The sequence below is a fragment of the Burkholderia latens genome (genome assembly GCF_902499045.1).
Lineage (GTDB): Bacteria > Pseudomonadota > Gammaproteobacteria > Burkholderiales > Burkholderiaceae > Burkholderia > Burkholderia latens.
This window is the reverse complement of record NZ_CABVPL010000057.1, coordinates 1-49,787: the sequence shown is the minus strand read 5'-3', so window position 1 is coordinate 49,787 and position 49,787 is coordinate 1. Positions and strand designations below refer to the sequence as shown.

Genomic DNA, 49,787 nt, shown 5'->3' with positions numbered 1-49,787 from the left:
CCGGCCGACGCGGGCGCCGATGCGGGCGCGGCGTTGCTCGCCGGATGGTCGTGCGAATTGACGAGGCGGCGCACGTCGCGGTCGGCGACGGTCGGCGGCGCGCTGACGACGCTCGGCCGGCGCCGGCGCTCGGTCGCGGCCAGCCGTTGCTTCTGTTCTTCAGGCAATTGCTGATAGGCCTTCCACGCGCGTTCGCGCGCCTGCGCGGACAGCTCCTTCGCGCTCTGGTAGTTCTCGCGCGCGACGCGGCGTTGCTCGGGCGTCATCCGCACCCATTCGGACATCCGTTCCTGCAGGTGCTTCTGGGCATCGGGCGTCAACTTCGCGAAACGCGATGCGATCTTCAGCCATTTGCGCTTGCGTGCGTCGCTGAAGCCGTCCCACTGGTCGGCAAACGGCGCGAGCGCCGCGCGTTGCGCGGGCGTCAGCCGCGCCCATGACAGCGGGCCGTTGGCGGCCGGCAGCGGCAGGGGCAGCGGAGGCAGTTCGGTGGTCAGGCCGGCGGCGGCCGAGCTCGGCGCAGGTGCGCTGCTGGCCGCGGTGGAAGCCGCGGGGGGCGGGTTGAATCGGGAATAGGTGGCGACGTACGAAACGGCGATCGCGATCACACATCCGAAAAATACGGCCAGGCCGCGTTTCTGACTCACCCGTGCGATCCCCTCGTATTGTCTGTTAGCGTGCGCGCGAAAGATACGCGTTGAACCCGTGATCGAGATACGCGTTGAGCGGCAGGTCGTCGCTGAGCATTGCCGCGTCGATGTCGGCGAGCTCGGCGGTGCGCTGCATGTCTTCCCAGTAGGCGATGCCGACGAGCCCCGCGAGCAGCAGCGCGAGCGGCCACGCGCGCAGCAGCCGGCGCGCGAACGACGCGCGCGGGCGGCTCGCGGGCGGCGTGCCGTACGTGCCGGCCGCACCGGCGAACGCCGGTACGAACACCGGCGCGGCCGCGGCTTCCGGCTTCTTGCGCGCGAGCGCGGCCCGGCGTGCGGCGGCCAGACGGTCGGTGGTCGCGGCAGGCAGCGCCGCGGCACGTTCGTCCAGCGCGCGGCGGACCTTCAGCGCGAATTCGTGTTCTCGGTTTACGGGAGCGGAGCTCATAGCGTGATTCCTTTGGCCTTGAGCGCTTGCGCCAGGGTGTGGGTGGCTCGCGAGCAGTGCGTCTTGACGCTGCCTTCGGAGCACCCCATTGCGGCGGCAGTCTCGGCGACATCCATATCTTCCCAATAACGCATCAGGAACGCTTCCCGTTGACGCGTCGGGAGTTTCTGGATTTCTTCGTCGATCAGGGCCAGAACCTGTTCCCGTTCGAGGCGGTGCTCGGTGCTCTCGACGCCTGCATTGTCGTCCGCGGATTCCAGCGTTTCCAGTGGATCGAAGTCGTCGTCGTCCGTGCTGTTCAGCGACGAGAAGAGCGTGACCCACGTGTTGCGGACCTTCTGCCGGCGGAACCAGTCGTGGATCGCGTTCTGCAGGATCCGCTGGAACAGCAGCGGCAGCTCGGCCGCCGGCCGGTCGCCGTATTTCTCCGCCAGCTTGATCATCGCGTCCTGCACGATGTCGAGCGACGCATCGTCGTCCCGCACGGCGTACGCAGCCTGCTTGAACGCGCGCCTTTCGACGCCCGCCAGAAAGTCGGCGAGTTCCTTGTCTGATGCCATTCCGTAAAGGTATGCGCTGCGGACTGCGGCGTGTGAAAGGTCGAAAAATTTCGTAAAACCCGCGGATGCTAACAAATTTTCGCGTGAGTTGGCACCGGTTGCGGCACCGCACGTTGCGCGCGAGCCGCGTGCGCGTGCCGGCGGCGGCGGGCCATGATGCGCTGCGGGATATTTTGCTTGACGGCCCCACCACGACCCGCTATCGTCAGCGATTCGCAACATGAAGTGATAGTCTCATTTGAGGCTGGCCCAAGAAGCCCGCCCTTCAACTGGACGCGCCGCTTGAACCCGAGCCACAAGCCCGGCAGAGAGCACCCGATCAATTTTTTGCCGAAAATTCGAAAGGTCAAAATGAACATGCCCAGCGCGGAATTCTCCACGTCGGAACCCCTTTCCCCTCCCGATAGCGACTCCATCGGCGCCACCGTGCTCATGAAGGCACTGGCCGACGAGAACGTCGAATTCATCTGGGGCTACCCCGGCGGCTCGGTACTCTACATCTACGACGAGCTTTACAAGCAGGACAAGATTCAGCACGTGCTGGTGCGCCACGAACAGGCGGCCGTGCACGCAGCCGACGCGTATGCGCGTTCCACCGGCAACGTCGGCGTCTGTCTCGTGACGTCCGGCCCGGGCGTCACCAATGCGGTGACCGGCATCGCGACGGCCTACATGGATTCGATCCCGATGGTCGTGATCAGCGGCCAGGTGCCGACTGCCGCGATCGGCCAGGACGCGTTCCAGGAATGCGACACGGTCGGCATCACGCGTCCGTGCGTGAAGCACAACTTCCTCGTGAAGGACGTGCGCGATCTCGCGGAAACCGTCAAGAAGGCGTTCTACATCGCGCGCACCGGCCGTCCCGGCCCGGTCCTGATCGACATCCCGAAGGACATCTCGAAGACGCCGTGCCAATACGAGCCGGTCAAGAGCGTGTCGCTGCGTTCGTACAACCCGGTCACGAAAGGGCATTCGGGTCAGATCCGCAAGGCCGTGTCGCTGCTGCTGTCGGCGAAGCGTCCGTACATCTACACGGGCGGCGGGATCATCCTCGCCGACGCGTCGCGCGAGCTGAACCAGTTCGCCGATCTGCTCGGCTACCCGGTCACGAACACGCTGATGGGCCTCGGCGGCTACCGCGCGTCGGACAAGAAATTCCTCGGCATGCTCGGCATGCACGGCACCTACGAAGCGAACATGGCGATGCAGCACTGCGACGTGCTGATCGCGATCGGCGCCCGCTTCGACGACCGCGTGATCGGCGATCCGGCGCACTTCGCGTCGCGCCCGCGCAAGATCATTCACATCGACATCGACCCGTCGTCGATCTCGAAGCGCGTGAAGGTCGACATCCCGATCGTCGGCGACGTGAAGGAAGTGCTGAAGGAGCTGATCGAGCAGCTGCAGACGGCCGAGCATGGCCCCGACACCGCCGCGCTCGCGCAATGGTGGAAGGACATCGAGAGCTGGCGCGCGAAGGACTGCCTGAAGTTCGACCGCGAAAGCGAGATCATCAAGCCGCAGTACGTGGTCGAGAAGGCGTGGGAGCTGACGGACGGCAACGCGTTCGTGTGCTCGGACGTCGGCCAGCACCAGATGTGGGCCGCGCAGTTCTACCGTTTCAACAAGCCGCGTCGCTGGATCAACTCCGGCGGGCTCGGCACGATGGGCTTCGGCCTGCCGGCGGCGATGGGCGTCAAGATGGCGCACCCGGACGACGACGTGCTGTGCATCACGGGCGAAGGCTCGATCCAGATGTGCATCCAGGAACTGTCGACGTGCCTGCAGTACGACACGCCGGTCAAGATCATTTCGCTGAACAACCGCTATCTCGGCATGGTCCGCCAGTGGCAGCAGATCGAATACAGCAAGCGCTATTCGCATTCGTACATGGATGCGCTGCCTGACTTCGTGAAGCTCGCCGAAGCGTACGGCCATGTCGGCATGCGGATCGAAAAGACCTCGGATGTGGAGCCGGCGCTGAAGGAAGCGCTGCGCCTGAAGGACCGCACCGTGTTTCTCGACTTCCAGACCGATCCGACCGAAAACGTCTGGCCGATGGTACAGGCCGGCAAGGGCATCACCGAGATGCTGCTCGGATCGGAAGATCTGTAACGGCGCGACGCGCGCCGGGGCCGGCGCGGCCGCCTTCACGAAGGGCGGTGCGGCAGCGGGCGGCGCGCGGCGCGAGTGAATCGACACGGACACATTCTGGAAGAAGCGAACATGAGACACATCATTTCCGTCCTGCTGGAAAACGAACCGGGCGCGCTGTCGCGCGTGGTCGGTCTGTTTTCCGCACGCGGCTACAACATCGAAACCTTGACGGTGGCGCCGACCGAAGACCAATCGCTGTCGCGGCTCACCATCGTTTCCATTGGCTCGGACGACGTGATCGAACAGATCACGAAGCATCTGAACCGCCTGATCGAGGTGGTGAAAGTGGTGGACCTGACCGACGGTGCACACATCGAACGCGAGCTGATGCTGATCAAGGTACGTGCAGTGGGCAAGGAGCGCGAAGAAATGAAGCGGATGTCGGACATTTTCCGCGGCCGCATCATCGACGTGACCGAAAAGACCTACACGATCGAATTGACGGGCGCGAGCGACAAGCTCGACGCATTCATCCAGGGGCTGGACGCCAGCGCGATCCTAGAGACCGTGCGGACCGGCAGCTCCGGCATCGGACGCGGCGAGCGCATCCTGAAGGTGTGATGCCGATATTGCAAGAAGGCACGCCGGGTGCGCCGTCATGTCCCGGCCCGCAGTACCCAATCCGAACGAATTGTTGAATTTTTGAATTAGCGAAGGAACCATCATGAACGTTTTCTACGACAAAGACGCCGACCTCTCCCTCATCAAGGGCAAGCAAGTCACGATCATCGGCTACGGCTCGCAAGGCCATGCACACGCACTGAACCTGAAGGACAGCGGCGTGAACGTGACGGTCGGCCTTCGCAAGGGCGGCGCGTCGTGGAGCAAGGCCGAGAACGCAGGCCTGTCGGTCAAGGAAGTCGCGGAAGCAGTGAAGAACGCGGACGTCGTCATGATGCTGCTGCCGGACGAGCAGATCGCCGACGTCTACGCGAAGGAAGTGCACGCGAACATCAAGCAGGGCGCGGCGCTGGCATTCGCACACGGCTTCAACGTCCACTACGGCGCGGTGATTCCGCGCGCGGACCTCGACGTGATCATGATCGCGCCGAAGGCGCCGGGCCATACCGTGCGCGGCACGTACTCGCAAGGCGGCGGCGTGCCGCACCTGATCGCGGTTGCGCAAAACAAGTCGGGCGCGGCACGCGACATCGCGCTGTCGTACGCGGCAGCGAACGGCGGCGGCCGTGCGGGCATCATCGAGACGAACTTCCGTGAAGAGACCGAAACCGACCTGTTCGGCGAGCAGGCCGTGCTGTGCGGCGGTACCGTCGAACTGATCAAGGCCGGCTTCGAGACGCTGGTCGAGGCAGGGTACGCGCCGGAAATGGCGTACTTCGAGTGCCTGCACGAGCTGAAGCTGATCGTCGACCTGATCTACGAAGGCGGCATCGCGAACATGAACTACTCGATCTCGAACAACGCCGAGTACGGCGAGTACGTGACGGGCCCGCGCATCGTCACGGAAGAGACGAAGAAGGCGATGAAGCAGTGCCTGACCGACATCCAGACCGGCGAGTACGCGAAGAGCTTCATCCTCGAGAACAAGGCAGGCGCGCCGACGCTGCAGTCGCGCCGCCGCCTGACGGCCGAGCACCAGATCGAGCAGGTCGGTGCGAAGCTGCGCGCGATGATGCCGTGGATCGCGAAGAACAAGCTCGTCGACCAGACGAAGAACTAAGCACCAATAGCAGCAAAACGTGCTGTTCCGGCCCTTCGAGTGGAGGGTCGGTATCAAAAAGCCGCCCGAAGGCAGCAGTGCCCCGGGCGGCTTTTGCTATCCTACGGGCTTTGCAATTCACCGAATACCGAACGAACCCATGAACTATCCTCATCCGATCATCGCGCGCGAAGGCTGGCCGTTCATCGCGATCGCAGCCGTCATCGCGTTGTTGATCCACGCCGTCGGGGGCTTCGGCTTCGCTTGGCCGTTCTGGCTGCTGCTCGTCTTCGTCGTCCAGTTCTTCCGCGACCCGCAGCGCCCGATTCCGGCGCAGCCGAACGCGGTGCTGTGCCCGGCGGACGGCCGCATCGTCGCGGTCGAGACCACGCAGGATCCGTACGCGAACCGCGAAGCGCTGAAGATCAGCGTGTTCATGAACGTGTTCAACGTCCATTCGCAGCGCTCGCCAGTCGACGGCGCGATCTCCAAGGTCGAATACTTCCCGGGCGCGTTCCTGAACGCGGCGATCGACAAGGCATCGGCCGAGAACGAGCGCAACGCGGTCGTGATCCAGACGGCGAGCGGCAAGACCGTCACGTCCGTGCAGATCGCCGGCCTGATCGCGCGCCGGATCCTCTGCTACGTGCGCGCCGGCGAGCCGCTGTCGCGCGGCCAGCGTTACGGTTTCATCCGCTTCGGTTCGCGCGTCGACGTGTACCTGCCGCTCGGCAGCCGCGCGAAGGTGTCGATCGGCGAGAAGGTCTACGCGTCGTCGACGATCCTCGCCGAGCTCGAACAGTAAGCGGCGAGGACGCACGATGGCCGCATTCAAACCGCGCCGGTCGCGCAACGGCACCAGCCAGCCGCCGCGCCCGTTCCGCCGCAACAAGGTGCTGGCGACCGATCCGGTGCCGAGCGAAAGCCGCCGCGCCGCGCGCCAGCGATTCCTGAAGACGCGCGGCATCTACCTGCTGCCGAACGCGTTCACGACCGCCGCGTTGTTCTGCGGTTTCTTCGCGGTCGTGCAGGCGATGAACGTGCGCTTCGAGATCGCTGCGATCGCGATCTTCGTCGCGATGGTGCTGGACGGGATGGACGGCCGCGTCGCGCGGATGACCCACACGCAAAGCGCGTTCGGCGAACAGTTCGACAGCCTGTCGGACATGGTGTCGTTCGGCGTCGCGCCCGCGCTCGTGATGTACGAATGGGTGCTGAAGGACCTCGGCCGCTGGGGCTGGCTCGCGGCGTTCGTCTACTGCTCGGGCGCCGCGCTGCGGCTCGCGCGCTTCAACACGAACATCGGCGTGGTCGACAAGCGCTTCTTCCAGGGGCTGCCGAGCCCGGCCGCCGCTGCGCTGATCGCCGGTTTCGTGTGGCTCGCGACCGACAACCGCGTGCCGATGAAGCTCGGCTGGCTGCCGTGGGTCGCGTTCGCGCTGACGATCTACGCGGGCGTGACGATGGTGTCCAACGCGCCGTTCTACAGCGGCAAGGCGCTCGACGTGCGGCACCGCGTGCCGTTCGCGGCGATCCTGCTGGTCGTCGTTGCGTTCGTGCTCGTGTCGTCCGATCCGCCGCTGATGCTGTTCTGCCTGTTCGTGCTGTACGGGCTGTCCGGCTACGTGTTCTGGGCCTACCAGGCGATGCGCGGGCGCGGGAACCCCGCGCGCTCGTCGCAGCGCGATCACTGACGCGCGATTTGCGCTGAAACGGCGGCTTCGGGCCGCCGTTTTCATTTGCCCCTTTTTCGCATGCACGGCCCGCCATCCCGGGCGTCGTCCGATTGCGCACCCAGCGGAATGTCGCTATAGTCTTCGGCATGACTGCATTTCCCCGCCTCTCCCTCCTTCTAGCCGGTGCGCCGCTACGCGCGCTAGCTTTGGCGCGCCTGCCGCGCTGACCGTTCTCGCCCTCCGTCAAGCCTCGTCTGTTGTTGAGCGTCGCCAGCGGTGGCGCGATCTCATTACGTTTGATTCCCGTATAAAGAGCCCTGGAGCCCCCCATGACAGACAAGCTGATCATTTTCGATACGACGTTGCGTGACGGCGAACAATCGCCCGGTGCGTCGATGACGAAGGAAGAGAAAATCCGCATCGCGAAGCATCTCGAGCGGATGAAGGTCGACGTGATCGAGGCCGGCTTCGCGGCCAGCTCGAACGGCGACTTCGATGCGATCCAGACGATCGCCGGTCTCGTGAAGGACAGCACGATCTGCTCGCTGGCGCGCGCGAACGACAAGGACATCCAGCGTGCGGCCGATGCGCTGAAGCCGGCCAACAGCTCGCGGATCCACACGTTCATTGCGACGTCGCCGCTGCACATGGAAAAGAAGCTGCGCATGACGCCGGACCAGGTGTTCGAGCAGGCGCGCCTCGCGGTGCGCTTCGCGCGCAAGTTCACCGACAACGTCGAATTCTCGCCGGAAGACGGCAGCCGTTCGGATCTCGACTTCCTGTGCCGCGTGCTGGAAGCCGTGATCGACGAAGGCGCGACGACGATCAATATCGCCGACACGGTCGGCTATGGCGTGCCGGAGCTGTACGGCAAACTCGTGAAGACGCTGCGCGAACGCATTCCGAACTCGGACAAGGCGATCTTCTCCGTGCATTGCCACAACGACCTCGGGATGGCGGTCGCGAACTCGCTCGCCGGCGTGAAGATCGGCGGGGCGCGCCAGGTCGAGTGCACGATCAACGGTCTCGGCGAGCGCGCGGGCAACACGTCGCTCGAGGAAATCGTGATGGCGGTGAAGACCCGCAAGGACTACTTCGGCCTCGACGTCGGCATCGACACGACGCAGATCGTGCCGACGTCGAAGCTCGTGTCGCAGATCACCGGTTTCGTCGTGCAGCCGAACAAGGCCGTGGTCGGCGCGAACGCTTTCGCGCACGCGTCGGGCATCCACCAGGACGGCGTGCTGAAGGCGCGCGACACCTACGAGATCATGCGCGCGGAAGACGTGGGCTGGACCGCGAACAAGATCGTGCTCGGCAAGCTGTCGGGCCGCAACGCGTTCAAGCAGCGCCTGCAGGAGCTCGGCGTGTCGCTCGACAGCGAAGCGGAACTGAACGCCGCGTTCATGCGCTTCAAGGATCTGGCCGACCGCAAGGCCGAGATCTTCGATGAAGACATCATCGCGATCGTCTCCGAGGAATCCGCGCTCGCGCAGGAGCAGGAACACTTCAAGTTCGTGTCGCTGTCGCAGCATTCGGAAACCGGCGAGCAGCCGCAGGCGAAGGTCGTGTTCGCGGTCGAGGGCAAGGAAGTGACCGGCGAAGCGCGCGGCAACGGCCCGGTCGACGCGACGCTGAACGCGATCGAGAGCGAGGTCGGCAGCGGTTCCGAACTGCTGCTGTACTCGGTGAACGCGATCACGACCGGCACGCAGGCGCAGGGTGAAGTGACGGTGCGGCTGTCGAAGAGCGGCCGGATCGTCAACGGCGTCGGCACCGATCCGGACATCGTCGCGGCGTCCGCGAAGGCGTACATCGCCGCGCTGAACAAGCTGCACTCGAAGGACGACAAGCTCAACCCGCAGCGCGCGTAAGCGCCGCGCGCCGAGCGCGTGAAACGCCTGAAACGCCCCGCGCGGCCTTGTGCCGCCGGGGCGTTTTGTCATGCGGCGGTCATTCGGCGGCCGGTGTGCGCAACAGCCAGCGGCGCGCGGTCGGGCTCGCTGCCGGGCTGCGCCGGCGGAATTCGACCGTGATTCCGCGCCGAGGCGCATCGGCGATGAACGCGTCGAGCACCTCGAGCACGTCGTGGTCGATGTAGTCGGCGCGTGTCGCATCGATGATCACGGCCGCGCGGTCCGGAATGTGGCGCAGGTGATGCTTGACCTGCACCTTGCCGAGGAACGACACGTCCTTGCGGAACGACAGCAGGAAGTGGTCGTCGTGCTGCGCGAGCGTGACGGGGCTCTTCAGGTTGGCGGCGGCGACTGCGAACACGCTGCATGCGAGGCCCATTGCGATGCCGAACAGCAGGTCGACCGCGAGCACGCCCGCGATCGTCGCCGCGAACGGCACGAACGCGGCCGGGCCTTGCTTCATCACCGAGCGGAACAGCGCCGGTTTCGCGAGCTTCAGACCGGTGTGGATCAGGATCGCGGCGAGGCTCGCGAGCGGGATCAGGTTGATCAGGCCGGTGAGCGCGAACACGCTCGCAAGCAGCAGGATCCCGTGCACGATCGCCGACATCCGGCTTTGCGCGCCGGCGTTGACGTTGGCCGAACTGCGCACGATCACCGACGTGATCGGCAGGCCGCCGACGGCGCCCGCGACGAGATTGCCGACGCCCTGTGCCTTCAGCTCGCGATCGGGTTGCGTCGGCCGCCGCTTCGGATCGATCTGTTCGACCGCTTCGAGGCACAGCAGCGTCTCGAGGCTCGCGACGACCGCAAGCGTGATCGCCACGCGCCACACGTCCGGATTGGCCAGTTGTGCGAAGTTCGGGCCGAGTTCCGCGTGCTTGAGCGATGCCGCGAGCGCCGCGAACGAGTCGAACTCCGGCAGCGTGACGCGATGCGCGGCGCCCGGTGCGGCCGCCGGGGCGATCGCGCCGAGCACGAGCGTCGCGCCGATGCCGAGCACGACGACCGCGAGCGGCGCGGGCACCGAGCGCACCCACGCGAACCGCTTGAATGCCGGTGTGTCCCACGCGACCAGCAGCGCCAGCGATGCGATCGCGATCGCCGTGGCGGCCCACGCAGCGGGCATGTCCGGCCACGAAGCAAACGATTGCGTGGCCGGGCCGCCAATGCCGAATGCGAACGGAATCTGCTTGACGATCAGCAGCAAGCCGATCGCGGCGAGCATGCCCTTGATGACCGGCGACGGCACGTACGCGGCGAAGCGGCCGGCGCGCAGCATGCCGAAGCCGAACTGCAGCACGCCGGATAGCAGCACCGCGAGCAGGAACGCGGAAAAGCTGCCGAGTTGAGCGATCCCTTCGACGACGATCACGACGAGGCCGGCGGCCGGTCCGCTGACCGACAGCGACGAGCCGCTCAGCAGCGCGACGACGATGCCGCCGACGATGCCGGACACGAGCCCGGCGAACGGTTCGACGCCGGACGCATTGGCGATGCCGAGACAGAGCGGCAGCGCGACGAGGAAAACGACGATGCCGGCGACGATGTCGCGCGGCAGGGTGGACAGGCGCTCGTTCAGTTTCATGATGGGGGCGATTTCATGGGTGTTGGGAGGAAGCGCGGATCAGCCGAGCGCGACGGCCGCGGCAGCCTGTTCCGGTTCGGTTTCGACCGGCGGCGCGGTGTAGCCGGAGTCGAGCTCGTTCAGGCGGCCGTCGGCAAGCGAGAAAATCCAGCCGTGGACGAGCGGCGGCCGCTGGCGGCCGCGCACGATCGGCGACGCGCGCAGCTGCCGCACTTGTTCGAGCACGTTCAGTTCGGCGAGCCGGTCGGCGGCAGCCGTGTCGTCGAGGCCGTCGAGCGTGTCGCGATGGCGCCGCGCAAGCGCGCAGAGCGGCGCGATGCGCCGCGCGACGTGCGGCAGATCGGCCGGCGGCGGCAGCAGCGACGCGCGTACGCCGCCGCAGCCGTAGTGGCCGCACACGATCACGTGGTCGACCTCGAGCACGCGCACGGCGTACTCGAGCACGCTCGCGGAGTTGTCGTCGTCGGGATGAAACAGGTTCGCGATGTTGCGATGGACGAACAGCTCGCCGGGCACGCTGTGCGTGATGGTTTCGGCCGGCACGCGGCTGTCGGAGCAGCCGATCCACAGCACGCGCGGATTCTGGCCGCGCGCGAGCGCGTCGAAGAAGCCGGGCGTATGTTCGCGCGTCTCGCGGGCCCAGGCGATGTTGGCAACCAGCATGCTCTTGGGGCGGTTCATGAGGACTCCTTTCTGATCAACGCAAATAAATGAAAACCGGACAAAGGGGAGCAATAGGATGCTTTCTAAATTGAAAGGTTCAATTTCGACTGATATTAGGGGTATGCCCTAGCATCCGGTGTTACTGATACAAATTGTTTCAACTCGATCTGGCGCGGTGCATCGAATGCACCAATCCTACGCATGACATGCATCGCGGGTGCCTGTTTCCCGCCGCCGGCCGGGGCGCAAGGGATCCGGATAATGACGGCCGGAGCGGCCGTCGATCGGAAAGCATTGCCGCGCCGTATTGGCGGTTAATCGAATATGGCGGAAAAAAGGAAATGGCCATTCACGCAATGATTCGTGAATGGCCATTGTGAAAATTTCGCGTAAATGCGTAATCGACGGATCAGAACAGATTGCGGCGATCGGGGTCGTGCAGCGGATCGGGGGTTTTCTGCGTGGTGCGCAGGATGCCCTGCGGATCGAAGTAGAAGCTGTACATCATGTACCAGACGTTGTCTTCGAGATACCGGTACGTCCACACCTCGCGCTTCATCAGCGGGAAGTAGGACGTCTCGACCGGGCGGCCGAAGTTCACGAGCACGTCAGTCTTGGTCCACTTGCCGATCTCCGCGCGATAGAACTCGCTCGGCTGCAGCACCTGGCGCACGTTGACGATCCGGTGCGCCGCGTCGACGTCGGCCGCGATCGTGATTTCGCCCATCGGCTGGGTCGGCCACATCAGGCGCTTGCCGCCGCCGGGCAGGTCGTAGATCTCGCGCGGCGGCCCCATGCGCGCGACGATCGCCGACTCGTCCTGGCCGGCCTGGTATTGCTGCCACGGTTGTGCGCAGCCGGCGAGCAGCGCCGCCGCGCAGGCGGCCAGCACCGGCAGGCGCACGGGAATGCGAATGCGCATGAGATTCTCCAGAACTAGAACTCGCTAACCGCTCAGTTGTATCACGGACCGCGCGTGCCGGCGCATCGCGGAGCAAAAATCGGTGCGGATCGCCGTCTCGGTGCCGTGCAGCGTCATGCTTGCGGCCGGCGCCACCACCGGCCTATGATCCGCGCTTCCCTGACAGATTGGAGGACAGGTTGCCGATGCAGGTGTGGAAACGATGCGCGCTCGCGTTGAGCGCCGGATGGATGGTGGCGTCGTCCGCGTTCGCGGCCGGCGAGCCGGTGCGGATCGCGCTGATCGAAGGGATGTCGGGCCCGTTCGCGAACGCGGGCGCGGCGGTCGAGCGCAACCTGCGCTTCGGCGTCGAGCAGGTCAACGCGGCGGGCGGCGTGAAACTGCGCGACGGCGCGCATCCGCTCGAGCTGGTCGTGCTCGACAGCAAGGGCAGTCCCGAAGAGGCGCTCGTGCAGCTGCGCGCGGCGGCGGACCGGCGCATCGGCTTCGTCGCGCAGGGCAACAGCTCGGCGGTCGCGGCCGCGCTCGTCGCGGCGCTCGACAAGCTGAACGCGCGCAACCCCGACAACCGGATGTTGTTCGTCAACTATTCGGCCGACGATCCGGCGCTGACCGGCGCGCGCTGCAGCTTCTGGCATTTCCGCTTCGATGCGCACGCCGGGATGCGGATGGCCGCGCTCGCGGACGTGATGGCGCGCGACCGCGCGCTGCGCAAGGTCTATCTGCTGAACCAGGACTACAGCTTCGGTCACGACGTCAGCACGCTGGCACGGCAGGCGCTCGCCGAGCGGCGCCCCGACGTGACGATCGCCGGCGACGAATTCCACCCGATCGGCCGCATCAAGGATTTCTCGCCGTACGTCGCGAAGATCCGCGCGAGCGGCGCGGACGCCGTCGTGACCGGCAACTGGGGCAACGATCTCACGCTGCTCGTGAAGGCGGCACGCGAGCAGGGGTTGAACGCGAAGTTCTACACGTTCTACGGCAACAGCCTCGGCGCGCCGGCCGCGCTCGGCGACGCGGGCGTCGGGCGCGTGGTGGCGGTCGCGGACTGGCATCCGAACGCGGGCGGCGCGAAGTCGGACGCGTTCTATCGTGCGTTCCGGACCCGTTTCCCGGCTGCGCAGGACGACTATCCGGTGCGCCGGATGAGTCTGATGGTCGAAATGCTCGCGGCCGCGATGAACCGTGCCGGATCGGCCGACCCCGTCGCGGTGGCGCGTGCGCTGGAAGGGCTGTCGTTCGACGACGGCTTCCACGCATCGACGATGCGGGCGCAGGATCACCAGCTGATCCAGCCCCTTTACGTAATGGAAATGGACAAGGCCGGCACGCCGGGGGTGCGCTTCGACAACGAGGGGTCGGGCTACGGTTTCCGCACGGTTCTCGCGGTGCCCGCACAGCGCACGCAGATGCCGTCGACGTGCTCGATGACGCGCCCGTGACAGGGGGCGGTAGGAACGGCGTGCAGTTGTGCTACAATGCCCGCCGGTTGTAAGTCACGGCACGGCCATTCTTCCGTGTCCGCCTGTCCAGTTAGAAGTAGGAAATCAAGGAAATCACATGTCTGTTGCAGATATCAAGAAGTCGGAAGTCGTTGCTCAGTTCGCCCGCGGTACCAACGACACGGGTTCGCCCGAAGTCCAGGTCGCACTGCTGACCGCACGTATCGTCGAACTGACGGGTCACTTCAAGACCCACGCGAAGGATCACCACAGCCGCCGCGGCCTGCTGCGCATGGTGAGCCGCCGCCGCAAGCTGCTCGACTACCTCAAGGGCAAGGATGCCGACCGTTACCGCGCGCTGATCGAGAAGCTGGGTCTGCGTAAGTAATCGAGGCGATTGCCGCCAGCAAGATGCCTGTGTCAGTCCGCTGATGCAGGCATTTTGTTTTTGCGCGGTGCGTAGCGTCACGCGCACCGCAGGCCGTCCGGCACAGGGATGCCGGGCTGCCGGAACGGCTGATACCGGGGTCGGGATTTGTGTCATTCCAGCGCGCCGCTGCTCGTCGAGCGCCGCGCTGGAATGGCATAAAAAACACACCTTGCTCCGGGTGATTCGGTCGGGACGCCGCCGCGCGGGATGGCCCGGGCGGCGAATGAAATGAATGAATTCAAAGGAGCAACCATGTCCATGTTCAACAAGGTCGTGAAGGAATTCCAGTGGGGCCAGCACAAGGTGCGCCTCGAAACCGGTGAAGTCGCTCGCCAGGCGAGCGGTGCGGTGATCGTCGACGTGGAAGACACCGTCGTGCTGGCAACCGTCGTCGGCGCGAAGTCGGCGAAGCCGGGTCAGGACTTCTTCCCGCTGACCGTCGACTACCTCGAAAAGACCTACTCGGCCGGCAAGATCCCGGGCGGCTTCTTCCGTCGCGAAGGTCGTCCGTCGGAACACGAGACGCTGACGTCGCGCCTGATCGACCGTCCGCTGCGCCCGCTGTTCCCGGAAGGCTTCTACAACGAAGTCCAGGTCGTGATCCACGTGCTGTCCGTGAACCCGGAAATCCCGGCGGACATCCCCGCGCTGATCGGCGCATCGGCCGCGCTCGCCGTGTCGGGCCTGCCGTTCAACGGTCCGGTCGGTGCCGCGCGCGTCGCGTACATCGACAACGCGTACGTGCTGAACCCGACGCGTGAACAGCTGAAGGCATCGCGCCTCGATCTCGTCGTCGCCGGCACGGAGCGTGCGGTGCTGATGGTCGAATCGGAAGCCGACCAGCTGCCGGAAGACGTGATGCTGGGCGCGGTCGTGTTCGGCCACGAGCAGATGCAGACCGCGATCGACGCGATCCACGAACTCGTGCGCGAAGGCGGCAAGCCCGAGTGGGACTGGCAGCCGGCACCGAAGAACGAGGCGCTGATCGCGCGCGTGACGGAACTGGCGCACGGCGACCTGCTCGCGGCTTACCAGCTGCGCGACAAGCAGGCGCGTTCGACGAAGCTGAAGGAAGTCTACGCGGCGACCTCGGCGAAGCTCGAGGAAGAAGCGCTGGCGGCCGGCACGGTCGCGGCCGACAAAGCTACCGTCGGCAACATCCTGTTCGACATCGAAGCGAAGATCGTCCGTTCGCAGATCCTGAACGGCGAGCCGCGCATCGACGGCCGCGACACGCGCACCGTGCGTCCGATCGAGATCCGCACCGGCGTGCTGCCGCGCACCCACGGGTCCGCGCTGTTCACGCGCGGCGAAACGCAGGCGCTCGTCGTCGCGACGCTCGGCACGAAGGGTGACGAGCAGATCATCGACGCGCTCGAAGGCGAATACCGCGAGCGCTTCATGCTCCACTACAACATGCCGCCGTTCGCGACCGGCGAAACGGGCCGCGTCGGCTCGCCGAAGCGCCGTGAAATCGGCCACGGCCGCCTTGCGAAGCGCGCACTGGTCAAGTGCCTGCCGAGCGCCGACGAATTCGGCTACTCGATTCGCGTCGTGTCGGAAATCACCGAGTCGAACGGTTCGTCGTCGATGGCATCGGTGTGCGGCGGCTGCCTCGCGCTGATGGACGCCGGCGTGCCGATGAAGGCGCACGTCGCGGGCATCGCGATGGGCCTGATCCTCGAAGGCAACAAGTTCGCGGTGCTGACCGACATTCTCGGCGACGAAGACCACCTCGGCGACATGGACTTCAAGGTAGCCGGCACCGAGCAAGGCGTGACGGCGCTGCAGATGGACATCAAGATCCAGGGCATCACGAAGGAAATCATGCAGGTCGCGCTCGCGCAGGCGAAGGAAGGCCGCATGCACATCCTCGGCAAGATGACGGCGGCCGTTTCGGGTGCGAACACGCAGCTGTCGGAATTCGCGCCGCGCATGATCACGATCAAGATCAACCCGGAAAAGATCCGCGACGTGATCGGCAAGGGCGGTTCGGTGATCCGCGCGCTGACGGAAGAAACCGGCACGACGATCGACATCTCCGACGACGGCGTCGTGACGATCGCGAGCACGAGCAGCGAAGGCATGGCCGAAGCGAAGAAGCGCATCGAGCAGATCACGGCCGAGATCGAAGTCGGCCAGGTGTACGAAGGCACGGTGCTCAAGCTGCTCGATTTCGGCGCGATCGTAAACCTGCTGCCGGGCAAGGACGGCCTGCTGCACATCTCGGAAATCGTCAACGAGCGCGTGAAGGACATCAACGACTACCTGAAGGAAGGCCAGCAGGTGAAGGTCAAGGTGATCCAGACGGACGAGAAGGGTCGCGTGCGTCTGTCGGCGAAGGCGCTGCTGAACGAAGCAGCGGCGGCGTCGCAGTCGGATACGCCGCCGCAGCAGTAAGCGGGCAGGCGGGAGAACGGCCGGCAGCGCGAAAGCGCGCCGGCCGTTTTTTCTGTAGCATCGTTGTGCGGCGCAGCAGCGCCCGCGACGCGCCCGTGCCGCGCACGGCGCGTGATCCGATTCCGATTCTGGAGCGATTCCCATGAAAGCCATCGAAATCACCGAATTCGGCGCCCCCGACGTGTTGAAGCTCGCGGAGCGTCCGCGCCCGGAACCGCAGCGCGGGGAAGTGCTGATCAAGGTGGCGGCCTCCGGCGTGAACCGGCCGGACGTATTCCAGCGCAAGGGTGCGTATGCGCCGCCGCCGGGCGCGTCCGATCTGCCGGGCCTCGAGGTCGCGGGCGAAATCGTCGGCGGCGACTTGTCGGATGCCGCGTCGAATCCGTTCGGTCTGAAGCTCGGCGATCGCGTGTGCGCGCTGCTTGCGGGCGGCGGCTACGCCGAGTATGCGGTCGCGCCGCTGCCGCAGTGCCTGCCGGTGCCCCACGGGCTCACCGACATCGAAGCCGCGTCGCTGCCTGAAACGTTCTTCACCGTGTGGAGCAACGTGTTCGACCGCGCGCTGCTCGGCGCAGGCGAAGGCGGCGAGCACGAAACGCTCCTCGTGCAGGGCGGCTCGAGCGGGATCGGCGTGACGGCGATCCAGATCGCGCATGCGCTCGGCTTTCGCGTGTTCGCGACGGCCGGGAACGAGGACAAATGCCGCGCATGCGAGGCGCTCGGCGCCGAGCGTGCGATCAACTACAAGACCGAAGATTTCGTCGAGGTCGTCAAGTCGCTGACGCACGATCGCGGCGTCGACGTGATTCTCGACATGGTCGCGGGCTCGTACGTGCCGCGCGAGCTGTCCGCGCTCGCGGACGGCGGCCGCCTCGTGCTGATCGCGCTGCTCGGCGGCGCGAAGGCCGAGGTCAACCTGAACGAAATCCTGCGCCGCCGGCTGACGGTCACGGGCTCGACGCTGCGCCCGCGGCCGGTCGAGTTCAAGGCGCGGATCGCCGCGCAGCTGAAGGCGCGCGTGTGGCCGTTGCTCGCGGACGGCCGGATCAAGCCGGTGATCTACCGCGTGCTGCCGGCCGGGGAGGCCGCGCAGGCGCATGCGTTGATGGAAAGCGGCGAGCACATCGGCAAGATCGTCCTTGATTGGGGCGCGAACGCGTGACGGCCCGCGTGGCGGGCTTGACATGCGCGGTTTGACCGGTTCAAGCCGCGCGCAGTAAAATCGCGGGTTTGCTTCGCCAGATCCAACCTGACGGCCGGGTTCCGGCGCGTTAATGACAAGATAGTGACGAGACAGACACGATGTCGAAACAACGAACAAAGCGAGTGATCGGCAACTGGAAGATGCACGGCCGGCTGGCCGGCAACCAGGCGCTGCTGAACGAAGTGGTGCAGGGTGCGGGCGCGGTGGCGGCGGAAACGTCGATCGGCGTGTGCGTGCCGTTCCCGTATCTCGCGCAGGTTCAGGCGCTGCTCGGCGGCGGCCGTGTCGCGTTCGGCGCGCAGGACGTGTCCGCGCACGAGCAAGGCGCGTTCACCGGCGAGGTCGCGGCCGCGATGGTGGCGGAGTTCGGCGCGCGGTATGCGATCGTCGGTCACTCGGAGCGTCGCGCGTATCACGGCGAGCGCAGCGAGACGGTCGCCGCGAAGGCGCAGCGTGCGCTTGCGGCAGGCCTCACGCCTGTCGTATGCGTCGGCGAAACGCTCGACGAGCGCGAAGCGGGCACGACCGAGCAGGTGGTCGGTGCGCAGCTCGACGCCGTGCTTGCGGTGCTGAGCGCCGACGAAGCAGCGCGCATCGTCGTCGCATACGAACCGGTGTGGGCGATCGGTACGGGCAAGAGTGCGACGTCGGCGCAGGCGCAGGAGGTGCACGCGTTCCTGCGTGCGCGTCTCGCGGCGAAGGGGGCGGCGCACGTGTCCGTGCTGTACGGCGGCAGCGTGAAGCCGGACAACGCGGAAGAGCTGTTCTCGCAGCCGGACATCGACGGCGGCCTGATCGGCGGCGCGTCGCTGAAGGCGGAAGATTTCCTGGCGATCTGCCGGGCCGCACGTTGAGCGGTCCGCAATCGAATTGAACCATGAAGGCGGCCGGTCGTTCCGGTCGCCCGATCCAATCGGGTGGGTGTGATGCTGTTATTCAAGACGCTGATTATTGTCGTGCAGGTGCTGTCTGCGCTGGGTGTGATCGGGCTCGTGCTGTTGCAGCACGGCAAGGGTGCCGACATGGGTGCCGCATTCGGCAGCGGCGCATCGGGCAGCCTGTTCGGTGCGACGGGCTCGGCGAACTTCCTGTCTCGCACGACGGGCATCCTCGCGACGATCTTCTTCGTCGCGACGCTCGCGCTGACGTACCTCGGTTCGTACAAGTCGACACCGTCGGCCGGCGTGCTCGGCACGGTAGCGACCGCGCCGGCATCGGCGCCCGCAGCGTCGGCGCCGGCCGTCGCAGCATCCGCTGCCGCGGGTTCGGCTGCAAGCGCGCCGGGCCAGGACGTCCCGAAATAAAAGTTCAATTTTTTGCGTTTGTGCGTTGAACAAATCTGGAACTCGGGTTAGAATTTAATTCTTGAAGCGATTCGCGGGAAACGAGCAGTACAACCCGAGTTGCATGCAGTGCCGACGTGGTGAAATTGGTAGACACGCTATCTTGAGGGGGTAGTGGCGAAAGCTGTGCGAGTTCGAGTCTCGCCGTCGGCACCAAAGTTACTCAATGCCAGCCGCTTCTAGTGGCTGGCATTTTTCATTTGTGGGGTGTCCCTTGCGATTGTCTTGTGATCGCCTGCACTCCGAAATGATTCCTTCCGCCGGAAGTGGTATTCTCCGGACGCTCAGAACCAACCGATAGAGGATTGCCTTGAACCTCGCAGCCTATTACCCCGTCTTGTTGTTCCTCCTCGTGGGCACTGGTTTAGGTATAGCGCTGGTCAGCATCGGCAAGCTCCTTGGTCCCAACAAGCCGGACGTCGAGAAGAACGCACCGTACGAGTGCGGCTTCGAAGCCTTTGAAGACGCCCGGATGAAATTCGACGTCCGGTACTACCTCGTCGCCATCCTGTTCATCATCTTCGATCTCGAAACCGCATTCCTGTTTCCGTGGGGCGTCGCGCTCCGGGACATCGGCTGGCCGGGTTTCATCGCAATGATGATTTTTCTGCTCGAATTCCTGCTGGGCTTTGCCTATATCTGGAAGAAAGGCGGCCTCGACTGGGAGTGATGGGTTAATCGCCGGTTTGCATGGGCGGCCACGCTGGGCCGCTCGTCTGGAGTGGAAAGCAAATGAGTATCGAAGGGGTCTTGAAGGAAGGGTTTGTCACCACGACGGCTGACAAGCTGATCAACTGGACGCGCACCGGCTCGCTGTGGCCGATGACGTTCGGGCTCGCGTGTTGCGCCGTCGAGATGATGCATGCGGGCGCGGCCCGTTACGACCTGGACCGGTTCGGCGTCGTGTTTCGCCCGAGCCCGCGCCAGTCGGACGTGATGATCGTGGCCGGCACGCTGTGCAACAAGATGGCGCCCGCGCTGCGCCGCGTGTACGACCAGATGGCCGAGCCGCGCTGGGTGATCTCGATGGGGTCGTGCGCGAACGGCGGCGGCTACTACCACTACTCGTACTCGGTGGTCCGCGGTTGCGACCGGATCGTGCCGGTCGACGTCTACGTGCCGGGCTGTCCGCCTACGGCCGAGGCGCTGGTCTACGGCGTGATCCAGCTTCAGGCGAAGATCCGCCGCACCAACACCATCGCCCGTCAATAAAGCCCCGAGCGTCCCCTCAATATGGCAAGCAAAATCGAGACCCTCAAGGCAAACCTCGAAGCCGCGCTCGGCGCGCGCGTGGTGAGCCTCACCGAAGCGATCGGTGAACTGACGCTCGTCGTGAAGGCGAGCGATTACCTCGAAGTCGCAAAGACGCTGCGCGACGATCCGAAGCTCCGTTTCGAGCAGCTGATCGACCTGTGCGGCGTCGACTATCAAACGTATGGCGACGGCGCGTACGACGGCCCGCGCTTCGCGGCCGTGTCGCAGCTGCTGTCGGTCACGAACAACTGGCGCCTGCGCCTGCGCGTGTTCGCGCCGGACGACGATCTGCCGATCGTCGCGTCGCTCGTCGACATCTGGACCTCCGCAAACTGGTACGAGCGCGAAGCGTTCGATCTCTACGGTCTCGTGTTCGAGGGCCACCCCGACCTGCGCCGCATCCTCACCGACTACGGCTTCATCGGTCATCCGTTCCGCAAGGACTTCCCGGTGTCGGGCTACGTCGAAATGCGTTACGACCCGGAAGAGAAGCGAGTCGTCTACCAGCCGGTGACGATCGAGCCGCGCGAAATCACGCCGCGCGTGATCCGCGAGGATCGCTATGGCGGTCTGAAACATTAAGGGGGCGTCATGGCAGAAATCAAGAACTACACCCTCAACTTCGGCCCGCAGCACCCGGCAGCGCACGGTGTGCTGCGCCTCGTGCTCGAGCTCGACGGCGAAGTGATCCAGCGCGCCGATCCGCACATCGGCCTGCTGCACCGCGCGACTGAAAAGCTCGCGGAAAACAAGACCTTCATCCAGTCCGTGCCGTACATGGACCGTCTCGACTACGTGTCGATGATGGTCAACGAACACGGCTACGTGCTCGCGATCGAGCGCCTGCTCGGCATCGACGTGCCGGAGCGCGCGCAGTACATCCGCGTGCTGTTCGACGAGATCACGCGCGTGCTGAACCACCTGATGTGGATCGGCGCGCACGCACTCGACGTCGGCGCGATGGCGGTGTTCCTGTACGCATTCCGCGAGCGCGAAGATCTGATGGACGTGTACGAGGCGGTGTCCGGTGCGCGGATGCACGCCGCGTACTACCGTCCGGGCGGCGTCTATCGCGACCTGCCGGACGCGATGCCGCAATACAAGGCGTCGAAGATTCGCAACGAGAAGGCGCTCGCGAAGATGAACGAAGCGCGCAGCGGCTCGGTGCTCGACTTCATCGACGATTTCTTTACGCGCTTCCCGAAGTGCATCGACGAGTACGAAACGCTGCTGACCGACAACCGGATCTGGAAACAGCGTCTGGTCGGGATCGGCGTCGTCAGCCCGGAACGTGCGCTGCAGATGGGCCTGACGGGCCCGATGTTGCGCGGCTCCGGCATCGCGTGGGACCTGCGCAAGAAGCAGCCGTACGAAGTGTACGATCGCATGGATTTCGACGTGCCGGTCGGCGTGAACGGCGATTGCTACGACCGCTATCTCGTGCGCGTCGAAGAAATGCGCCAGTCGGTCCGGATCGCGAAACAGTGTATTGAGTGGCTCCGCAAGAATCCGGGCCCCGTGATGACCGACAATCACAAGGTTGCGCCGCCGTCGCGCGTCGGCATGAAGACCAACATGGAAGACTTGATTCACCACTTCAAGCTCTTCACCGAAGGTTTTCACGTGCCGGAAGGCGAAACGTACGCCGCAGTCGAGCATCCGAAGGGCGAGTTCGGCATCTATCTCGTGTCGGATGGTGCCAACAAGCCGTATCGCCTCAAGATCCGCGCACCGGGCTTCGCGCACCTCGCGTCGCTCGACGAAATGGCGCGCGGCCACATGATTGCCGACGCCGTCACGATCATCGGTACGCAGGACATCGTGTTCGGCGAAATCGATCGCTAATGGTTGCGCCGCCCGCGCGAGCGGGCGGCGAGCAGTCAGTCACACGCGAAGTCACATGCGGTATGCGCTGAACCGGCGCGGCTTCGCAAGCTGTCAACAGTGAGCGCCAGGTCTGCCGTCCATGCACAGCAGTGCGGCAGGTTGTTCGTTCGGTAGGAATTGAAAGAGTCGTGTCTGAAAATGATCTCAGCTGAAGGCCTGAAGGAAATCGATCGAGCGTTGACGAAGTATCCCGCCGATCAGAAACAGTCCGCCGTGATGTCGGCGTTGGCCGTCGCTCAGGAAGAGCACGGCTGGCTGTCGCCCGAACTGATGCAGTTCGTCGCGGACTATCTCGGCATGCCGGCCGTCGCCGTGCAGGAAGTCGCGACGTTCTACACGATGTACGAGCTCAAACCGGTCGGCAAGCACAAGATCACGCTCTGCACGAACCTGCCGTGCCAGCTCGGTCCGCACGGCGGCGCGGAAGCGACGGCCGAGTACCTGAAACAGAAGCTGGGCATCGATTTCGGCGAGACCACGCCCGACGGCAAGTTCACGCTGAAGGAAGGCGAATGCATGGGCTCGTGCGGCGATGCGCCGGTGCTGCTGGTGAACAATCACAGAATGTGCAGCTTCATGAGCCGCGAGAAGATCGACCAGCTGCTTGAGGAGCTTTCGAAATGACGTCCCTTCACGACCGTCACATCAAACCGCTGATCCTCGCTGGTCTGAACGGCGAGAACTGGCATCTCGAAGATTACGTTGCGCGCGGCGGCTACAAGCAGCTGCGCCGCATTCTCGAAGAAAAGATTCCGCCCGAGCAGGTGATCGCCGACGTGAAGGCGTCGGGCCTGCGTGGCCGTGGCGGTGCGGGCTTCCCGACCGGCCTGAAGTGGAGCTTCATGCCGCGCCAGTTCCCGGGGCAGAAGTACCTCGTCTGCAACTCGGACGAAGGCGAGCCGGGCACGTTCAAGGATCGCGACATCCTGCGTTGGAACCCGCATGCGCTGATCGAAGGCATGGCCATCGGCGCGTACGCGATGGGCATCACCGTCGGCTACAACTACATCCACGGCGAAATCTTCGAAGTGTATCGACGCTTCGAAGCCGCGCTCGACGAAGCGCGCGCGGCCGGGTTCCTCGGCGACAACATCATGGGCTCGGAATTCTCGTTCCAGCTGCACGCGCACCACGGTTACGGCGCGTACATCTGCGGCGAGGAAACGGCGCTGCTCGAGTCGCTCGAAGGCAAGAAGGGCCAGCCGCGCTTCAAGCCGCCGTTCCCGGCGAGCTTCGGCGTGTACGGCAAGCCGACCACGATCAACAACACCGAGACGTTCGCGGCGGTGCCGTTCCTGCTGTCCATCGGGCCGCAGAATTACCTCGAGATCGGCAAGCCGAACAACGGCGGCACGAAGATCTTCTCGGTGTCGGGCGACGTCGAGCGTCCGGGCAACTACGAAGTGCCGCTCGGCACGCCGTTCGCGACGTTGATGGAGCTCGCGGGCGGGATGCGCGGCGGCCGCAAGATCAAGGCCGTGATTCCGGGCGGCTCGTCGGCGCCGGTGATCCCGGGCGACATCATGATGCAGACCGATCTCGATTACGACTCGATCGCGAAGGCGGGCTCGATGCTCGGCTCCGGCGCGGTGATCGTGATGGACGAGACGCGCTGCATGGTGCGTTCGCTGCTGCGCCTGTCGTACTTCTATTACGAGGAATCGTGCGGCCAGTGCACGCCGTGCCGCGAAGGCACGGGCTGGCTGTACCGCGTCGTGAATCGTATCGAGCACGGCGAAGGGCGCCAGGAAGATCTGGACCTGCTGAACTCGGTCGCCGAGAACATCATGGGCCGCACGATCTGCGCGCTCGGCGATGCGGCGGCGATGCCGGTGCGCGGGATGCTCAAGCATTACTGGGACGAATTCGCGTACCACGTCGAGCACAAGCAGTGCATGGTCGGCGGCCACGCGCACGCGGCGGCAGCCTGAAGCGAAGCACCGGTTGCGGAATTTGAGCGCACGGTCGGGCCAAGGCGCGAACGGGCGGAAATAGGTTAAGGACCATTCACCATCATGGTTGAACTTGAAATAGACGGCAAGAAGGTCGAGGTGCCCGAAGGCAGCATGGTGATCCAGGCTGCGCACAAGGCGGATACGTACATTCCTCACTTCTGCTATCACAAGAAACTGTCGGTCGCGGCCAACTGCCGGATGTGTCTCGTCGAAGTCGAGAAGATGCCGAAGGCCGTGCCTGCCTGCGCGACGCCCGTGTCGGCCGGCATGATCGTGCGCACGCAGTCCGACAAGGCCGTGAAGGCGCAGCAGTCGGTGATGGAATTCCTCCTCATCAACCACCCGCTCGATTGCCCGATCTGCGATCAGGGCGGCGAATGCCAGCTGCAGGATCTGGCGGTCGGCTACGGCAAGTCGTCGTCGCGCTATTCGGAAGAAAAGCGCGTGGTGTTCCACAAGAACGTGGGCCCGCTGATCTCGATGGAAGAAATGTCGCGCTGCATCCACTGCACGCGCTGCGTTCGGTTCGGCCAGGAAATCGCCGGCGTGATGGAGCTCGGCATGCTGGGCCGCGGCGAGCACTCGGAAATCACGACGTTCGTCGGCAAGACGGTCGACTCCGAGCTGTCGGGCAACATGATCGACCTGTGCCCGGTCGGCGCGCTGACCAGCAAGCCGTTCCGCTACAGCGCCCGCACGTGGGAACTGTCGCGCCGCAAGTCGGTGAGCCCGCACGATTCCGTCGGCGCGAACCTCGTCGTGCAGGTGAAGAACAACCGCGTGATGCGCGTGCTGCCGTTCGAGAACGAAGCGATCAACGAATGCTGGATCTCCGACAAGGATCGTTTCTCGTACGAAGGCCTGAACAGCGAAGAGCGCCTGACGAAGCCGATGCTGAAGCAGGGCGGCCAGTGGATCGAAACCGACTGGCAGACCGCACTCGAATACGTCGCGAAGGGCCTGAAGGGCATCGCCGCGGATCACGGCGCGAACGCGCTGGCGATGCTCGCGAGCGCGCACAGCACCGCTGAAGAGCTGTTCCTCGTCAAGCAGCTCGCGAGCGAACTGAAGACGCCGAACGTCGACTTCCGGCTGCGTCAGCAGGATTTCTCGGCGCCTGTCCAGGGCGCACCGTGGCTCGGCATGCCGATCGCGGAACTGTCGAACGTCGATGCCGCGTTCGTCGTTGGCTCGTTCCTGCGCCGCGACCACCCGCTGTTCGCCGCGCGCCTGCGTCAGGCCGCGAAGAACGGCGCGAAGCTGCATTTCCTGCACGCGACCGCCGACGACTCGCTGATCCCGACCGCGCAGCGCATCGTCGCGGCGCCGTCCGCATGGGTCGACGAACTGGCCGGCATCGCCGCGGCCGTCGCGCAACTGCGCGGCGTCGCGCTGCCGGATGCGCTCGCCGGCGTCACCGCATCGGCTGCCGCGCAGGCAGTCGCGCAGTCGCTCGCGAATGGCGAGCGCCGCGCGGTGCTGCTCGGCAACGTCGCGGTCCGTCATCCGCAATTCGCGCAGCTGCACGCGGTCGCGCAGTGGATCGCCGACAACACCGGCGCCACGCTCGGCTTCCTGACGGAAGCGGCGAACACGGTCGGCGCGCACGTCGTCGGCGCACTGCCGGGCGAAGGCGGCCTGAACGCACGCGAAGCGTTCGCGCAGCCGCGCAAGGGCTACGTGCTGCTGAACGTCGAACCGGAATTCGACACGGCCGATCCGGCGCAGGCACTTGCCGCGCTGAACCAGGCCGAAATGGTCGTCGTGATGTCGCCGTTCAAGCACGGCCTCGATTACGCCGACGTGCTGCTGCCGATCGCGCCGTTCACTGAAACGGCCGGTACGTTCGTCAACGCCGAAGGCACCGTGCAGAGCTTCAACGGCGTCGTGCGCCCGCTCGGCGACACGCGCCCGGCCTGGAAGGTGCTGCGTGTGCTCGGCAGCCTGCTCGGCCTGCCGAACTTCGAATACGAGACCGCCGAAGAAGTGCGTCTCGCGGCGCTCGGCGACGCAGGCGTCGCGAACCGTCTGTCGAACCAGGCGTCGGTCGCGCCGGCCCGCGTTGCGGCGCCTGCCGCGAACGGCAGCTACGAGCGCCTCGCCGACGTGCCGATCTATCACGCCGACGCGCTCGTGCGCCGCGCGGGTGCGCTGCACCTGACGGCCGCCGCGAAGGCGGCGAATGCCGCAGCGCTGCCGGCCGCGTTGTTCGACAAGCTGGGCTTGAAGGAAGGCGACGCGGTGCGCGTGCGCCAGGGCGAGCGCGCGGTGCAGTTGCCGGCCGTGCGCGACGCGAATCTTGCGGAGACGGTCGTTCGCGTGTCGGCGGCAACGCCTGCCGGCGCAGCGCTCGGCAGCCTGTCCGGTGAACTGGTGGTGGAGAAGGCGTAAATGAGCTTGTTCGATACGATCAACGCGGGCGGAGCCCAGCTTCTCGGCGTCGCATGGCCGACGGTGTGGGCGCTCGTGCGCATTCTCGTCGTCGCCGTCGTGATCCTGCTGTGCGTCGCGTACCTGATTCTGTGGGAACGCAAGCTGATCGGCTGGATGCACGTGCGTCTCGGCCCGAACCGCGTCGGCCCCGCCGGCCTGCTGCAGCCGATCGCCGACGTGCTGAAGCTGCTGCTGAAGGAAGTCATTCAGCCGACGGCCGCCAGCCGCTGGCTGTACCTGATCGCGCCGATCATGACCGTCGTGCCGGCGTTCGCCGTCTGGGCCGTGATCCCGTTCCAGGCCGAAGCCGTGCTCGCGAACGTGAACGCCGGCCTGCTGTATGCGATGGCGATCTCGTCGATCGGCGTGTACGCGGTGATTCTCGCCGGCTGGGCGTCGAACTCGAAGTACGCGTTCCTCGGCGCGATGCGGGCCGCGGCGCAGATGGTGTCGTACGAAATTTCGATGGGCTTCGCGCTGGTGCTCGTGCTGATGACGGCCGGCAGCCTCAACCTGTCCGAAATCGTCGGCTCGCAGCAGCACGGCTTCTTCGCCGGCCACGGCGTGAACTTCCTGTCGTGGAACTGGCTGCCGCTGCTGCCGGCGTTCGTCGTCTACTTCGTGTCCGGGATCGCCGAAACGAACCGCCACCCGTTCGACGTGGTGGAAGGGGAGTCGGAGATCGTCGCGGGTCACATGATCGATTACTCGGGTATGGCGTTCGCGCTGTTCTTCCTCGCCGAGTACATCAACATGATCGTGATCTCGGCACTGGCCGCGACGCTGTTCCTCGGCGGCTGGGACGCACCGTTCGAATTCCTGTCGTTCATTCCGGGCATCTTCTGGCTGGTGCTGAAGGTATTCGCGCTGCTGTCGGTGTTCATCTGGGTCCGCGCGACGTTCCCGCGCTACCGTTACGACCAGATCATGCGCCTGGGCTGGAAGGTGTTCCTGCCTGTCACGGTGATCTGGGTGGTCGTGGTCGGCTTCTGGATGATGTCGCCGCTCAACATCTGGGTGAAGTAAAGATCGGACGAAATCATGACGGCAATCCAACACTTCTTTAAGACCTTCTTCCTGACGGAGCTGCTGAAGGGGCTCGCGCTGACCGGTCGTTACACGTTCCGGCGCAAGTTCACCGTGCAGTTCCCGGAAGAGAAGACCCCGATCTCGCCGCGCTTTCGCGGGCTGCATGCACTGCGCCGCTATGAGAACGGCGAAGAGCGCTGCATCGCGTGCAAGCTGTGCGAGGCCGTGTGCCCCGCGCTGGCGATCACGATCGAATCGGAAACGCGCGCGGACAACACGCGCCGCACGACGCGCTACGACATCGACCTGACGAAGTGCATCTTCTGCGGTTTCTGCGAGGAAAGCTGCCCGGTCGATTCGATCGTCGAGACGCAGATTCTCGAGTACCACGGCGAAAAGCGCGGCGACCTGTATTTCACGAAGGAAATGCTGCTCGCGGTGGGCGATCGCTACGAGAAGGACATCGCCGCGGCGAAGGCCGCCGACGCGCCGTATCGTTGATTGTGTTTGCAGTGCCGGCCCGCGATGAACGGGCCGTGCCGCCGCGACGGGTGCGGGCGTCCCGCAAGCCGCGCCTGACTATGGCCTAACGATGAACCGGTAATCATGGAATTCACGACCGTACTGTTCTACATCTTCGCGCTGCTCCTGGTGGTATCAGGGCTGAAGGTGATCACTTCGCGCAACCCGGTGGCGTCTGCGCTTTTCCTTGTGCTGGCGTTCTTCAACGCGGCCGCGATCTGGATGCTGCTGGAAGCGGAATTCCTCGCGATCCTGCTGGTGCTGGTGTACGTGGGCGCCGTGATGGTGCTGTTCCTGTTCGTCGTGATGATGCTCGACATCAACATCGATTACCTGCGCCGCGACTTCAAGCGCTTCGTGCCGATGGCAACCGTGGTCGGCGCGATCATCGTGGTCGAGACCGCGCTGATCTTGTGGCGCGGCTACGGCGACACGCATGCGGCGCACGCGATGGCGACGGGCGCGATGGCTGACTGGTCGAACACGCGTCTGATCGGCAAGGTCATCTACACCGACTACATCTTCGCGTTTGAAATCGCCGGCCTGGTGCTGCTGGTCGCGATCATCGCCGCGATCGGGCTGACCGAGCGCAAGGGCAAGGACAGCAAGCGCCAGCGCGTGTCGGAACAGGTCAAGGTGCGCCGCGACGACCGCGTGCGCCTCGTGAAGATGGAAGCGGAAAAGCCGCAGCCGGAAACGGCGCAGAGCGAAGCCGGTACGAGCACCAACGGCTAAGCGGAGGAAAAGAAAACCATGCTGACTCTTGCTCACTACCTCGTGCTCGGCGCGATCCTCTTTGCGATCGCGATCGTCGGGATTTTCCTGAACCGCCGCAACATCATCATCATCCTGATGGCGATCGAACTGATGCTGCTGGCGGTGAACACCAACTTCGTCGCGTTCTCGCACTACCTCGGCGACGTGCACGGCCAGATCTTCGTGTTCTTCGTGCTGACCGTCGCCGCAGCGGAAGCCGCGATCGGTCTCGCGATTCTGGTGACCCTGTTCCGTAAGCTCGACACGATCAATGTCGAGGATCTCGATCAGCTCAAAGGTTAATTTCAGGCAACGCTGTTATGTCAACGACACTCAATGAAAACCTGCTGCTGGCGATTCCGCTCGCTCCGCTGGCCGGCTCGCTGATTGCGGGGCTGTTCGGGAACGCAGTCGGGCGCAAGGGCGCACACCGGATCACGATCCTCGGCGTATTGATCGCGTTCCTCCTGTCGGCGAAAGTCTTCGTCGACGTGATGGGCGGCGCGAGCTTCAACGCGACCGTCTATGAATGGATGAACGTCGGCTCGCTGAAACTCGAAGTCGGCTTCCTCGTCGATTCGCTGACCGCGATGATGATGGTCGTCGTGACCTTCGTGTCGCTGATGGTGCACGTGTACACGATCGGCTACATGTCGGAAGAAGACGGCTACCAGCGCTTCTTCTCGTACATCTCGCTGTTCACGTTCTCGATGCTGATGCTCGTGATGAGCAACAACTTCCTGCAGCTGTTCTTCGGCTGGGAAGCGGTGGGTCTGGTGTCGTACCTGCTGATCGGCTTCTACTTCACGCGTGAGAGCGCGATCTACGCGAACATGAAGGCGTTCCTCGTGAACCGCGTCGGCGACTTCGGCTTCCTGCTCGGCATCGGCCTGCTGCTCGCGTTCGCGGGTTCGATGAACTACGGCGAAGTGTTCGCGAAGCGCGCGGAGCTCGCGAGCCTGCACTTCCCGGGCACCGACTGGGGCCTGCTGACCGTCGCCTGTATCTGCCTGTTCATCGGTGCGATGGGTAAATCGGCGCAGTTCCCGCTGCACGTGTGGCTGCCTGACTCGATGGAAGGCCCGACCCCGATCTCCGCGCTGATCCACGCGGCGACGATGGTGACGGCCGGCATCTTCATGGTGTCGCGCATGTCGCCGCTGTTCGAACTGTCGGATACCGCGTTGTCGTTCATCACGGTGATCGGCGCGATCACCGCACTGTTCATGGGCTTCCTCGGGATCGTCCAGAACGACATCAAGCGTGTCGTCGCGTACTCGACGCTGTCGCAGCTCGGCTACATGACCGTCGCGCTCGGCGTGTCCGCGTATCCGGTCGCCGTGTTCCACCTGATGACGCACGCGTTCTTCAAGGCGCTGCTGTTCCTCGGCGCCGGCTCGGTGATCATGGGCATGCACCATGATCAGGACATGCGCAACATGGGCGGCCTGCGCAAATACATGCCGATCACGTGGATCACGTCGCTCGTCGGCTCGCTGGCGCTGATCGGTACGCCGTTCTTCTCGGGCTTCTACTCGAAGGACTCGATCATCGACGCGGTGAAGCTGTCGCACCTGCCGGGTTCGGGCTTCGCATACTTCGCGGTCGTCGCGAGCGTGTTCGTCACGGCGCTGTACTCGTTCCGCATGTACTTCCTGGTGTTCCACGGCGAAGAGCGCTTCCGCAATCCGAAGCATCCGGAATCGCCGATGGGCATGGCAGCCGCGCACGGTCACGACGATCACGGCCACGACCATGGCCACGGTCACGACGATCACGCGCACGAGCCGCACGAGACCCCGTGGGTCGTGTGGGTGCCGCTGGTCCTGCTGGCGATTCCGTCGATCATCATCGGTGCGATCGCGATCGGCCCGATGCTGTTCGGCGACTTCTTCCAGCACGGCGTCGCGTTCGACAAGGTGATCTTCATCGGCGAAAACCATCCGGCGCTGGCCGAGATGGCCGAAGAGTTCCACGGCTGGGTCGGCATGGGCCTGCACTCGGTGTCGGGCCTGCCGGTTTGGCTGGCGCTCGCCGGTGTCGTCGTCGCGTGGTTCCTGTACCTGAAGCGTCCGGATCTGCCGGCGTCGATCCGCCGCGCGTTCGGTCCGATCTACACGCTGCTGGACAACAAGTACTACATGGACAAGATCAACGAAGTGGTGTTCGCCCGTGGTTCGGTGGCGATCGGCCGCGGCCTGTGGAAGGAAGGTGACGTCGTCGTGATCGACGGCCTCGTCAACGGCAGCGCCCGGTTCATCGGCTGGTTCGCCGGCGTGATCCGCTTCCTCCAATCCGGTTACATCTATCACTACGCGTTCGCCATGATCATCGGCATGCTGGGGCTCCTGACCCTGTTTGTAACGCTCGGCGGCAAATAAGGCAGGGGGACAACACTAATGCACGCTTTTCCGATTCTCAGTACCGCGATCTGGCTGCCGATCGTCTTCGGCCTCCTCGTGCTCGCGGTCGGTAACGACAAAAATCCGGGGACGGCCCGCTGGGTCGCACTGATCGGTTCGCTGCTCGGCCTCGCGGTCACGATCCCGCTGATCACGGGCTTCGACTCGAGCACGGCTGCGCTGCAGTTCGTCGAAAAGTCGACCTGGATCGAACGCTTCGACATTTCGTATCACCTCGGCGTCGACGGCATCTCGATGTGGTTCGTCGTGCTGACCGCGCTGATCACGGTGATCGTCGTGATCGCCGCATGGGAAGTGATCACCGAGAACGTCGCGCAGTACCTCGCGGCGTTCCTGATCCTGTCCGGGATCATGATCGGCGTGTTCTCGGCGGCCGACGGCCTGCTGTTCTACGTGTTCTTCGAGGCGACCCTGATCCCGATGTACATCATCATCGGCGTGTGGGGCGGCCCGAACCGCGTGTATGCGGCGTTCAAGTTCTTCCTGTACACGCTCGCCGGCTCGCTGCTGATGCTGGTCGCACTGATCTACCTGTACACGGAGACGCACTCGTTCGACCTCGCGACGTGGCAGAACGCGAAGATCGCGATGACGCCGCAGATCCTGCTGTTCATCGCATTCTTCCTCGCGTTCGCGGTGAAGGTGCCGATGTGGCCGGTGCACACGTGGCTGCCGGACGCGCACGTGGAAGCGCCGACGGGCGGCTCCGTCGTGCTGGCGGCGATCATGCTGAAGCTCGGCGCGTACGGCTTCCTGCGTTTCTCGTTGCCGATCACGCCTGACGCAAGCCACTTCCTCGCACCGGTCGTGATCACGCTGTCGCTGATCGCGGTGATCTACATCGGCCTCGTCGCGATGGTGCAGGCCGACATGAAGAAGCTGGTCGCGTATTCGTCGATCGCGCACATGGGCTTCGTCACGCTCGGCTTCTTCATCTTCAACCAGCTCGGCGTCGAAGGCGCGATCGTCCAGATGATCTCGCACGGCTTCGTGTCGGGCGCGATGTTCCTGTGCATCGGCGTGCTGTACGACCGCGTGCACTCGCGCCAGATCGCCGACTACGGCGGCGTCGTGAACGTGATGCCGAAGTTCGCGGCATTCGCGATGCTGTTCTCGATGGCCAACTGCGGCCTGCCGGGCACGTCGGGTTTCGTCGGCGAATTCATGGTGATTCTCGCGGCCGTCCAGTACAACTTCTGGATCGCGTTCGGCGCGGCATTCACGCTGATCCTCGGCGCGGCGTACACGCTGTGGATGTACAAGCGCGTGTACTTCGGCGCGGTGGCGAACGATCACGTTGCCAAGCTGACGGACATCGGCCGTCGCGAATTCGTGATGCTGGCCGTGCTCGCCGCGTTCACGCTGCTGATGGGCCTGTATCCGAAGCCTTTCACCGACGTGATGCACGTTTCCGTGGAAAACCTCCTCTCCCACGTCGCGCAGTCGAAGCTGCCGCTGGCCCAGTAATCGCGAGCGGAGGAACTCAAGATCATGAACGCTCCTATGAATGTCCTGTTGCCTGACGCGCTGGTGATGGTCGCCATCGTCGTCGCATGGCTGAACGACACCTTTACCGGTGCCGCCGGCCGCCGCCTGACCTATCTGATCGCGGTGGTATCGTCGGTCGTCGCCGGCGTCTGGTTCGCCGTGCAGGCGCTCGATCCGCAGCAGTACTACTTCTTCTCGCGGATGGTCGTCGTCGACTCGTTCGCGAGCATGATGAAGGCCGTCGTGTCGATCGGCTTCGCGGTCTCGCTCGTCTATTCGCGCAAGTACCTCGAAGACCGCGACATGTTCCGCGGCGACGTGTTCCTGCTGGGCATGTTCTCGCTGCTCGGCCAGCTGGTGATGGTGTCGGGCAACAACTTCCTGACGCTGTACCTCGGCCTCGAACTGATGTCGCTGTCGCTGTACGCCGTCATCGCGCTGCGCCGCGATGCCGCGCAGTCGAGCGAAGCGGCGATGAAGTACTACGTGCTGGGCGCGCTCGCGTCGGGCTTCGTGCTGTACGGCATCTCGATGCTCTACGGCGCGACCGGCTCGCTCGAGCTCGGCGAAGTGTACAAGGCGGTCGGCGGCAACACCGACGCAGCCGTGCTGATGTTCGGCGTGATCTTCATCGTCGCCGGTATCGCGTTCAAGCTCGGCGCCGTGCCGTTCCACATGTGGGTGCCGGACGTCTACCAGGGCGCACCGACCGCGATGACGCTGTTCGTCGGCGGCGGCCCGAAGGTTGCCGCGTTCGCGTGGGGCCTGCGCTTCCTGGTGATGGGCCTGCTGCCGCTCGCACAGAACTGGCAGACCGCGCTCGTGATCCTCGCCGCGCTGTCGCTGATCGTCGGCAACATCACCGGTATCGTCCAGCGCAACATCAAGCGGATGCTCGCGTACTCGGCGATCTCGAACATGGGCTTCGTGCTGCTCGGCCTGCTCGCCGGCATCGTGAAGGGCGACGCGACCGCACCGGCGAATGCGTACAGCTCGGCGATGTTCTATGCGATCGTCTACCTGATCACGACGCTCGGCTCGTTCGGCGTGGTGATGCTGCTTGCGCGTCGCGATTTCGAAGCGGAAACGATCGACGACTTCAAGGGCCTCAACAAGCGCAGCCCGGTGTTCGCATTCGTGATGATGGTCATGATGTTCTCGCTGGCCGGCATTCCGCCGACCGTCGGCTTCTACGCGAAGCTCGCGGTGCTCGAGGCGACCGTCAACGCTGGCCTCACGTGGCTTGCCGTGCTGGCCGTGATCACGTCGCTGTTCGGCGCGTTCTACTACCTGCGCATCGTCAAGCTGATCTATTTCGATGCACCGCAGGACGCGGCTCCGATCACCGGCGACTTCTGCAAGCGCACGATTCTCGTGCTGAACGGCATCGCGGTCGTCGTGCTCGGCCTGATCCCGAGCCCGCTGCTGACGGCCTGCCTGCAGGCAATTCGTCACACGCTGCCGCTGTAATGTCGGCAGCCGGCTGGTTCATCGTGCTGTTGGCGCTTGCGGGCGCCAACGTGCCGTTCCTGAACCAACGTCTCTTCGCCGTCGTGCCGTTCGGCGCGACGAAGAAAAGCGCGTGGATCCGGATCGGCGAGCTGATCGTGCTGTATTTCGTGGTCGGCGCGCTCGGCTTCTGGCTCGAGTCGCGCGCCGGCAACCGCTTCGAACAAGGCTGGCAGTTTTACGCGATCACGTTCAGTCTCTTCGTCGTGTTCGCGTTTCCCGGCTTCACGTTTCAATATCTCGTCAAACGACGCTGACGGCTTCGGCCGTCGCGTGCTCACTTCTCAGGAGCCCGCCGATGGCCGAACTACCCAATCACGACGCCGCACTGACCGAAACCTGCGTCGAGAGCGAGGCGATTTTCGAAGGCTCGTTCCTCAAGCTGAAGCGCGACACCGTCCGTCTGCCGGACGGCAAGCAGGCCACGCGCGAATACGTGCAGCATCCGGGCGCGGTGATGATCATCCCGCTGTTCGACGACGGCCGCGTGCTGATGGAAAGCCAGTATCGCTATCCGATCGGCAAGGTCATGGCCGAATTCCCGGCCGGCAAGCTCGATCCGAACGAAGGCGCGCTTGCGTGCGCGGTGCGCGAACTGCGCGAGGAAACCGGCTATACGGCACGCGAATACGTGTTCCTGGCGCGGATTCACCCGATCATTTCCTACTCGACCGAATTCATCGACCTGTATCTCGCGCGCGGGCTGACGGCCGGCGAGCGCAAGCTCGACGAAGGCGAATTCCTCGAAACGTTCACCGCGACGCTGCCCGACCTGCTCGAATGGGTGCGCACGGGCCAGATCACCGACGTGAAGACGATCATCGGCACGATGTGGCTCGACAAGGTGTTGTCCGGCGCGTGGCCGCTCGGCTCGGCCGAGCAGTCCTGACCGGCGGTCTGCAGCGGGCGGAGCGCCGCGTTACAATCCGATGACGCGGCGGCCCGCCTGGCCGCGCGATCCTTGATTTAGCACGGTCGTTCACAAAAGCACGTTTTGCGCTACACTCGTCACACGCCCTGATTCAGCATGAAGGTCCTCGATTTACAGTGCCCGCACGGTCATCGGTTCGAAGGCTGGTTCGCTTCCGCCGATGAGTTCGAAGCGCAGTTGTCCCGCAAGCTGGTCGAATGTCCGGTGTGCGGAACGACGGAGATCAACCGGATGCCGTCGGCGCCGCGCCTGAACCTGTCGGGCGCGACACAGGCGCAGCCGGCCGATCCGCGCGCGATGCAGGCGCAGGTGATGCGTGCACTGCGCGAGGTGCTGGAGAAAACCGAGAACGTGGGCGAGCGCTTCGCCGAGGAAGCGCGGCGCATCCATTACAACGAGGCGCCGGCACGCAGCATTCGTGGCGTCACGACGCCGGAGGATGCGCAATCCTTGGTCGAAGAAGGCATCGACGTGATGCCGCTGCCGATTCCTGTCGCGCTGAAAGAACCGCTGCAATGACGTACGCAGTGTGTCCTTGGCCGGGGACGGCCGCGGACAGGAGACACTGCGCATGGATCTGGATTATTCCCCCGCTGACGACGCGTTCCGCGCCGACGTCCGCGCCTGGCTCGAGGCGAATCTGCCTCACGCACTGCGCGCCAAAGTACTCGATCACAAACGACTCGACCGCGACGATTTCGCGAGCTGGCATCGGATTCTCGGCCAGCGCGGCTGGTCCGCGCCCGCATGGCCGGTCGAATACGGCGGTCCGGGCTGGAATGCGACGCAGCGGCACATCTGGGACGAGGAGTGCGCGCGCATCGGTGCGCCGACCGTGCTGCCGTTCGGCGTGTCGATGGTCGCGCCGGTGTTGATGAAATACGGCAGCGACGCGCAGAAGCGTCACTATCTGCCCCGCATCCTCGACGGCACCGACTGGTGGTGCCAAGGCTATTCGGAGCCGGGTTCCGGGTCCGATCTCGCGTCGCTGCGCACGCGCGCCGAACGCCGCGGCGACCACTACGTCGTCAACGGCCAGAAGACGTGGACGACGCTCGGCCAGTACGCGGACATGATGTTCTGCCTCGTGCGCACCGACCCGGCGGCGAAGAAGCAGGAGGGCATCTCGTTCCTGCTGATCGACATGAAGACACCGGGCATCACGGTGCGCCCGATCATCACGCTCGACGAGGATCACGAAGTCAACGAAGTGTTCTTCGAGGACGTGAAGGTGCCGGTCGAGAATCTCGTCGGCGACGAGAATCGCGGCTGGACCTATGCGAAGTATCTGCTCGGCCATGAGCGTACCGGCATCGCGCGCGTCGGCGCGTCGAAGCGCGAACTCGCGTTCCTGAAGCGCGTGGCGTCGAACCAGCGCAAGAACGGCAAGCCGTTGCTCGCCGATCCCGTGTTCGCCGCGAAGGTCGCGGCGCTCGAAGTCGAGCTGATGGCGCTCGAGGTGACGGTGCTGCGCGTCGTCAGCCGCGAGACGAGCGGCAAGGGGCCTGGCCCCGAGGCGTCGATGCTGAAGATCAAGGGTACCGAGGTGCAGCAGGCGCTCACCGAGCTGATGTTCGACGCGATCGGGCCGCTGGCCGCGCCATTCGACGTCCCGTTTCTGGACGGCGAGCGCGAACACAGCATCGCCGGCGACGACGATGCGGCGCCGCTTGCCGCGTACTACTTCAACTATCGGAAGACGTCGATCTACGGCGGTTCGAACGAGATTCAGAAGAACATCATCGCGCAGATGATCCTGGGGCTGTGATCAGGGAACGGAGACAACCATGGATTTCAGCTTTACCGACGAGCAGCAACAGTTCGCCGATGCGCTGCGCCGTTATCTCGGCGAGCAATATGGTTTCGATGCGCGCCAGGCGATCGTGCGCAGCGACGCGGGCGTATCGGACGCGCAATGGAGCGCATTCGCGGAGCTCGGCCTGACCGCGCTGCCCGTGCCGGACGCACAGGGCGGCCTCGGCGGCGGGCCGGTCGACATGCTGGTGGCGATGCAGGAGCTCGGCCGCGCACTCGTGATCGAGCCGTACTGGGCGACGGCAGTCGGCGTCGAGGCGCTGCGGGTCGCCGGCTCCGGCACGGGCGACGATGCGGCGCTGCTGGAAGCGGTCGCGCAGGGGCAGAAGCGCCTGGCCGTCGCGTTCCACGAACCGCGGGCGCGCTACGATCTCTACGAAATCGATACGCATGCGCGCGAAGCGGGCGGCACGTACCGGCTGACCGGCACGAAATCGGTCGTCCAGCACGGCGCGCAGGCACATGCGTGGATCGTGCCCGCGCGCGTCGACGGCGGTGGCATCGGCCTGTTCGTCGTCGAGCGCGATGCCGCGGGCGTCAAACTCGCCGACTACCGGACGATCGACGGCCAGCGCGCCGCAACGATCGAGCTGCATGAAACGCCTGCTCGGCGGTTGACCGGCGGCGCACGCGACGCGGCCGCGCTCGAGCAGATTGCGGACTACGCGACCTTCCTGTTGTGCGCGGAAGCGGTCGGCGCCCTCGACGAACTGAATCGTGCGACGGTCGAATACACGAAGACGCGCGAGCAGTTCGGCGTACCCATCGCGCGCTTCCAGGCGTTGCAGCACCGGATGGTCGACATGCTGATTCACGCGGAGCAGGCGCGTTCGCTGACGTACCTCGCCGCCGTGCGTTACGCGGGCGGCGACGCCGACGCGCGGCGCAAGGCGGTGTCCGCCGCGAAAGCGCGGGTCGGCGCGGCCGCGCGGTTCGTCGGCCAGCAGGCCGTGCAGCTGCACGGCGGGATGGGCGTGACCAACGAGGTTGCCGCCGCGCACCTGTTCAAGCGGCTGTCGATCATCGAGACCACGCTCGGCGACACCGATCATCACCTTGCGCGCATCGCGGCCTTGCCGGATTTCGCGCAGGCCGACGCAGCATGACGGCGACGCGCGAGCGCGCCACGGGAGACACACAAGTGGGTATCAGCTACGAAGATCTGGAAGTCGGCAGCACGACCGAAATCGGCCGCTACACGTTCGACGCGGACGACATCAAGGCGTTCGCGCAACGCTACGACCCGCAACCGTTCCACCTCGACGAGGCGGCCGGGAGGGCATCGCCGTTCGGCGGGCTCGTCGCGAGCGGCTGGCATACCTGTTCGGTGTTCATGGGCCTGCTCGTCAAGAAGCTCGGCCCGGATTCGACCAGCATGGGTTCGCCCGGCATCGATTCGATCCGCTGGCTCAAGCCTGTGCGCGCCGGCGACACGATCACGATGCACCAGAAGATCCACGACAAGCGCGTGTCGGCGAGCAAGCCCGATCGCGGCATCGTGTCGACGGAGTGGATCGGCATCAACGAAGCCGGCGACACGGTGATCACCGTTCACACCAAGGTGATCTTCGGGCTGCGCCATCCGCAAGGAGCGGGCGCATGACGGACACGACGTTGCCGCTCATCGCATCGACGCAGGCGCTGCGTGCGCTGGTCGGCGCGGAGCCGTTCGCTAGCGGCTGGATCGGGATCGATCAGCAGCGGGTCGACCGTTTCGCCGATGCGACCGACGACCACCAGTGGATTCATGTCGATCCCGAGCGTGCGCGGCGCGAGTCACCGTTCGGCGGCCCGATCGCGCACGGCTTCCTGACGCTGTCGCTGATTCCCGCGCTGATGACGGACGCGATGCGCTTCGAGCAGAAGATGGGCGTGAACTACGGACTGAACCGCGTGCGGTTCCTGAAGCCGGTGCCGGTCGGTGCGCGCGTGCGTGCGCTGTTCGCGGTGAAAGAAACCGCGGAGGCCGCGCGCGGCGGCGTGCAGGTGACGTGGGCGGTGTCGGTGCAGGCCGAGCGTCCCGATGCGCCGCTGCTCGTTTGCGCGGCGGAATTCATCACGCTGCACTACTTCTGCCACGCGCAGCGGCATCGACGGATGCCGCTGCGTTTATCCGTCGCAAGCTGTTTCAGTGCTTCGCGTATTGGGTCGCACCGAACAGGATCTCGCGTGCCTTGTCGTCCTGCAGCGCCTTGCGCAGCGACGTGAGGACTTCGACGCCGCGCTGTACGGCCGGACGCGCGGCAATCGCGTCGTGCCAGCGCTTCACGTTCGGCAGTTCGTCGAGCACGACGCCCTGGTTTTGCCATGACCGCGTCCAGGGGAACGTCGCGATGTCCGCGATCGTGTACGTGTCGCCCGCGAGGTATTCGGATTCGCCGAGGCGCTTGTCCATCACGTTGTACAGGCGCTTCGCTTCGTTCGTATAGCGATTCACCGCGTATTCGATTTTTTCCGGCGCGTACAGGCGGAAATGGTGCGCTTGCCCGAGCATCGGGCCGACGCCGCCCATCTGGAACATCAGCCATTCGAGCGTCGCGTAGCGCGCGGCCGGATCCGACGGCAGGAACTTGCCGGTTTTTTCCGCGAGGTAGACGAGGATCGCGCCCGATTCGAACAGCGAGATCGGCTTGCCGCCGGGGCCGTCCGGATCGACGATCGCGGGGATCTTATTGTTCGGGCTGATCTTCAGGAACTCGGGCTTGAACTGGTCGCCCGCGCCGATATCGACCGGATGCGCACGATACGCGAGGCCCGTTTCCTCGAGCATGATGTGGATCTTGTGGCCGTTCGGGGTCGCCCAGCTGTAGACGTCGATCATCGTCACTCCTTCGTGGCATGCGCGAAAACGGCGCCGGCACGGCGCCGCGACAGGCGGTCATTAGAGCATGGATCGACGCGGGCTGCAGGCGGTGCGAACGTGCGGGCGCACGCATGCGCGTGCGTGCCGCCGTGGTGCCGGTCACGCCGTTCGAGCGGCGGAATCCCGACGGTTCAGCGCTTGTAGCGTGGCTGGCGTTTCTCGAGAAACGCGGTAATCCCTTCGAACGCATCCGCGTGATGCAGCGACGCGACGAAGTGATCGCGCTCGGTGCAGAGATGCGCGTCGAGCGGCTGCGCGGCCGCGTCGTCGAGCATCGACTTGATGCGCGTGAGCGCGTTCGGCGAGATGCCGGCGAGCGAGTCGGCCCACGCGAGCGCCTCGGACAATGCGGCGCCGGGGGCTGCGAGCCGGTTGACGACGCCGAGCGCATGCAGGCGTTCGGCCGCGGCGGGCTTGCCCTCGAACAGGATTTCGGCCGCCAGCGCGCGCGGCAGCGCACGGGCGAGGAACCATGAGCCGCCGCCGTCCGGCGTGAGACCGACGCGCGCGTACGACATCACGAACTTCGCGTCGTGCGCGGCGACGATCAGGTCGCATGCGAGCGCGAGCGAGAAGCCCGCGCCGGCCGCCGCGCCTTCGACCGCTGCAATCACCGGCTTCGTCGAGGCGCGGATCGCCGTGATCCACGCGGCGAGCTGATCGATGCTGTCGGCCTGGTAGGACGGATCCTTCGAGCGATTGTCGAGCAGCCGGTTCAGGTTGCCGCCCGCGCAAAAGAAGCGATCGGCACCCGTGAGCACGACGGCGCGAATCGCCGGGTCGCGATCGGCAGTGGCGAGCGCTTCGACGCCGGCCGCGTACATGTCGGGATGCAGCGCGTTGCGCGCACCGGGATTGGACAGCGTGAGGACGAGCGTCGATTCGCTCTCGGGCGGACGCGAGGCCAGCAGTTCAGCACTCATGCGAATGTGTCTCCATCGGATGGCGACGCTGCGGCGCCGCGCGTCGTGCATGCATGCGGGCAGGATGCCGCAGCGGATGCAATGTTGTCGTGACGGACATGAAACTGCTTTAGACTAGCACGAACGTGCTTTTTCGCGCGACGCATTCCGATGCGGCCGGCATCGCTGCGGCCGCGCCTCAGCAACGCAGGAGACTCCGATGTTACAGCTGTGCGGTATTCCGTTGTCCAACTACTACAACAAGGTGAAGTTCGTGCTGCTCGAGTACGGCATCCCGTTCGAGGAATCGGTGTGCGGCTTGCCGATCAGCGATCCGGCATTGCTCGCCGATTCGCCGCTCGGCAAGATCCCGTTCGTGAAGACGGAAGAGGGCGCGCTGTTCGAATCGCAGGTGATCGTCGAATATCTGGCCGCGCGTTATCCCGACAAGGCGATTTTCCCGTCTAGCCCGTTCGCGGCCGCGAAGGTGCGCGAACTCGTCGAAACGCTCGAGCTGTATCTCGAATGGACCGCGCGCGAGGTCTATACGGAAGCATTTTTCGGCGGCAAGGTCAGCGACGGGACGAAGGCGCACGTCGAGAAGCGCCTGCCGCGCGCGATCGGCGCATTCAAGCAAATGACGCGGTTTTCGCCGTACGTGCTCGGCGATACGTTCAGCCTGGCCGACATCGCCGCGGCCATCCATCTGCCGGTGATCGGGATGGCGACGAAGGCGATCTTCGGCCGCGATTTCCTGCTCGACGCAGGCATCGACTGGAAGGCGCATGCGAAGCTCGTCGGCGAGCGGCCGGCCGCGCAACGCGTGGCGGCCGATCGCAAGGCCTATCTGGAAGCAACCGGCACCGCGCGTTCATAAGCGCGATTACGACGCGGCCCTGCGGCCGCGCCTGATCGGCCGATCCGGCTTACAAGCGTGCGAGCCGTTCGAGTGCGGACGCGAGCGTGCTTTCCTGTTTCGCGAAGCAAAAGCGCACGACGCCCGATTCATGCGGCTCGTGATAGAACGCCGACACCGGAATTGCCGCCACGCCGATCTCCGACGTGAGCCACTTCGAGAATTCCGCTTCCGGCAGGTCGCTGATCGCCGAATAGTCGACGCACTGGAAGTACGTGCCCGTGCACGGCAGCAGCTTGAAGCGCGTGCGCTCGAGGCCGGCGCGGAAGAAGTCCCGCTTCTTCTGATAGAAAGCGGGCAGCGTCAGGTACGGTGCCGGGTCGCGCAGGTAGTCGGCGAGCCCGATCTGCATCGGCGTGTTCACCGTGAACACGTTGAACTGGTGGACCTTGCGGAACGCCGCGGTCAGCGCCGCCGGTGCCGCGACATAGCCGACTTTCCAGCCGGTCACGTGGTACGTCTTCCCGAAGCTGGACACGATGAAACTGCGTGCGGCCAGTTCCGGGTAGCGCGCGACGCTTTCGTGCCGCGCGCCGTCGTACACCATGTGCTCGTACACTTCGTCCGACAGGATCAGCACGTCGGTGCCGCGCACGATCTCCTCCAACCTGCGCATGTCGGCCTCGCGCCACACCGTGCCGGTGGGATTGTGCGGCGTGTTAATCATGATCATCCGCGTCTTCGGCGTGATCGCGGCCGCCAGACGATCGAACGGGATCGCGTAGTCCGGCGCTTCCAGCGTGACGAACACGGGCTTGCCGCCGGCGAGCTCGATCGACGGCAGATAGCTGTCGTAGGTCGGTTCGACGACGATCACCTCGTCTCCCGGATGCACCGCGCACAGGATCGCCGTCAGCAGCGCCTGCGTCGCGCCGGCCGTCACCGTGATCTCGGTGGCCGGGTCGTAGCGCCGGCCGTAGACGTGCGCGATCTTGTCGGCGATCGCGTCGCGCAGCGGGGCGACGCCCGCCATCGGCGGATACTGGTTGTGACCGTTGCGCATCGCGGCCGCGACCGCGTCGACGATGCGCGGATCGCAGTCGAAATCGGGGAAGCCCTGGCCGAGATTGACCGCGCCTTTCTCGGCGGCGAGCGCGCTCATGACCGTGAAGATCGTCGTGCCGACGTTCGGCAGGCGCGAGGGAAAAACGGGAGTCTTGGGCATGTCGGAAGGAGCGTTCATCGATACGGTCGCAAGCAGGTGATGCCGGGCCCGTCAGGCCGGCGTGGGGATGATGGCCGGCGCGGCGTCGAGTGCGCAGGCTTCGGCAAACGGCGCGGGCTGCGCGATCCGGAAGCCGAAGTCGCGCGCGGTGCGCTTCGCGAGCTTGAGCAGCGCGCGGTCCTTCGACACGAGCCAGTCGGCCTGCGCGGCGCGGGCGAGTTCGAGAAATTTCTGATCGTCGCGGTCCTTGCATTTCGGCAGCGGTAGCGCGTCGGCGTCGGCGACCGGCGGCGGCTCGACGAGCGTCGCCAACTGCGCGACGATCGCGAGTGCCGCGGCCTTGTCGATCGCGCGCGCCTGGAACTGCGGATAGTCGAGCACGAGTTCGAGCTCGTTCAGGCAGCGGCCGTCGATCACGGCGATGAGCGTGCCGCGCTCGAGCGCGGCACGGATCGGGCGCGCGGCAGGATCGTCGAACACGAGGATGTCGATCCAGACGTTCGAATCGAGCACGACGCGAAGCGCGTCATGCGGGGCGAGGGAGCGGGTCATTCGTTACAATCGGTGGTTTTCGTCTGACCGCAAGGCACGGCGTGCCAGCGAGCCTCTATGATAATCGTTCTCTCTCCCGCCAAATCCCTCGACTACGATACGCCTGCCCACGTCCCGACTTACACGAAGCCTGCATTCGTCGACGACGCGTCGGAACTGATCGACGGCCTGCGCAAGCTGTCGCCGCAAGACATCGCTGCGCTGATGGACATCTCCGACCCGCTCGCGCGCCTGAACTTCCAGCGCTTCGCCGACTGGTCGCCCACCTTCACGCCGGCCAATGCGAAGCAGGCCGTGCTCGCGTTCAATGGCGACGTGTACGAGGGATTCGACGCGAAATCGCTGTCGGCCGCCGATCTCGATTACGCGCAGCAGCACGTGCGCGTGCTGTCCGGCCTGTACGGGCTGCTGCGTCCGCTCGACCTGCTGCAACCGTACCGGCTCGAGATGGGGACCCGTTTCGCGAACGCGCGCGGCAAGGATCTGTATGCGTTCTGGGGCGACCGGATCACGCGGGCGCTGAACGAGCAGCTCGAGACGCGCACCGGCGCGGCGCGCGTGCTGGTCAACTGCGCGTCCACCGAGTACTTCAAGTCGGTGAAGCCGAAACTGCTGGCCGCGCCGGTCGTCACGCCGGTGTTCGAGGACTGGAAGGGCGGCCGCTACAAGATCATCAGCTTCCACGCGAAGCGCGCCCGTGGCCTGATGGCGCGTTATATCGTCGAGAACCGCATCGCCGAACCGGCGGCGCTGAAGGATTTCGCGATCGAAGGGTATGCGTTCGATGCAGCAGCATCGAACGATTCGACTTACGTATATCGCCGGCGAATCGGCGAGTGACCATGCCGGCCGTTCACGAGACGGCCGGCGAATGCATGTGGCCGGGAATTCGGCAGACAGCCCGTTCCGGTCGCAATTGGAGAGATAGATGACCCTTTCGATCACCAGCAATTTCGATGCGGGCGCGATCGACGTCGTGTCGTGCGACAACCCGGACGCGATCCGTCTGCGCGTGCGCGGCGACAGCCGCTCCGAGTTTGCGCAATGGTTCTACTTCCGTCTGACGGGCGCGCGCGGCGAGCGGTGCGTGATGGCGTTCGAGAATGCGGCCGACTGTGCGTATCCGTCGGGATGGCGCAACTACAGCGCGGTCGCGAGCTACGACCGCGTCGACTGGTTCCGCGTGCCGACGACCTTCGACGGCAAGACGATGACCATCGACCACACGCCGGAATTCGACAGCATCTACTACGCGTATTTCGAACCGTATTCGGAGGAGCGCCATGCGGCGTTCATCGGCGCGGTCCAGCAATTGCCGCACGCGAACGTTGTCGAGCTCGGCCGCACGGTCGAGGGCCGGCCGATGTCGCTGCTGACGCTCGGTACGCCGGAAGTCGACGGCGTGCCGAAGAAGAAGGTGTGGATCATCGCGCGCCAGCATCCCGGCGAGACGATGGCCGAGTGGTTCGTCGAAGGGCTCGTCAAGCGGCTCGCAGGCTGGGGCGACTGGGCGGGCGATCCGGTCGCGCGCAAGCTGTACGATTACGCGACGTTCTACATCGTCCCGAACATGAATCCGGATGGCAGCGTGCACGGCAACCTGCGCACCAACGCGGCTGGCGCGAACCTGAACCGCGAGTGGATGGCGCCCGATGCCGAGCGCAGCCCCGAAGTGCTGGTCGTGCGCGACGCGATCCATGCGACCGGTTGCGACATGTTCTTCGACATTCACGGCGACGAGGATCTGCCTTACGTGTTCGTCGCGGGTTCGGAGATGCTGCCGAGTTTCACCGAGCAGCAGAGCAAGGAGCAGACCGCGTTCATCGACGCGTTCAAGGTCGCGAGCCCGGATTTCCAGACCGAGCACGGCTACGCGGCGAGCAAGTACAAGGAGGACGCGCTCAAGCTCGCGTCGAAGTACATCGGTCATCAGTTCGGTTGTCTGTCGCTGACGCTCGAGATGCCGTTCAAGGACAACGCGAACCTGCCCGACGAGCGCGTCGGCTGGAACGGCCAGCGCAGTGCGGCGCTCGGCGCGGCGATGCTCGCTGCAATCCTCGCGCACGTCGAGACGTTCGCGTAAGCGCGCAACGCGTCGATATTCGCCGATATGAAAAAAGCCGGCGCATCGTACGATGCGCCGGCTTTCTTGCTCCTGTCGTTGCCGCTCCGTCGTATCAGGACTTCTTCGCGGTTTTCTTCTTCACGGCTTTCTTCGTGCCGGCCGATTTCTTCGTGGCGACGGCCTTCTTGCTGCCGGTGCGGCCGGTTGCCTTGGCCTTCACCTTGCCGCGGTGCGACTTGCCCTTGAACGACTTCGTCGGCGAGGACGGGCGTTCGACGCGCGGCTTCAGCGGCGGAACGGGATCGTTCCAGCTGAACGCCAGCATCTGCTGACCGACGTAGCCGCAGCGGAATTTCAGCGGTGTCGGGGCGCTGCCGTCGCCGCGAACGCCGAAGCCGTCCACGGTGACGATGTTGTCGACCTTCACGCGCTGCTTGCCCTGATCGAACGAATCGTTCCATGGCGTGATCGTCGCGTTGCCGCTTTCGAACGCGTTCGGTGCGAAGTCGACGCGGTCGAACGCCGACGACGTGCTCGCGATGAAGCTGCCGTGCGCCGCACAATCGGCGACGATCGGATCGGCATGCATTTCGTTGACGAATTTGTTGATCAGTTCGGAGCGCTGGTCGAGGAGGTCGGCGAATACCGGTGCCGGGAGCGCAAGCGACAGGCCCGCAACACAGGCTGCCAGCTTGCCGAGCGCCCGGAAAATCCGGAGCGAGGCAGGAGAGCTGTCCATCAGGTTATTGGTGAGGAGCAAATGAGACATCGGGCACGTATAGATGCCCGATGAAGATCAGGAGTTCAATCTTAGCGTAAAAAAGTTGTGCGGCAGTAGACGTCGCACTCTCCCGCGCTGCGCAAGCGGATCGCCGGGCGCGGCTTGCACCGGGACAGTCGCGCCAGTCAGGCGCGCGGGCCGCCGAGTCGATAGCGGCGGACGTCGAACGTCGTGACCCATGCGGGGCGATAGACGGCGATGAGCGCGGTCGCCATGCCGGTGAACCATGCTTCACCGAGCGCGAGCAGCGCGGTGTTCAGCATGTAGCCGGCGGGAATCGCGACGGGCATGCCGTCCGCGAGCGCGAGCTGCACGCCGGCCGCGGCACCGGCAACCGCGACGATTGCGATGGCCGGCGACAGGAAGCCCTGCCCGGTAATGAATGATGCGAGGTTGTGTGGCAGCCACGCGATCGCCGCGCGCTGCAGCAACGCGGATACGGCGACCGGTAATGCACCGTACACCAGATAGGTGAGACCGACGCCTTGCCACGGCGCATCGAAGACGATTGCCGCGACGCCCGTGACGGCGCCCATCGCGATCAGTGCGAGAGTCCAGTCGAACAGCGTGACGAGCAGCGTCGCGCCGAGCAAATGCATGACGATCCCGTCCTCGAGCCACGCGTTCGACGCCCACAGAACCGTGATCGCAGTGACGAGCGCGAGCCACACGTGCTGGAGCGTTGCGTCCTGCAGGCGGACGAACGGACGATTCCAGATCGCGAGCGCGAGCAGCGCCACGGCGGCGATCCAGCCACCGACGCCTACCCAGAGCGGAAGCGGTGTGAAAAGAAAACCCATGTGTTCATATTACTCGTTGAGCATCAAAGGTGGGAATCCGCACATACTGACCGTCGCAATATCGAGACTGTCCGGCTAGCGGTCGCGCCGAAACCTTGCCGGTGGCTCTGCTGCGAGCGGCAAGTCGCGGGTGCCGGTGCCAGCCGTTGGCAGCGGATACCGGCGCTCGCCACGTTGCGCGCGCAGCGGAACGGGGCCGCGTTCGCCGATGGCCGGCTTGATCGCGCGATCGCGGTTGGCGAGCAGCGCCTCGAGGTGCGGCGACAACCAGCCGTTGTAGATCGCAACCGCGGCGGCGCGGTTTGCCGCGCCGAGCTGCTGGAAGATGCTGGCGAGGTGGATCTTCACCGTGCCTTCGCTGATGCCGAGCGTTCGCGCAATCATCTTGTTGGTGCTGCCCATGTGGACGAAGCGCATGATTTGCGCCTGCCGCGGTGACAGCAGGCCGACGGGCGGCCGGCGCGGCAGCGCTCCGGCGAGCTTCTGGAAATGAGTGTCGTTGCGCGCTGCGGCGGCGGATGGCAGCAGGCTCAGCGCAATCGGCGGGATGTAGTGGCCGCCGAGCAGGACGATCTCAAGTGCGCGCAGGATCAAATGCGGCCGCGTGGAGTGCGGGATGACACCCGCGACGCCGTAGTTGTAGAAGCGTTGGATGGCTTGCGGCGTGCATTCGTCGATCAGTACCGCGGCAGGGGTCGGCGAGGAGGCGCTGCAAAGCGCCTGGAGTTCGCTCAGCTTGCCGACGTCCGGCCAGTTGATCGCGACCAGGTCGAAACGCTGGGTGCGCAGCAGCCGGCGCGCCTGGAAACCGTCCGGCGCATCGTTGATGCTGGCGTGACGGTCGATCTGCCGCAGCAGGGCCTTCAGTCCGTCACGCCGTTCGGCGTCTGAGTTCAACACCAGGAACCGCATATTCAACCTCCTTAAGATGAGTCATTGAGCTGCCGTCGGCATGCCTTCGGTCCGATAATGACAAAGACCTTACACGATGTCTGCTTGGCTGAAAGGCTTAGGAAAAGTCTGAAATTTCGGCGGATGGGGTGGCGGACGAAAAAAAAGCCGCTCCGGCTGGAACCGGGAGCGGCTTCGCGCGTGCAGGCCATGCCGGCCTGCGATGCGATCAGTGGAAGTGAGGTTGCGCGGGCGACGCGTCTTCCGGCATTTCGGCGTGGACGATTTCGCCGAGCGGATCCGCGTAGAGCGGCACGCCGCAGTCGTCGCAATATTCGGGTTCGAAGCGGCCGGCGTGCCGCCGGACGTCCGTTACACCGCATTCCTTCAACAGACTCACGATTTCCTCGAGCGGCCCGTCGATCGGCGCTTCGCCTTCGAGCGTCGCGCTGTCGATCGACACGTCGCCGTTTTCGCGACCGTAGAGCGGCCACACGACGCCATAGATCACGTCGTTGCTGGCGCGCCGCGTGAAGCCGACACGATACTCGTCGATCCGTCGTTCGCCGAAGCCGGCGACCACTGCGCGCAGTTCCTGCGGCGCTGCACCAAGTGTGTCGAAAAGATAACGGATGGCCGTTCGGACCGTGTGCGGACGGATGCGCTCGTCCGCATCACGGCAAGCGGAGTAGTACGCGTCCGGAAGCAGGCATTCGAATTCGCAGCCGGGGAGGGCAACCGACAGGTTCGGGCCGCCCTGGGCCGTCCATTGCTCGAGGCACTGGCCGCGTTCGATCCGGTTGCCGTGCTCCTCTTCCTGCCAGCGGAACAGCGGTGCGCCGGCGGGCGCGGCGACGACGGCGAGGAGGAAGCGCGGATCCGCCAGAATCGGCGAGGTTTCGGGCAGGTCCCCGAAGCTCAGTTTGGCCGCATGCTGGCCGATGGCCGCGTGCGCGAGCTGTTGGGCGAGCCGGTAGGTCTCGACGTGGTGTCGCGGCAACTGATCGATGCTGTACAGGAACGGAGCGAGCCCCACGAGCGTGCCGGACGCGAGCACGTGCGCCTGCAAGTGAGCACGCAGCGCATCGGCAACGTCGCCTTTCAGCGGCCCCGACGGAATCATGTAGCGCGTCCACGCAAGAACGGGGACGGCGACCAGCAGCGCGTCGTACGGCTGGCCGTCGTGATCGATCACCATCGATTCGCTGTGCGTCTCGGCCATGTCGGCGAGCGCACCGTATGCGTCGGGGTGATTCTGCTGCAGATGGTCGAGTGCCGCGTCGAGCGTGGTCTGGTTGCCGTTGCGAACGATCTTGGCGAGCAGCGCATCGAGCTTCGCTTCCCAGAAGCGATCCTCGATGCGGCTGCCCGAGGCGAAGAGCGCAAGCGACAGGCCGACCAGTTTGTCGGCGTCGGGGGGGAGACGTTTGGCGATTCGCTGGCGCATATTAAATACGTATAGAAAGAGGCGAAGAACCTCACATTCTAGTCCGTTCTTTGCGCCATAAGCGGTCTCGTGCTTGCGGCATGGCCGGAAGGTCGAATCGACGGGGAACGAAATAAATCGGTCAAACCCCTTGCGCGACGCCCGGACGACGCCTAGAATCACGCCTCTTTCGCGCTAACGGCAACGCGGCGCGGAGGAGGAAGGGAAGCGGTGCGATAGGGATGGCGGTAGCGGCCTGGCGCACACGAAGCTGAACCCCTCGCAGTCACGACGAAGCAGTTCAGAAAGTTGTTGACGAGCGAAGAAAGGCGGTTCATAATCTCGCTTCTCTGCTGCTGAAA

At 65.0% G+C, this 49,787-nt stretch carries 50 protein-coding genes, 1 tRNA gene and 1 pseudogene; 37 read left to right on the top strand and 15 right to left on the bottom strand.

Going from position 1 to position 49,787, the window contains the following annotated elements; genetic code table 11:
- The 3 genes from BSE24067_RS28155 to BSE24067_RS28145 all read right to left on the bottom strand — a co-directional run.
- On the bottom strand, positions 1-647 hold a 647-nt coding region (locus tag BSE24067_RS28155), incomplete at its 3' end, for a DUF3106 domain-containing protein (protein WP_174904929.1).
- Positions 648-672: 25 nt separating this feature from the next.
- A complete protein-coding gene (locus BSE24067_RS28150; protein WP_174904927.1) occupies positions 673-1,098 on the bottom strand; it encodes a DUF3619 family protein in 426 nt (141 codons plus the stop codon).
- The gene (locus tag BSE24067_RS28145) at positions 1,095-1,658 is read right to left on the bottom strand and encodes an RNA polymerase sigma factor (RefSeq protein WP_151065500.1); all 564 of its coding nucleotides are present in this window, start codon (positions 1,656-1,658) and stop codon (positions 1,095-1,097) included. The genes BSE24067_RS28150 and BSE24067_RS28145 overlap by 4 nt, the downstream gene beginning before the upstream one ends.
- Before the next feature lie 351 nt (positions 1,659-2,009).
- Here BSE24067_RS28145 and BSE24067_RS28140 point away from each other — a divergent pair, with 351 nt between their 5' ends.
- The 6 genes from BSE24067_RS28140 to BSE24067_RS28115 all read left to right on the top strand — a co-directional run bounded on the left by BSE24067_RS28140 (position 2,010) and on the right by BSE24067_RS28115 (position 9,025).
- A complete protein-coding gene (locus BSE24067_RS28140; protein ID WP_151065501.1) occupies positions 2,010-3,773 on the top strand; it encodes an acetolactate synthase 3 catalytic subunit in 1,764 nt (587 codons plus the stop codon).
- A 111-nt stretch (positions 3,774-3,884) separates the two neighbouring features.
- Entirely contained in the window at positions 3,885-4,376 is a 492-nt protein-coding gene (ilvN, locus tag BSE24067_RS28135) for an acetolactate synthase small subunit (RefSeq protein WP_006750445.1), read from the top strand.
- Between the two features lie 103 nt (positions 4,377-4,479).
- Entirely contained in the window at positions 4,480-5,496 is a 1,017-nt protein-coding gene (gene ilvC / locus BSE24067_RS28130; protein WP_040144685.1) for a ketol-acid reductoisomerase, read from the top strand.
- A gap of 139 nt (positions 5,497-5,635) precedes the next feature.
- Complete coding sequence (locus BSE24067_RS28125) at positions 5,636-6,280, top strand: phosphatidylserine decarboxylase (RefSeq protein ID WP_151065502.1); 645 nt, start codon at positions 5,636-5,638, stop codon at positions 6,278-6,280.
- Positions 6,281-6,296: 16 nt separating this feature from the next.
- A complete protein-coding gene (gene pssA, locus BSE24067_RS28120; protein WP_151065503.1) occupies positions 6,297-7,169 on the top strand; it encodes a CDP-diacylglycerol--serine O-phosphatidyltransferase in 873 nt (290 codons plus the stop codon).
- A gap of 311 nt (positions 7,170-7,480) precedes the next feature.
- Positions 7,481-9,025, top strand: coding sequence for a 2-isopropylmalate synthase (locus BSE24067_RS28115; protein ID WP_151065504.1), 1,545 nt, complete (start codon positions 7,481-7,483; stop codon positions 9,023-9,025).
- Between the two features lie 79 nt (positions 9,026-9,104).
- Here the strand turns inward: BSE24067_RS28115 and BSE24067_RS28110 are convergent, their stop codons facing one another.
- The 3 genes from BSE24067_RS28110 to BSE24067_RS28100 all read right to left on the bottom strand — a co-directional run bounded on the left by BSE24067_RS28110 (position 9,105) and on the right by BSE24067_RS28100 (position 12,240).
- Entirely contained in the window at positions 9,105-10,655 is a 1,551-nt protein-coding gene (locus BSE24067_RS28110; RefSeq protein WP_151065505.1) for a SulP family inorganic anion transporter, read from the bottom strand.
- Positions 10,656-10,694: 39 nt separating this feature from the next.
- Complete coding sequence (locus tag BSE24067_RS28105; protein WP_151065506.1) at positions 10,695-11,336, bottom strand: carbonic anhydrase; 642 nt, start codon at positions 11,334-11,336, stop codon at positions 10,695-10,697.
- A gap of 391 nt (positions 11,337-11,727) precedes the next feature.
- The gene (locus BSE24067_RS28100; RefSeq protein WP_151065507.1) at positions 11,728-12,240 is read right to left on the bottom strand and encodes a hypothetical protein; all 513 of its coding nucleotides are present in this window, start codon (positions 12,238-12,240) and stop codon (positions 11,728-11,730) included.
- Between the two features lie 185 nt (positions 12,241-12,425).
- On the opposite strand from BSE24067_RS28100, the gene BSE24067_RS28095 reads away from it, so the two are divergent.
- From BSE24067_RS28095 to BSE24067_RS27960, 28 genes and pseudogenes are all read left to right on the top strand, one after another.
- Positions 12,426-13,685, top strand: a complete 1,260-nt coding sequence (locus BSE24067_RS28095) for a branched-chain amino acid ABC transporter substrate-binding protein (RefSeq protein WP_151065508.1) — start codon at positions 12,426-12,428, stop codon at positions 13,683-13,685.
- A 118-nt stretch (positions 13,686-13,803) separates the two neighbouring features.
- Positions 13,804-14,073 carry a 30S ribosomal protein S15 gene (gene rpsO, locus BSE24067_RS28090; protein WP_006398792.1) on the top strand — a complete coding sequence of 90 codons (270 nt, stop codon included), beginning with the start codon at positions 13,804-13,806 and terminating at the stop codon, positions 14,071-14,073.
- A gap of 294 nt (positions 14,074-14,367) precedes the next feature.
- Positions 14,368-16,515, top strand: coding sequence for a polyribonucleotide nucleotidyltransferase (gene pnp / locus BSE24067_RS28085; RefSeq protein ID WP_151065509.1), 2,148 nt, complete (start codon positions 14,368-14,370; stop codon positions 16,513-16,515).
- A gap of 142 nt (positions 16,516-16,657) precedes the next feature.
- Positions 16,658-17,677: an NAD(P)H-quinone oxidoreductase gene (locus tag BSE24067_RS28080; RefSeq protein ID WP_151065510.1), complete on the top strand. Its 1,020-nt coding sequence runs from the start codon at positions 16,658-16,660 to the stop codon at positions 17,675-17,677.
- Between the two features lie 140 nt (positions 17,678-17,817).
- Positions 17,818-18,573, top strand: a complete 756-nt coding sequence (gene tpiA, locus BSE24067_RS28075; RefSeq protein WP_151065511.1) for a triose-phosphate isomerase — start codon at positions 17,818-17,820, stop codon at positions 18,571-18,573.
- A gap of 72 nt (positions 18,574-18,645) precedes the next feature.
- Positions 18,646-19,023, top strand: a complete 378-nt coding sequence (secG, locus tag BSE24067_RS28070; protein WP_060348145.1) for a preprotein translocase subunit SecG — start codon at positions 18,646-18,648, stop codon at positions 19,021-19,023.
- A 110-nt stretch (positions 19,024-19,133) separates the two neighbouring features.
- Positions 19,134-19,218: transfer RNA gene (locus tag BSE24067_RS28065), tRNA-Leu, on the top strand.
- Between the two features lie 154 nt (positions 19,219-19,372).
- Positions 19,373-19,732 (top strand): NADH-quinone oxidoreductase subunit A, encoded by a 360-nt coding sequence (locus BSE24067_RS28060; RefSeq protein WP_006398798.1) that lies wholly within the window; start codon positions 19,373-19,375, stop codon positions 19,730-19,732.
- 62 nt (positions 19,733-19,794) lie between these two features.
- On the top strand, positions 19,795-20,274 hold the full coding sequence (locus BSE24067_RS28055) for a NuoB/complex I 20 kDa subunit family protein (RefSeq protein ID WP_006398799.1): 480 nt from the start codon (positions 19,795-19,797) through the stop codon (positions 20,272-20,274).
- A gap of 21 nt (positions 20,275-20,295) precedes the next feature.
- A complete protein-coding gene (locus BSE24067_RS28050) occupies positions 20,296-20,898 on the top strand; it encodes an NADH-quinone oxidoreductase subunit C (protein ID WP_124498165.1) in 603 nt (200 codons plus the stop codon).
- A 9-nt stretch (positions 20,899-20,907) separates the two neighbouring features.
- Entirely contained in the window at positions 20,908-22,161 is a 1,254-nt protein-coding gene (locus tag BSE24067_RS28045) for an NADH-quinone oxidoreductase subunit D (RefSeq protein ID WP_151065512.1), read from the top strand.
- Between the two features lie 180 nt (positions 22,162-22,341).
- Positions 22,342-22,827, top strand: a complete 486-nt coding sequence (gene nuoE, locus BSE24067_RS28040) for an NADH-quinone oxidoreductase subunit NuoE (RefSeq protein WP_040144673.1) — start codon at positions 22,342-22,344, stop codon at positions 22,825-22,827.
- Positions 22,824-24,134 carry an NADH-quinone oxidoreductase subunit NuoF gene (gene nuoF / locus BSE24067_RS28035; protein WP_059448009.1) on the top strand — a complete coding sequence of 437 codons (1,311 nt, stop codon included), beginning with the start codon at positions 22,824-22,826 and terminating at the stop codon, positions 24,132-24,134. Before nuoE ends, nuoF begins: the two co-directional genes overlap by 4 nt.
- An 84-nt stretch (positions 24,135-24,218) precedes the next feature.
- A complete protein-coding gene (gene nuoG, locus BSE24067_RS28030) occupies positions 24,219-26,549 on the top strand; it encodes an NADH-quinone oxidoreductase subunit NuoG (RefSeq protein ID WP_151065513.1) in 2,331 nt (776 codons plus the stop codon).
- Positions 26,550-27,617, top strand: a complete 1,068-nt coding sequence (gene nuoH / locus BSE24067_RS28025) for an NADH-quinone oxidoreductase subunit NuoH (RefSeq protein ID WP_040144670.1) — start codon at positions 26,550-26,552, stop codon at positions 27,615-27,617.
- A gap of 15 nt (positions 27,618-27,632) precedes the next feature.
- The gene (nuoI, locus tag BSE24067_RS28020; RefSeq protein ID WP_006398806.1) at positions 27,633-28,121 is read left to right on the top strand and encodes an NADH-quinone oxidoreductase subunit NuoI; all 489 of its coding nucleotides are present in this window, start codon (positions 27,633-27,635) and stop codon (positions 28,119-28,121) included.
- Between the two features lie 105 nt (positions 28,122-28,226).
- The gene (locus tag BSE24067_RS28015; protein WP_151065514.1) at positions 28,227-28,877 is read left to right on the top strand and encodes an NADH-quinone oxidoreductase subunit J; all 651 of its coding nucleotides are present in this window, start codon (positions 28,227-28,229) and stop codon (positions 28,875-28,877) included.
- An 18-nt stretch (positions 28,878-28,895) separates the two neighbouring features.
- A complete protein-coding gene (nuoK, locus tag BSE24067_RS28010) occupies positions 28,896-29,201 on the top strand; it encodes an NADH-quinone oxidoreductase subunit NuoK (protein ID WP_004185739.1) in 306 nt (101 codons plus the stop codon).
- 17 nt (positions 29,202-29,218) lie between these two features.
- The gene (gene nuoL, locus BSE24067_RS28005) at positions 29,219-31,279 is read left to right on the top strand and encodes an NADH-quinone oxidoreductase subunit L (protein ID WP_151065515.1); all 2,061 of its coding nucleotides are present in this window, start codon (positions 29,219-29,221) and stop codon (positions 31,277-31,279) included.
- 18 nt (positions 31,280-31,297) lie between these two features.
- Entirely contained in the window at positions 31,298-32,788 is a 1,491-nt protein-coding gene (locus BSE24067_RS28000) for an NADH-quinone oxidoreductase subunit M (RefSeq protein WP_151065516.1), read from the top strand.
- 36 nt (positions 32,789-32,824) lie between these two features.
- Entirely contained in the window at positions 32,825-34,279 is a 1,455-nt protein-coding gene (gene nuoN, locus BSE24067_RS27995) for an NADH-quinone oxidoreductase subunit NuoN (RefSeq protein WP_174904930.1), read from the top strand.
- Positions 34,279-34,575, top strand: a complete 297-nt coding sequence (locus BSE24067_RS27990) for a DUF2818 family protein (protein WP_151065518.1) — start codon at positions 34,279-34,281, stop codon at positions 34,573-34,575. The genes nuoN and BSE24067_RS27990 overlap by 1 nt, the downstream gene beginning before the upstream one ends.
- A 41-nt stretch (positions 34,576-34,616) precedes the next feature.
- The gene (locus BSE24067_RS27985; RefSeq protein ID WP_151065519.1) at positions 34,617-35,207 is read left to right on the top strand and encodes an NUDIX domain-containing protein; all 591 of its coding nucleotides are present in this window, start codon (positions 34,617-34,619) and stop codon (positions 35,205-35,207) included.
- Positions 35,208-35,345: 138 nt separating this feature from the next.
- Positions 35,346-35,768: a DUF1178 family protein gene (locus BSE24067_RS27980; RefSeq protein ID WP_151065520.1), complete on the top strand. Its 423-nt coding sequence runs from the start codon at positions 35,346-35,348 to the stop codon at positions 35,766-35,768.
- A 52-nt stretch (positions 35,769-35,820) separates the two neighbouring features.
- Positions 35,821-37,017 carry an acyl-CoA dehydrogenase family protein gene (locus BSE24067_RS27975; RefSeq protein ID WP_151065521.1) on the top strand — a complete coding sequence of 399 codons (1,197 nt, stop codon included), beginning with the start codon at positions 35,821-35,823 and terminating at the stop codon, positions 37,015-37,017.
- A 19-nt stretch (positions 37,018-37,036) separates the two neighbouring features.
- A complete protein-coding gene (locus tag BSE24067_RS27970) occupies positions 37,037-38,170 on the top strand; it encodes an acyl-CoA dehydrogenase family protein (RefSeq protein ID WP_151065522.1) in 1,134 nt (377 codons plus the stop codon).
- A 35-nt stretch (positions 38,171-38,205) separates the two neighbouring features.
- The gene (locus BSE24067_RS27965) at positions 38,206-38,667 is read left to right on the top strand and encodes a MaoC family dehydratase (RefSeq protein ID WP_151065523.1); all 462 of its coding nucleotides are present in this window, start codon (positions 38,206-38,208) and stop codon (positions 38,665-38,667) included.
- A pseudogene (locus BSE24067_RS27960) lies at positions 38,664-39,137 on the top strand (MaoC family dehydratase); the annotation flags it as partial. The gene BSE24067_RS27965 and the pseudogene BSE24067_RS27960, both read left to right, overlap by 4 nt.
- 55 nt (positions 39,138-39,192) lie before the next feature.
- Here the strand turns inward: BSE24067_RS27960 and BSE24067_RS27955 are convergent.
- Complete coding sequence (locus tag BSE24067_RS27955) at positions 39,193-39,885, bottom strand: glutathione binding-like protein (RefSeq protein ID WP_151065525.1); 693 nt, start codon at positions 39,883-39,885, stop codon at positions 39,193-39,195.
- Positions 39,886-40,058: 173 nt separating this feature from the next.
- Positions 40,059-40,850 (bottom strand): oxepin-CoA hydrolase, alternative type, encoded by a 792-nt coding sequence (locus BSE24067_RS27950; protein WP_151065526.1) that lies wholly within the window; start codon positions 40,848-40,850, stop codon positions 40,059-40,061.
- 199 nt (positions 40,851-41,049) lie between these two features.
- Here BSE24067_RS27950 and BSE24067_RS27945 point away from each other — a divergent pair, with 199 nt between their 5' ends.
- Entirely contained in the window at positions 41,050-41,706 is a 657-nt protein-coding gene (locus tag BSE24067_RS27945) for a glutathione S-transferase family protein (protein WP_151065527.1), read from the top strand.
- 49 nt (positions 41,707-41,755) lie between these two features.
- Here BSE24067_RS27945 and BSE24067_RS27940 read toward each other — a convergent pair whose 3' ends face one another.
- Positions 41,756-42,928, bottom strand: coding sequence for a pyridoxal phosphate-dependent aminotransferase (locus BSE24067_RS27940; protein WP_151065528.1), 1,173 nt, complete (start codon positions 42,926-42,928; stop codon positions 41,756-41,758).
- A 33-nt stretch (positions 42,929-42,961) separates the two neighbouring features.
- Positions 42,962-43,462, bottom strand: a complete 501-nt coding sequence (locus BSE24067_RS27935) for a putative toxin-antitoxin system toxin component, PIN family (RefSeq protein WP_151065529.1) — start codon at positions 43,460-43,462, stop codon at positions 42,962-42,964.
- Between the two features lie 57 nt (positions 43,463-43,519).
- On the opposite strand from BSE24067_RS27935, the gene yaaA reads away from it, so the two are divergent.
- Both yaaA and BSE24067_RS27925 read left to right on the top strand, forming a co-directional pair.
- A complete protein-coding gene (yaaA, locus tag BSE24067_RS27930; RefSeq protein ID WP_151065530.1) occupies positions 43,520-44,302 on the top strand; it encodes a peroxide stress protein YaaA in 783 nt (260 codons plus the stop codon).
- A gap of 88 nt (positions 44,303-44,390) precedes the next feature.
- Entirely contained in the window at positions 44,391-45,545 is a 1,155-nt protein-coding gene (locus BSE24067_RS27925; protein ID WP_151065531.1) for a M14 family metallopeptidase, read from the top strand.
- Positions 45,546-45,639: 94 nt separating this feature from the next.
- Here the strand turns inward: BSE24067_RS27925 and BSE24067_RS27920 are convergent, their stop codons facing one another.
- The 5 genes from BSE24067_RS27920 to BSE24067_RS27900 all read right to left on the bottom strand — a co-directional run.
- Positions 45,640-46,296: a BspC domain-containing protein gene (locus tag BSE24067_RS27920; protein ID WP_151065532.1), complete on the bottom strand. Its 657-nt coding sequence runs from the start codon at positions 46,294-46,296 to the stop codon at positions 45,640-45,642.
- Between the two features lie 137 nt (positions 46,297-46,433).
- Positions 46,434-47,108, bottom strand: coding sequence for an energy-coupling factor ABC transporter permease (locus tag BSE24067_RS27915; RefSeq protein ID WP_151065533.1), 675 nt, complete (start codon positions 47,106-47,108; stop codon positions 46,434-46,436).
- 75 nt (positions 47,109-47,183) lie between these two features.
- Positions 47,184-48,020, bottom strand: coding sequence for a LuxR C-terminal-related transcriptional regulator (locus BSE24067_RS27910; protein ID WP_151065534.1), 837 nt, complete (start codon positions 48,018-48,020; stop codon positions 47,184-47,186).
- Between the two features lie 208 nt (positions 48,021-48,228).
- Positions 48,229-49,446 carry a DUF2863 family protein gene (locus BSE24067_RS27905; RefSeq protein ID WP_151065535.1) on the bottom strand — a complete coding sequence of 406 codons (1,218 nt, stop codon included), beginning with the start codon at positions 49,444-49,446 and terminating at the stop codon, positions 48,229-48,231.
- Between the two features lie 158 nt (positions 49,447-49,604).
- The coding region (locus BSE24067_RS27900; protein WP_217460371.1) for a hypothetical protein at positions 49,605-49,787 on the bottom strand (183 nt) is incomplete at its 5' end.

Bases quoted from the DNA above. Each gene is read 5' to 3' on its own strand.
- BSE24067_RS28150 (WP_174904927.1), bottom strand. From the start codon at position 1,098: ATGAGCTCCGCTCCCGTAAACCGAGAACACGAATTCGCGCTGAAGGTC.
- BSE24067_RS28145 (WP_151065500.1), bottom strand. From the start codon at position 1,658: ATGGCATCAGACAAGGAACTCGCCGACTTTCTGGCGGGCGTCGAAAGG.
- BSE24067_RS28140 (WP_151065501.1), top strand. From the start codon at position 2,010: ATGAACATGCCCAGCGCGGAATTCTCCACGTCGGAACCCCTTTCCCCT.
- ilvN (WP_006750445.1), top strand. From the start codon at position 3,885: ATGAGACACATCATTTCCGTCCTGCTGGAAAACGAACCGGGCGCGCTG.
- ilvC (WP_040144685.1), top strand. From the start codon at position 4,480: ATGAACGTTTTCTACGACAAAGACGCCGACCTCTCCCTCATCAAGGGC.
- BSE24067_RS28125 (WP_151065502.1), top strand. From the start codon at position 5,636: ATGAACTATCCTCATCCGATCATCGCGCGCGAAGGCTGGCCGTTCATC.
- pssA (WP_151065503.1), top strand. From the start codon at position 6,297: ATGGCCGCATTCAAACCGCGCCGGTCGCGCAACGGCACCAGCCAGCCG.
- BSE24067_RS28115 (WP_151065504.1), top strand. From the start codon at position 7,481: ATGACAGACAAGCTGATCATTTTCGATACGACGTTGCGTGACGGCGAA.
- BSE24067_RS28110 (WP_151065505.1), bottom strand. From the start codon at position 10,655: ATGAAACTGAACGAGCGCCTGTCCACCCTGCCGCGCGACATCGTCGCC.
- BSE24067_RS28105 (WP_151065506.1), bottom strand. From the start codon at position 11,336: ATGAACCGCCCCAAGAGCATGCTGGTTGCCAACATCGCCTGGGCCCGC.
- BSE24067_RS28100 (WP_151065507.1), bottom strand. From the start codon at position 12,240: ATGCGCATTCGCATTCCCGTGCGCCTGCCGGTGCTGGCCGCCTGCGCG.
- BSE24067_RS28095 (WP_151065508.1), top strand. From the start codon at position 12,426: ATGCAGGTGTGGAAACGATGCGCGCTCGCGTTGAGCGCCGGATGGATG.
- rpsO (WP_006398792.1), top strand. From the start codon at position 13,804: ATGTCTGTTGCAGATATCAAGAAGTCGGAAGTCGTTGCTCAGTTCGCC.
- pnp (WP_151065509.1), top strand. From the start codon at position 14,368: ATGTCCATGTTCAACAAGGTCGTGAAGGAATTCCAGTGGGGCCAGCAC.
- BSE24067_RS28080 (WP_151065510.1), top strand. From the start codon at position 16,658: ATGAAAGCCATCGAAATCACCGAATTCGGCGCCCCCGACGTGTTGAAG.
- tpiA (WP_151065511.1), top strand. From the start codon at position 17,818: ATGTCGAAACAACGAACAAAGCGAGTGATCGGCAACTGGAAGATGCAC.
- secG (WP_060348145.1), top strand. From the start codon at position 18,646: ATGCTGTTATTCAAGACGCTGATTATTGTCGTGCAGGTGCTGTCTGCG.
- BSE24067_RS28055 (WP_006398799.1), top strand. From the start codon at position 19,795: ATGAGTATCGAAGGGGTCTTGAAGGAAGGGTTTGTCACCACGACGGCT.
- BSE24067_RS28050 (WP_124498165.1), top strand. From the start codon at position 20,296: ATGGCAAGCAAAATCGAGACCCTCAAGGCAAACCTCGAAGCCGCGCTC.
- BSE24067_RS28045 (WP_151065512.1), top strand. From the start codon at position 20,908: ATGGCAGAAATCAAGAACTACACCCTCAACTTCGGCCCGCAGCACCCG.
- nuoE (WP_040144673.1), top strand. From the start codon at position 22,342: ATGATCTCAGCTGAAGGCCTGAAGGAAATCGATCGAGCGTTGACGAAG.
- nuoF (WP_059448009.1), top strand. From the start codon at position 22,824: ATGACGTCCCTTCACGACCGTCACATCAAACCGCTGATCCTCGCTGGT.
- nuoG (WP_151065513.1), top strand. From the start codon at position 24,219: ATGGTTGAACTTGAAATAGACGGCAAGAAGGTCGAGGTGCCCGAAGGC.
- nuoH (WP_040144670.1), top strand. From the start codon at position 26,550: ATGAGCTTGTTCGATACGATCAACGCGGGCGGAGCCCAGCTTCTCGGC.
- nuoI (WP_006398806.1), top strand. From the start codon at position 27,633: ATGACGGCAATCCAACACTTCTTTAAGACCTTCTTCCTGACGGAGCTG.
- BSE24067_RS28015 (WP_151065514.1), top strand. From the start codon at position 28,227: ATGGAATTCACGACCGTACTGTTCTACATCTTCGCGCTGCTCCTGGTG.
- nuoK (WP_004185739.1), top strand. From the start codon at position 28,896: ATGCTGACTCTTGCTCACTACCTCGTGCTCGGCGCGATCCTCTTTGCG.
- nuoL (WP_151065515.1), top strand. From the start codon at position 29,219: ATGTCAACGACACTCAATGAAAACCTGCTGCTGGCGATTCCGCTCGCT.
- BSE24067_RS28000 (WP_151065516.1), top strand. From the start codon at position 31,298: ATGCACGCTTTTCCGATTCTCAGTACCGCGATCTGGCTGCCGATCGTC.
- nuoN (WP_174904930.1), top strand. From the start codon at position 32,825: ATGAATGTCCTGTTGCCTGACGCGCTGGTGATGGTCGCCATCGTCGTC.
- BSE24067_RS27990 (WP_151065518.1), top strand. From the start codon at position 34,279: ATGTCGGCAGCCGGCTGGTTCATCGTGCTGTTGGCGCTTGCGGGCGCC.
- BSE24067_RS27985 (WP_151065519.1), top strand. From the start codon at position 34,617: ATGGCCGAACTACCCAATCACGACGCCGCACTGACCGAAACCTGCGTC.
- BSE24067_RS27980 (WP_151065520.1), top strand. From the start codon at position 35,346: ATGAAGGTCCTCGATTTACAGTGCCCGCACGGTCATCGGTTCGAAGGC.
- BSE24067_RS27975 (WP_151065521.1), top strand. From the start codon at position 35,821: ATGGATCTGGATTATTCCCCCGCTGACGACGCGTTCCGCGCCGACGTC.
- BSE24067_RS27970 (WP_151065522.1), top strand. From the start codon at position 37,037: ATGGATTTCAGCTTTACCGACGAGCAGCAACAGTTCGCCGATGCGCTG.
- BSE24067_RS27955 (WP_151065525.1), bottom strand. From the start codon at position 39,885: ATGATCGACGTCTACAGCTGGGCGACCCCGAACGGCCACAAGATCCAC.
- BSE24067_RS27950 (WP_151065526.1), bottom strand. From the start codon at position 40,850: ATGAGTGCTGAACTGCTGGCCTCGCGTCCGCCCGAGAGCGAATCGACG.
- BSE24067_RS27945 (WP_151065527.1), top strand. From the start codon at position 41,050: ATGTTACAGCTGTGCGGTATTCCGTTGTCCAACTACTACAACAAGGTG.
- BSE24067_RS27940 (WP_151065528.1), bottom strand. From the start codon at position 42,928: ATGAACGCTCCTTCCGACATGCCCAAGACTCCCGTTTTTCCCTCGCGC.
- BSE24067_RS27935 (WP_151065529.1), bottom strand. From the start codon at position 43,462: ATGACCCGCTCCCTCGCCCCGCATGACGCGCTTCGCGTCGTGCTCGAT.
- yaaA (WP_151065530.1), top strand. From the start codon at position 43,520: ATGATAATCGTTCTCTCTCCCGCCAAATCCCTCGACTACGATACGCCT.
- BSE24067_RS27925 (WP_151065531.1), top strand. From the start codon at position 44,391: ATGACCCTTTCGATCACCAGCAATTTCGATGCGGGCGCGATCGACGTC.
- BSE24067_RS27920 (WP_151065532.1), bottom strand. From the start codon at position 46,296: ATGTCTCATTTGCTCCTCACCAATAACCTGATGGACAGCTCTCCTGCC.
- BSE24067_RS27915 (WP_151065533.1), bottom strand. From the start codon at position 47,108: ATGGGTTTTCTTTTCACACCGCTTCCGCTCTGGGTAGGCGTCGGTGGC.
- BSE24067_RS27910 (WP_151065534.1), bottom strand. From the start codon at position 48,020: ATGCGGTTCCTGGTGTTGAACTCAGACGCCGAACGGCGTGACGGACTG.
- BSE24067_RS27905 (WP_151065535.1), bottom strand. From the start codon at position 49,446: ATGCGCCAGCGAATCGCCAAACGTCTCCCCCCCGACGCCGACAAACTG.